This is a genomic window from Pseudomonas sp. GW821-FHT09C10, assembly GCF_059418085.1.
In genome coordinates, this window is sequence record NZ_JBWKPE010000005.1 from 283,014 (window position 1) to 339,683 (window position 56,670).

The following is a 56,670-nucleotide window of genomic DNA, read 5'->3' on the forward strand; positions in this document are numbered from 1 at the left end:
TCGCTCATGGCCTTGAGCAGGGGGAATGTTTCGTGGACGGAGAGTTCGCTGTCGTCGGCGGAACGATGGCGAGCAAAGCGATGCGCCTTGAGAATCGCGATGACTGATTGGTTGATCAGGCTGCGGCCATAGATCGAGCTCACCACATTGTTATTGCGGTACAGCTGACCGATAAGCGGGATCATCGCTTCTGCGAGTGCTTCACGGTCGATCCATTCACCAAGACACTGGTCGGGCTTCTGAGTCACGGGAACCTTCCACATGTAGGGGCTGAAAAAAGGGGCTACATTATGTCGTCCGACCGCCCGTTGAGCAATGCGCCAACCACAACAAAAAGCCCTTGCAAAAAAATACCACCCCGCTACAGGCCAGGAAACACGCGGGTTTCAGAAGGCCACCAATGGCGCAGTGCCGCCAACTTGTCCGTAACTCTCCGAAACATCCGTGCAAAACGGCACTACATAATGAGTCAAAAGGCTGCTTTGTTTGTCTTAGCCACTACATTTCCTACAAACCGTAATAGGCTCAGTCAGCAACTGACAGGCGGCACCTCGGGCCGTTACAATTACCGACTTTGTCGCAACGCTTGGAGCTCAACCTTCCGTGCCCGTTCTGCGTCTACCGCTTCTCCCTGCCGCGGCAGGTAAACAGCACTGGGGCAACCTGCCCGGTGCCGCCCTGAGCCTGGCCATTGCCGAGGCTGCCAGCGCAGCCAAGCGCTTTACCCTGCTGCTTACCGCCGACAGCCAAAGCGCCGAACGGTTGGAGCAGGAGCTGAGCTTCTTCGCCCCCGATTTGCCGGTGCTGCATTTTCCCGACTGGGAAACCCTGCCCTACGACCTGTTCTCGCCGCACCAGGACATCATCTCCCAGCGCATCGCCAGCCTCTACCGCCTGCCGGAACTGGCCCACGGTGTGTTGGTGGTGCCGATCACCACCGCCCTGCACCGCCTGGCGCCGACCAAGTTCCTGCTGGGCAGCAGCCTGGTGCTGGATATCGGCCAGAAACTCGACGTGGAACAGATGCGCACGCGCCTCGAAGCCAGCGGCTACCGCTGTGTCGACACGGTGTATGAGCACGGTGAATTCGCCGTGCGTGGTGCGCTGATCGACCTGTTCCCCATGGGCAGCAAGTTGCCGTACCGCATCGACCTGTTCGATGACGAAATCGAGACCCTGCGCACCTTCGACCCGGAAAACCAGCGCTCCATCGACAAGGTCGAGTCGATCAAGCTGCTGCCGGCACGGGAGTTCCCGCTGCAAAAGGACGCGGTCACGCGCTTCAAGGCGCGCTTCCGTGAACGCTTTGACGTGGACTTCCGCCGCTGCCCGATCTTCCAGGACTTGAGCAGCGGGATTACCCCGGCCGGCATCGAGTACTACCTGCCGCTGTTCTTCGACGAAACCTCGACCCTGTTCGACTACCTGCCCCAGGACACCCAAGTGTTCTCGTTGCCGGGCATCGAACAGGCGGCGGAAAACTTCTGGAACGACGTGCGCAACCGCTATGAAGAGCGCCGCGTCGATCCTTCCCGGCCTTTATTGCCGCCTGCCGAATTGTTCCTGCCGGTGGAAGACTGCTTCGCCCGCCTGAAGAACTGGCCGCGCGTGGTCGCCAGCCAGCAGGATGTGGACGCCGGCAGCGGCCGCGAGCGCTTCCCAGCGGCAACGTTGCCGGACCTGGCGATCCAGTCCAAAGCCACGCAACCCCTGGAAGCTCTCTCGAACTTCCTCGGCGACTTCCCCGGCCGCGTGCTGTTCACCGCAGAGTCCGCCGGGCGCCGTGAAGTGCTGCTGGAACTGCTGGAACGCCTGAAGCTGCGGCCGAAAACCGTCGACAGCTGGCCGGATTTTGTCGCTGGCAAAGAGCGCCTGGCGATCACCATCGCGCCACTGGACGAAGGCCTGCTGCTGGATGACCCGGCGCTCGCGCTGATCGCCGAGAGCCCGCTGTTCGGCCAGCGCGTGATGCAGCGTCGCCGCCGTGAAAAACGCGCCGACGCCAACAACGACGCGGTGATCAAAAACCTCACGGAACTGCGCGAAGGCGCGCCGGTGGTGCATATCGACCACGGTGTCGGCCGCTACCTGGGCCTGCAGACCCTGGAGATCGACAACCAGGCCGCCGAATTCCTCACCATGGAATACGCCGAGGGCGCCAAGCTCTACGTGCCGGTGGCCAACCTGCACCTGATCGCCCGCTACACCGGCAGCGACGACGCCCTGGCGCCGTTGCACCGCCTGGGTTCCGAGACCTGGCAGAAAGCCAAGCGCAAGGCCGCCGAACAGGTGCGCGATGTCGCCGCCGAACTGCTCGACATCTATGCCCGTCGTGCGGCGCGCGAAGGGTATGCCTTCGCCGACCCGAAGGCCGACTACGCCACCTTCAGTGCCGGCTTCGCCTTCGAAGAAACCCCGGACCAGCAGACCACCATCGAAGCGGTGCGCGCCGACATGCTCGCGCCCAAGCCGATGGACCGCCTGGTGTGCGGCGACGTGGGCTTCGGCAAGACCGAAGTGGCCATGCGCGCAGCCTTTATTGCGGTACACGGCGGCAAGCAAGTGGCGATCCTGGTGCCGACTACCCTGCTCGCCCAGCAACACTACAACAGCTTCCGCGACCGCTTTGCCGACTGGCCGGTGACCGTGGAAGTGATGAGCCGCTTCAAGTCCGCCAAGGAGGTGAATGCCGCCGTCGCCGACCTCGCCGAAGGCAAGATCGACATCGTGATCGGCACGCACAAGCTGCTGTCGGACGATGTAAAGATCAAGAACCTGGGCCTGGTGATCATCGACGAAGAACACCGCTTCGGTGTGCGTCAGAAAGAACAGCTCAAGGCCCTGCGCAGCGAAGTCGACATTCTTACCCTCACCGCCACGCCGATTCCGCGCACGCTGAACATGGCGGTGTCGGGCATGCGCGACCTGTCGATCATCGCCACGCCGCCGGCGCGGCGCCTGTCGGTGCGCACGTTCGTGATGGAGCAGAACAACAGCACAGTCAAGGAAGCGCTGCTGCGGGAATTGCTGCGCGGCGGCCAGGTGTACTACCTGCACAACGACGTAAAAACCATCGAGAAATGCGCCGCCGACCTCGCCGAACTGGTGCCGGAAGCACGCATCGCCATCGGCCACGGGCAGATGCGCGAACGCGATCTCGAACAGGTGATGAGCGACTTCTACCACAAGCGCTTCAACGTGCTGATCGCCTCGACCATCATCGAGACCGGCATCGACGTGCCTAGCGCCAACACCATCATCATCGAGCGGGCGGACAAGTTCGGCCTGGCCCAGCTGCATCAGCTGCGCGGCCGGGTTGGGCGCAGTCACCACCAGGCGTATGCCTACCTGCTGACGCCGCCCCGCCAGCAGATCACCGGGGACGCCGAAAAGCGCCTGGAAGCGATCGCCAACACCCAGGACCTGGGCGCCGGTTTTGTGCTGGCCACCAACGACCTGGAAATCCGCGGTGCCGGCGAACTGCTGGGCGATGGCCAGAGCGGGCAGATCCAGGCCGTCGGCTTCACCCTGTATATGGAGATGCTCGAACGCGCGGTGAAAGCCATCCGCAAGGGCGAGCAGCCGAACCTCGACCAGCCCCTGGGCGGCGGTCCGGAAATCAACCTGCGCTTGCCGGCGTTGATCCCCGAAGACTACCTGCCGGATGTGCATGCACGGTTGATCCTGTACAAGCGCATCGCCTCGGCCACCGACGAAGAGGGCCTCAAGGACCTGCAGGTGGAGATGATCGACCGCTTCGGCCTGCTGCCCGAGCCGACCAAGAACCTGGTGCGCCTGACCCTGCTCAAATTGCAGGCCGAGCAGCTTGGGATCAAGAAAGTCGACGCCGGGCCGCAAGGCGGGCGTATCGAGTTCGAAGCGCAGACACCGGTGGACCCACTGGTGCTGATCAAGCTGATCCAGGGCCAGCCCAATCGCTACAAGTTCGAAGGGGCTACGCTGTTCAAGTTCATGGTGCCGATGGAACGTGCCGAAGAACGCTTTAATACATTGGAGGCGTTGTTCGAGCGCCTCATCCCGAAATCTGCTTGAAGGACGCCCCAATGCGCCTGTTCCGCATTCTGAGCCTGTTGTTGGTGGTACTCGCGCCTTCGGCATTTGCCGACAGTCCGTACCAGGTGGAAATGATCCTGGTACGCCAGAACGCGGAGCCGGCGCTCAACAGCCGCGCGGCGCCGGAAAACTGGGATGAGGGCGCCCAGCGGTTGGGCGACAGGCTGAGCCCGCCGCGCCTGAACAATATCGTCGACAAACTCAACGCCGATAACAGCTTCACCGTGCTGGCGCACAAGGCCTGGGAACAGAACCTCGGCGAGCAGCCGGTCAGGATCGCGATCACCGACGGCCAGGAGCAGTTCGGCCAGTTCCCCATCGAAGGGGTGTTGAGCCTGCAACTGGGGCGCTTCACGGATATCGATGCGGACTTCTGGCTCAACACGTTCGACAGCAACGGCAGTGTGGTGGCCAGCGAACACCTGAGCCAGAAAGACGTGCGCACCAAGAACAACCAGCTCAACTACCTGGACGGCGGCCACCTGGCACTGCTGATCAAGATCACGTCGCTGACCGCCAAGCCACCCAGCGCACCCCCGCCCGACATTCAGGACTGATCCAGCGCCATGCCCCTGACGTCGCCGTTGACCAAACCCCTGGCCCCTTCGTGGGCCAATCGCTTCAAAGAGCAAAGCCTGGAGCGCGGGCGACGCTACGCCCTGGAGAACCGCGTGCGCATCGTCGAATCCGGCGACAGCACCATCGTCGCCAGTTGCGAAGGCTCGGGGGGCAACGTTTACCGGCAGACCATCTCATTGCGCGAATCGGCCAAGGGCGCGCTGATCCTGGTGGACAGCCGCTGTACCTGCCCGGTGCACACCAACTGCAAACACATCGCCGCGGTGCTGCTCAAGGTCCAGGAAACCCTGGCCTACCCGGCGGCCGCCCAGGATGCCGAGTTGCTGGAAAAACTCCAGGCCGTGCTGGATAACCGCGTGGTGTTGCCGCAGGTGGTGATGGAGGATGTGGTGCCCGTGCCGCGCCTGTGGCTGGCCAGCGTCGAGTTCAGCGCGTTTGAACCGCGCAACGGCAAGATGCAACGCTATATCCAGCACCGTGCGGCGCTGTCGTTCAACTACCTGGGCAACTATGTCAGCGGGCAGAAGAACGCCGACATCATCGTGCGCCAGGAAACCCAGAGCCTGCGCATCAAGCGCCATCCCGAGCTGGAGCAGCCCTATCGCGAACAACTGCGCCTGCTCGGTTTCAAGATCGCCACGCGCCAGAGCAAGGCCTTGCCGGAAAGCGCCGGCGAGCTGTTCGAGATGGTCAATGACAGCGCCTGGCTGAACTTCACCCTCAATGCCTCGCCGACCCTGCGGGCCGAGGGTTGGGAGCTGCAGATCGATGATGACTTCGGGTTTGACCTGAGCGCGGTCGACGACTGGTACGCCACCGTCGATGAAGGCCCCGAGCGCGACTGGTTCGACCTGGAACTGGGGATTATCGTCAACGGTGAGCGCCTGAGCCTGCTGCCGATCCTGCTCAACCTGATGCGCTCCCACACCGAGATCCTCAACCCGGAAAAACTTGCACGGCGCCGGGATGACGAGCTGATCCTGGTGAATATCCCCGGCCTGCCCAATGGCGGTCATGGCCCGCTGCAAGTGGCCCTGCCCTACGGCCGCCTGAAACCGGTACTGGCCACCCTCGGCGAGTTTTACCTGCAGGAGCCCGGCACCACCGCGCTGCGCCTGGCCAAGGCCGATGCGATTCGCCTCAATCCGCTGGAAGACCTGCCCCTGCAATGGGAGGGCGGCGAGAAGATCCGCAACTTTGCCCAGCGCCTGCGGGACATCAAGGACTTCACCTGTGTGGCGCCCGAAGGCCTGAACGCGACCTTGCGACCTTATCAACTGGAAGGGTTGAGCTGGATGCAGTCGCTGCGCCAACTGGAGGTGGGCGGCATTCTTGCGGATGACATGGGCCTGGGCAAAACCCTGCAGACCCTCGCGCATATCCTCAGTGAAAAGATCGCCGGGCGTCTGGACCGGCCGTGCATGGTGGTGATGCCCACCAGCCTGATCCCCAACTGGCTGGACGAAGCGGCGCACTTCACCCCGCAACTCAAGGTGCTGGCGCTGTACGGTGCCACGCGCAAAAAACACTTCGCCAGCCTGCAGGACTACGACCTGCTGTTAACCACCTACGCGCTGCTGCCCAAGGACATCGAACACCTGGCCGCCCTGCCCTTGCATGTGCTGATCCTCGATGAAGCCCAGTACATCAAGAACCCTTCCAGCAAGGCTGCCCAGGCCGCGCGCGAGCTGAATGCCCGGCAGCGCCTGTGCCTGAGCGGTACACCGCTGGAAAACCACCTGGGCGAGTTGTGGTCGCTGTTCCACTTCCTGCTGCCGGGCTGGCTGGGCGACGTCAAAAGCTTCAACCGCGACTACCGCGTCCCCATCGAAAAGCGCGCCAGCGAGGTACGACTGCAGCACCTCAACGGTCGGATCAAACCCTTCCTGCTGCGCCGCACCAAGGAACAGGTGGCCACGGAGCTGCCGCCCAAGACCGAGATCATTCATTGGGTCGACCTCAATGAGGCCCAGCGCGATGTGTACGAGACCATGCGCCTGGCCATGGACAAAAAGGTCCGCGACGAAATCACCCGCAAAGGCGTGGCACGCAGCCAGATCATCATCCTTGAAGCACTGCTGAAGCTACGCCAGGTGTGCTGCGATCTGCGCCTGGTCAACGATGCGACCCTGCCCACCCGCGGCAGCAGCTCGGGCAAGCTCGACAGCCTGATGGAAATGCTCGAAGAGCTGTTTGAGGAAGGCCGCCGGATCCTGTTGTTTTCCCAGTTCACCTCGATGTTGAGCCTGATCGAAGTGGAGCTGAAAAAGCGCGGTGTCGCTTACGCCCTGTTGACGGGCCAGACCCGCGACCGGCGCACACCGGTGAAGGATTTCCAGAGCGGCAAGTTGCAGATTTTCCTGATCAGCCTGAAGGCCGGTGGCGTGGGCCTGAACCTGACCGAAGCCGACACCGTGATTCACTACGACCCTTGGTGGAACCCGGCCACCGAGAACCAGGCCACCGACCGTGCATACCGCATCGGCCAGGAGAAGCCGGTGTTCGTCTATAAGATGATTGCGCGGGGCACGGTGGAGGAGAAAATCCAGCACCTGCAGAAGGAAAAATCCGACCTGGCAGCGGGCGTGCTGGATGGGCGTACGACGGGGGATTGGCAGTTGGGCAACGACGATATCGAGGCGTTGTTTGCGCCGTTGCCCAATAAGCAGGAAAAGCGCTAGATCAGCTGTGCATCCCGCAAAGCGCCCAGTGCGGTGAGCCAGCGCGGATCCTGCTTGTAGTCAGTCGAAGCAATCGCCTGCCCACGCATACGCGCGATGCGGGCCGACGGTGTGACCTTCATGCGCTGCGCCGCACTCAGCGCCAGCTCAGCCGCCGCACGATCGTTGCACACCAGCCCCATGTCGCAACCGGCGGTCAGCGCCGCTTCGATCCGACTGGCGGCGTCGCCGACCACATGGGCGCCAGCCATCGACAGGTCATCACTGAAAATCACCCCATCGAACTGCAACTCGCCGCGCAGGATGTCCTGCAACCAGCGGCGTGAGAAACCGGCAGGCTGCGCATCCACCTGCGGGTAGATAACATGCGCCGGCATCACTGCCGCCAACTGCTTGCTCAGGCGTGCGAAAGGCACCAGGTCATTGGCGCGAATCTGTTCCAGGCTGCGTTCGTCATTGGGAATCGCGACGTGAGAGTCGGCCTCGGCCCAGCCATGGCCCGGGAAGTGTTTACCGGTGGCGGCCATGCCGGCACTGTTCATGCCTCGGATAAAGGCACCGGCGAGCACGGCGGCGCGCTCGGGATCGCCCTCGAAGGAACGGGTGCCGACCACGGCGCTGCGCTGGTAGTCCAGGTCCAGTACCGGGGCGAAGCTCAGGTCGAGACCGACCGCCAGTACTTCAGTGGCCATGATCCAGCCGCACTGCTCGGCCAAGTACTCGGCGTTGGGGTTGTCCGCCAACGCACGCATGGCCGGCAGGCGCACAAAGCCTTGGCGCAGGCGCTGTACGCGACCGCCTTCCTGGTCGACCGCCAGCAGCAGGTCCGGGCGCACCGCACGAATCGCCGCGCTCAATTCCCGCACCTGCCGTGGGTGCTCGATATTGCGCGCAAAAATGATCAGGCCACCGACCTCAGGCTGGCGCAACAGGTGGCGGTCCTCGGCCGTCAGCCAAGTACCGGCCACGTCGACCATCAAAGAACCTTGCAGGGCAGCAGTCATAAACCTTCCTTAAATAACGCACACAACCCGTTGACCCCACCAGGCGCAGTGAGGACAACAGGTTGCGAGTAAATAGCTGAATTCGGCATGGGCAGCTAGCTTAGCGGATGCAAGCGGCCGCGCACACCCGGAGCGGTCAAACCTTGGCGGCAGCTGGCGTGGATTTGCTGCGCGGGCGCAATTGGGCGGCAGCCATGGCCGGGTCGGTCACGCCGGTTTCAGCGCGCATGCCGGCGGCAAGGAATGGCACCATCAGGCGCATGACCTGCTCAATGGACGTGTTCACGCCGAAATCGGTCTCGGCAATCGCACGCAACGCCTTGATCCCGGACATGCTGAATGCGGCCGCACCGAGCATGAAGTGCACGCGCCAGAACAGTTCGATAGGCGGAATACGCGGGGCGGCTTCGTTGACCAGCAACATATAGCGGCGGAATACCTTGCCGTACATGTCTTCCAGGTAACGGCGCAAGTGGCCCTGGCTCTGACTGAATGCCAGGCCCAACAGGCGCATGAAGATCGACAGGTCATTGCCGCTGCGTGGCTGAACCACCAGCGCCTGCTCCACGAGGATTTCCAGCAGGTCTTCCAGGGTCGGCTTGTGGTCGGCCTTGGCCTGGCGGCGCTCGAGTTCACGGTCCAGGCTGGCACAGAACGGCCCCAGGAAGCGCGAGAACACGGCCTGGATCAGGGCTTTTTTCGAGCCAAAATGGTAGTTCACCGCAGCGAGGTTAACCCCCGCCTTGCTGGTGATAAGGCGCAATGAAGTTTCAGCAAATCCTTTTTCCGCGAACAACTGCTCGGCAGCATCGAGAATGCGTTCAACGGTTTCCGACTGGGCCATGACTACTCCGCCTGACAAACACTTGTTTGAAACATACGTTTCAGGGTGTGTCTTGTCAAGCCTGCAAGTTCGCTTTCCGGCCGGGCAGTCATCTATTTCATCGCTATTTAATCACATACTCCCAGGTCTGTAGGCAGCGCTATCTCTGCCTTGTAGGACACTTGACGAATGACCGTCCAGCGGAGCCGCAGAAAAGGATGATTGCCAAGCGCAGTTCACTGTATATAATCCCAGTCACTGTATAAAAAGACAGAGCGATCAACATGCTAAAACTGACGCCACGCCAAGCTGAGATTCTGGCTTTTATCAAGCGCTGCCTCGATGACAACGGCTACCCGCCGACACGAGCCGAAATTGCGCTGGAACTGGGGTTCAAGTCCCCCAACGCTGCCGAAGAACACCTGAAGGCCCTCGCTCGCAAAGGCGCGATCGAGATGACCCCCGGTGCTTCGCGGGGCATCCGCATCCCTGGCTTCGAAGCCAAGGCCGACGAATCGACATTGCCGATCATCGGTCGCGTCGCCGCCGGTGCGCCGATCCTGGCGCAGCAGCACGTCGAGGAGTCCTGCAACATCAACCCAACCTTCTTCCACCCTCGCGCCGACTACCTATTGCGGGTACATGGCATGAGCATGAAGGACGTGGGTATTTTCGATGGCGACCTGCTGGCCGTCCACACCACCCGCGAAGCCCGTAACGGCCAGATTGTCGTCGCCCGTATTGGCGATGAAGTCACCGTCAAACGCTTCAAGCGCGAAGGCAGCAAGGTCTGGCTCCTGGCCGAGAACCCTGAGTTCGCCCCGATTGAAGTGAACCTGAAAGATCAGGACCTGGTGATCGAAGGCCTGAGCGTCGGCGTCATTCGCCGCTAAAGGAGGCATCATGCAGCTCGTGCACACCCCCCAACACACACAACTGTCGCTGTTCGAGGCCTTTATGGCCCAACCCCTTGCGCCCATCCTCAAGGAAACGGTCGAGGCGCCCTGGGGCGCCGAACCTGAGGCGTTCAGTGAACTGTCGTTGCGCGGTGCGGCTGGGAGCTGCCTGAGCCTGCTGGCGCCGATCCTTCGTGAACTGAGCGAGGAACAGGATGCACGCTGGTTGACGCTGATTGCCCCGCCCGCCAGCCTGACCCAGGCCTGGCTGCGGGATGCCGGCCTCAATCGCGAGCGCATCCTGTTGCTGCAACCCCGCGGTGCGCAAAGTGCTCAGCAGTTGACCTGTGAAGCCTTGCGCCTGGGTCGTAGCCACACCGTGGTGAGCTGGCTCAACCCGCTGAATGCCACCACCAAGGCACAGCTGATCAGCGCAGCGCGTACCGGCGATGCACAGAGCTTGAATATTCGATTGGGTTAATTCTGTGTGCCGCAGGCTATCCATTTAAAGGAGCCTGTTGTGGTGAGCGGGCTTGCCACAACAGCGAACCCACTTGCCACACTCAGTGAAGAACGCGCGGGCCTTCTTCTTTCTCGGGCTCGCCTTCTGCCAGGCGACCGGCCATCTGCACACCAACGCTCAACATGGCTTTTGCCACTTCCACGTGCTGGCCCTGCAGGAACACCTTGGCGTCCTCGGAAAAATCCAGGATAACCAGAGAACCTTCGTCCTCGGCCCGGCGCAGCTCGATTCGGCCGTCAGGCAACTCAACAATTTCCAGAAAGGACGTCGGCATAAAAGTCTGTTCTCCACGAAAGGCCGGGATTATATCAGTCATCCGCCCGGCCTCGCTGAGGATCTGAAGAGGTTTCTTTACGGCTTGATGAACGGTGCCATGTGAATCCGACCAACGTTCAGCACTCGTTCAAACCTTCACGAAAGCGCAATGCCATCTTTTTCAGCGCCTGACGCCAGCCTTCCAACTCTTCGCGACTCAGTGGCTCGGGCTCTTCCTCTTCCAGCGCCACCGCCACGATCAAGGGCTGGGTCACATCGCCCTTGGGCACATGGGGAACACGGGGCGGCTGAAACATATCCGCATGGGCCTTAAGCAGACGCGCGACCCAGCTGTCAGGGCTCTGCGCCATTTCCACCAGCTCGGCCAGCTCAGGGATCGCCATGCTTTCCAGCACCTCACGATTCATGATCATTTCCGCACGGGGCGAACCGGCCTGGGGCAAGCGGTAGAACCCGGCGATCTCATGACACAAGCCCAGTAACGCACCATACAGGTGGAACAACGCAGCTTCACGACCGGCCTGGACCAGCGCAATCGCGTTCATCTCCTTCCCCTCCTCGGCACGGCCAAGGGCTTCCAGGGACAAACCCGCAAAATAAATTTTCTGATTGGTACGGGTATAGAGTTCGTTGGCCATAACGGCAATCTCCACAACGAATAAGCGTGATGCTGGCTGAACAGTGTCACGGATCAGCCGAACCCACTGCAAGTGCAATAAACCGCTGCTTATGCGGGTCAAAACTCGACTTTCAGATCCAGACAGATCCAATTGTGGGAGGGGGCTTGCCCCCGATAGCGAAGCATCAGTCATACACATGTCGACTGATATACCGCTATCGGGGGCAAGCCCCCTCCCACATTGGATCTTCAGCGCATCCGACGGGTCAAGCGCCCTGGCGCTTGTCCTCGACCTTCCACTTGCCACCGTCGTAGAACGCTTTCCAGCCGGTAGGCTTGCCGTCCACTTCGGTCTGCACGTACTGCTCCTTGGTCTTGCGGCTATAGCGGATCACGGCTGGGCGACCATCCGGGTCCTTCTTCGGCGCTTCACACAGGAAGTGGTACTTCGGATCGATCTCGTCCTTATGCGGCACGATCTCCAGCACCAACGGCGCTCGGGTCTCGCGGTTTTTCGGGAACTGGCTGGCCGCCAGGAACAGGCCCGAGGCGCCGTCACGCAGGATGTAGGTGTCGTTGACCTTCTCGCACTTGAGTTCCGGCATCTTCACCGGGTCCATCTTCGGCGGCGCCGCGTCACCGCTTTTCAGCAATTTGCGCGTGTTCTTGCAGGTCGGGTTGGTGCAACCGAAGAACTTGCCGAAGCGGCCGGTCTTGAGCTGCATCTCGCTCCCGCACTTGTCGCATTCCAGGCTCGGGCCTTCATAGCCCTTGATGCGGTAGCTGCCCTCTTCAATCTCGTAGCCGTCGCAATCCGGGTTGTTACCGCAGATGTGCAGCTTGTGCTTCTCGTCCAGCAGGTAGGCATCCATCGCCGTGCTGCAGATCGGGCAGCGGTGCTTGCCACGCAGCACCAGCGACTCGGATTCACCCTCGTCGTCGGCGGCGATTTCATCGCCCGGCACCAGGTTGACGGTGGCCTTGCAGCGTTCTTTCGGCGGCAGGCTGTAGCCCGAGCAACCGAGGAACACGCCGGTGGATGCGGTACGAATCTGCATCGGACGGCCACAGGTCAGGCACGGGATGTCGGTCATCACCGGCTGGTTGGCACGCATGCCGCTCTCGGGGCTTTCGGCCACTTCGAGTTTTTTCTTGAAGTCGCCGTAGAACTCGTCGAGCACGTTTTTCCAGTCGCGCTCGCCCTGGGCCACGTCATCGAGGTTCTCTTCCATACCGGCGGTAAAGCCGTAGTCCATCAGGTTGGAGAAGCTCTCGGACAGGCGCTCGGTAACGATATCGCCCATCTTTTCCGAATAGAAACGACGGTTGTGCAGCGCAACGTAGCCACGGTCCTGAATGGTGGAGATGATTGCCGCGTAGGTCGACGGACGACCGATACCGCGCTTCTCCATCTCTTTCACCAGGCTGGCTTCCGAATAACGCGCCGGCGGCTTGGTGAAGTGCTGGGACGGGTCGAGCTTGATCAGCTTCAACGTGTCGCCCTGGGCCATGTCCGGCAGCACATCGTCATCGCCAGGCTTGGCGATCTGCGGCATCACCCGGGTGTAACCGTCGAACTTGAGGATACGGCCCTTGGCGCGCAGCTCGAAGTCCCCAGCGCCGACACTGACGGTAGTGGACAGGTATTGCGCCGGCAGCATCTGGCAAGCCAGGAACTGGCGCCAGATCAGCTCGTAGAGGCGCTCAGCGTCGCGTTCCATGCCACTCAGCTTGCTTGGCTCGGTGTTGGCATCGGAAGGACGAATCGCTTCGTGAGCCTCCTGGGCGCCTTCTTTGCTGCTGTAGACGTTCGGTTTCTCCGGCAGGTACTTCTTGCCGAATTCGCTTTCAATATAGGTACGCGCCATCGCCACCGCGTCTTGCGACAGGTTGGTGGAGTCGGTACGCATATAAGTGATGTAGCCGGCTTCGTACAGACGCTGGGCCATCATCATGGTTTTCTTCACCCCGAAGCCCAGGCGGTTACTTGCGGCCTGTTGCAGGGTGGAGGTGATGAACGGCGCCGACGGCTTGCTGCTGGTCGGTTTGTCTTCACGCTTGACGATGCTGTAGCTGGAGGCCTTGAGCTTTTCCAGCGCGGCCATGGCCTGGGCTTCGTTCAGCGGCTTGAACGCCTCGCCTTTCTCACGGGCCACTTCGAAGCGCACGTTGGCGCCCTTGGCGGTGCCGAGATCGGCATGGACTTCCCAGTATTCCTCGGGGTTGAACGCACGGATCTCACGTTCGCGCTCCACCACCAGCTTGACCGCTACCGATTGCACACGGCCGGCGGACAGGCCACGGGCGATCTTGGCCCACAGCAGCGGCGAGACCATGTAACCCACCACACGGTCGAGGAAACGACGGGCCTGCTGGGCGTTGACACGGTTGATATCCAGCTCGCCCGGCTTGGAGAAGGCTTCCTGGATGGCTTTCTTGGTGATTTCGTTGAACACCACACGCTTGTAGCGGCTGTCATCACCGCCGATGGCTTCCCGCAGGTGCCAGGCAATGGCTTCCCCTTCGCGGTCCAAGTCCGTTGCGAGATAGATGGTGTCGGCATCCTTGGCGAGCCGGCGCAGCTCTTCGATGACCTTTTCCTTGCCCGGAAGGATTTCGTACTTGGCCTTCCAGCCATGATCCGGGTCCACACCCATGCGCGAGACCAGCTGCTTGCGCGCTTTCTCTTTAGGCGTGAGCACCGGACCTTCGCCCGCAGCCGCCTTGCCGCGCTTGGCGGCAGGCTCCTTGCTGGCGCTAGCCGAACCGCTGGTGGGCAGGTCTCGGATATGGCCGATACTCGACTTCACCACGTACTCGTTGCCCAAGTACTTGTTGATGGTCTTGGCCTTAGCCGGGGATTCCACAATGACCAGCGATTTGCCCATGGATCGGAAAATTCCTGAATTCGAGAAGTGAAAGGCAGTTGGCGCCTGACGCGGCAACGCTATATATAGTGGCAACAAGGTGAGGTCAAGCGCAGCATTCTGCGCGACCTGCCGTTATTGCCCTGAAAAAAGACTGGGTTCGACCTGGACCAAAGCAAAGCGCGGGACCTGCTCGCCGTCAACTTCGACGGTCTCCAGGAACATGCTCAAGGGGCGCACCCAAAAGCCGTAATCGCCATACAGTGCTTGGTAGAACACCACTTCTTCTTCGGTCTCGGAATGCCGTGCCACGCTGAAAACGCGGTACTGCGGACCTTTATAATGTTGGTAGAGCCCTGGTTCGACTTTCATGCTCTGGCCCCCTTACAAAATTTGTTGAAAAAAAATATTAAAAATTCCAAAAAACAAAAACCGGGGCACTGGGCCCCGGCTTCCGTCGACTCAACGCTTAGACGCGTTCGAAGACGGTGGAGATGCCTTGGCCGAGACCAATGCACATGGTTGCAACCCCAAGGTTACCGCCATTTTGCTTCATCACGTTAAGCAAAGTGCCGGAAATACGCGCACCGGAGCAACCGAATGGGTGGCCCAGGGCAATCGCACCGCCGTGCAGGTTAACCTTCTCGTTCATCTTGTCGAGCACTTTCAAATCTTTCAGCACCGGCAGGGCCTGTGCAGCGAAAGCTTCGTTGAGTTCGAAGAAGTCGATGTCGGAGATGGTCAGGCCCGCGCGCTTCAAGGCTTTTTGTGTCGCCGGTACTGGACCATAGCCCATGATTGCCGGGTCCACACCCGCCACCGCCATCGAACGAATCACCGCCAGCGGCTGGATGCCGAGATCCTGTGCACGCTGCGCCGACATCACGATCATGCACGAGGCGCCGTCGGTGATTTGCGACGAAGTACCCGCCGTCACGGTGCCGCCCTTCGGATTGAAGGCAGGCTTGAGGGCCGCCAGGCTTTCCAGGGTGGTATCCGGACGAATGGTTTCGTCATAGTCGAACAGCTTGAGGAAGCCGTTCTCGTCGTAGCCGTTCATCGGGATGATTTCATCCTTGAACTTGCCTTCCACGGTCGCCTTGTGGGCGAGTTGGTGGGAACGCACGCCGAATGCGTCCTGGGCTTCACGGGTAATGCCGTGCATCTTGCCGAGCATTTCCGCGGTCAGGCCCATCATGCCCGAGGCTTTTGCCGCGTACAGCGACATGTGCGGGTTAGGATCGACGCCGTGCATCATGCTTACGTGGCCCATGTGCTCCACGCCACCAACCACGAACACATCACCGTTGCCGGTCATGATCGCCTGGGCGGCGGTGTGCAGCGCACTCATGGACGAGCCACACAGGCGGCTGACGGTCTGGCCGGCTGCCGTGTGCGGGATCTGCGTCATCAGCGACGCCATGCGCGCGATGTTCCAGCCCTGCTCCAGGGTCTGGTTGACGCAGCCCCAGATCACGTCTTCGACTTCGTTGGGGTCGACCTTGACGTTACGTTCCAGCAGCTTGCTGATCAGGTGCGCCGACATATCTTCAGCGCGGGTGTTGCGGTGCATGCCGCCCTTGGAGCGGCCCATCGGCGTACGACCGAAGTCGACAATCACGACGTCTCTTGGATTCAAGCTCATAAATATTCTCGCTCTAGTCGTCTGGGCACTTAACCGAAGAAGCGCTGGCCGTTCTTGGCCATCTCACGCAGCTTCGCGGTCGGGTGGTACAGCGGGCCCAGATCAGCGTATTGATCAGCCAGGGCAACGAACTCGGCCACACCGATCGAGTCGATGTAACGCAGCGCACCACCACGGAATGGAGGGAAGCCAATACCGTACACCAGGCCCATATCGGCTTCGGCGGCGGTTTCAACGATGCCGTCTTCCAGGCAACGCACGGTTTCCAGGCACAGGGCGATCATCATCCAGTTGATGATGTCCTCGTCGGACACTTCACGCTGTTCGTAGATGACCGGAGCCAGCACTTCGTGCACCGACGGGTCGGCCACTTTCTTCTGCTTGCCCTTCTTGTCCGCCTCGTAGGCGTAGAAACCCTTGCCGTTCTTCTGGCCCAGGCGCTTGGCCTCGTAGAGCGCGTCGATCGCCGAGCGGCGGTCGTCTTTCATGCGGTCCGGGAAGCCTTCAGCCATCACATCACGACCGTGGTGGCCGGTGTCGATGCCGACCACGTCCATCAGGTACGCCGGGCCCATTGGCCAGCCGAATTTTTCCATGACCTTGTCGATGCGCACGAAGTCCACACCGGCACTCACCAGCTTGGCGAAACCGCCGAAGTACGGGAACAGCACGCGGTTGACCAGGAAGCCCGGGCAGTCGTTGACCACGATCGGGTTCTTGCCCATTTTCTTGGCGTAGGCAACAGTGGTGGCAATCGCCAGCTCGCTGGACTTCTCGCCACGGATCACTTCCACCAGCGGCATCATGTGTACCGGGTTGAAGAAGTGCATGCCGACGAAATTTTCCGGACGCTTGAGGGCCTTGGCCAGCAGCGAAATGGAAATGGTCGAGGTGTTCGAGGCCAGGATGGTGTCGTCTTTGACGTGGCCTTCAACTTCAGCCAGTACCGCCTGCTTGACCTTCGGATTCTCGACAACCGCTTCGACCACCAGGTCGACATGGCCGAAATCGCCGTAGGACAGCGTAGGACGAATGCCGTTAAGCACTTCAGCCATCTTCGCCGCCGTCATGCGACCTTTATCAACGCGGCCGACCAGCAGCTTGGCGGCTTCGGCCAGGCCCTGTTCGATACCGTGTTCGTTGATGTCTTTCATCAGGATCGGCGTGCCTTTGGACGCCGACTGATAGGCGATACCGCCGCCCATGATACCGGCGCCGAGCACGGCAGCCTGTTTCACGTCCTTGGCGATTTCGTCGTAGGCCTTGGCCTTTTTCTTCAGTTCCTGGTCGTTCAGGAACAGGCCGATCAGGCTCTGGGCCGCCGAGGTCTTGGCCAGCTTGACGAAGCCTGCTGCTTCCACTTCCAGGGCTTTGTCGCGACCGAAGTTCGCGGCCTTCTGGATGGTCTTGATCGCTTCAACCGGCGCCGGGTAGTTCGGGCCGGCCTGGCCAGCCACGAACCCCTTGGCGGTTTCGAACGACATCATTTGTTCGATGGCGTTGAGCTTGAGTTTTTCCAGCTTCGGCTGACGCTTGGCCTTATAGTCAAATTCGCCGCTGATGGCGCCCTTGATCAGGTTCAGCGCGGCTTCGGCCAGTTTGTCCGCAGCCACCACAGCGTCGACGGCACCGACTTTCAGTGCGTCTTCGGCACGGTTTTCCTTGCCGGCGGCAATCCACTCGATGGCGTTGTCGGCACCAATGATGCGCGGCAGGCGCACGGTGCCGCCGAAGCCTGGGTAGATGCCCAATTTGACTTCAGGCAGGCCGATCTTGGCCGTGGCGGACATGACGCGGAAGTCCGCCGCCAGGCACATTTCCAGGCCGCCGCCCAGCGCGATGCCATTGATCGCGGCAACGGTCGGTACGTTGAGGTCTTCGAAATCGCTGAAAATCTTGTTGGCTTCGAGGTTGCCAGCCACCAGCTCGGCATCGGGCAGCTTGAAGTTGTCGACGAATTCGGTGATGTCAGCGCCGACGATAAACACGTCCTTGCCGCTGGAGACGATCACGCCTTTGATCGATGCATCAGCCTTGATGGTGTCTACGGCCTGACGCAGTTCGTTCAGGGTTAGACGGTTGAACTTGTTGACGGACTCACCCTTGAGGTCGAACTTCAGTTCGACGATGCCACTTTCAAGAGCCTTAACCGTGATGGCTTTACCTTCGTAAATCATCAACTGATCTCCACGATATGGAAGCTGAACAGTACACATTGGACGCTGGCCTATGCTTGGACATTGATAATTTCGTCAATGCTCAGGCCAATCCGCCAGGCACACCCGCCAATGCGATAGTCGGGGTTCTGTATGAGCGGTCTGACAGACAAACGCTCAATTCATACGCCCGTTTGATTTGGGTACGCCACCTTCATCCAATTCCGAGCAATTGTCAATCGCTCGAAAGGCTAGGAAAAACGCGACTTTCCAGTCATTTCAGAACCCCAGGCCCAGGCCCGAGATTCGTCAATATTCGACTATTCACGAAATCAATAATAAAAAAGATAGGGGAAACCGCTGTACAGAACGGGATATGCCGCTAGGCTAGCGACAACCGAAACGCGCCTGGATGAACATCCGACGCGGGAAACCCGGATTTACCGGCCTGCCTGGCCAACTCCAGCCCGATGATGCTTTCGGGCTTTTTATTGCCTGGGGTTTGACACACAGGTGTCAGGCCAGGGCCTTGAGCAATGTATCAATGGCCAGCAGGTCGCTCGCCTCGCCCTTCTCGCCCCAGTAAAGGGCGATCATTTGCTTGTCGGCCTCGACCTTGTAGACATTCGCCGGCAGCGTTGCAAAATGCGGCAACAACTTCTCATCGACACACACTTCGCGCCACTGATTGACCCACACGCCCGGCTCCAGCTGCCAGTAGCTCCAAACGGCCGGCATACTGCCGCGCCGGGGTCGACAGTACTGCGCACACGGGCTCGGCGGCTCTTGCTTGAGCCAGTGCGGCCACTCCTGGGGCGCCAGTTGCATGGCCAGGCCGATGCGGCGCGCCTCCATGCGCAGGGCCATGCGCCCGCTCTGATGGCGCGATGGGCGCAGCCATGCCAGAGGGCTTAGAACCACGACAAGGATTGACACCACTATCCAGACCGTCATATGTGTACTCCCGATTTTTCTGATGAGCGGATTTGACCTGACGCAACCCTATCCGCTTGAAAGCAGCCATACTGAATCTATTGCAGTCCCCTGGAGGAACGCCCCATGTCCTACGAACATATTCTGGTCGCCGTAGACCTGACCGAAGAGTGCGATCCAGTGATCAAGCGCGCCCGAGCGTTTGCCGTTGCCAGTGGCGCAAAACTGTCACTGGTGCATATCGTCGAGCCCATGGCCATGGCCTTTGGCGGCGACGTGCCCATGGACCTTTCCCAACTGCAGCAACAACAGTTTGACCAGGCCAAGGAGCGCCTTGACCGCCTGATCGTCAAATACCCCGAAGTGACCAAGGAAAACTCCCACCTCACCTACGGCCAACCGCGCCAGGAAATCCACCACTTGGCCAAGGAGCAGCATTGCGACCTGATCGTGGTCGGCAGCCATGGCCGTCATGGTTTGGCGTTGCTGCTGGGTTCTACTGCCAATGATGTGCTGCACGGTGCGCCGTGCGATGTATTGGCCGTCAGGCTGGTAAAAACCTCTTAAGGCCACATTTGAACCGCATTTCATATGAAAAAGCCCGGCGCCCATATTAGGGCGCCGGGCTTTTTTATTGCACGGAGGTCACTCAGGCATCCAGCTCGGCCCAACGCTCGACCAGCACTTCCAGCTCCTGGTTCAACGTCTCCAGGGAGGCGATGACCTTGGCGGTTTCCGCCGCCGGACGCAGGTAGAAACCCGCGTCAGCCATTTCCGCTTCTACCGCGGCGATCTGCTGTTCCTTGGCGTCGATATCACCCGGCAAGGCTTCCAGCTCACGCTGCAGCTTGTAGCTGAGTTTCTTCTTGGTCGCCGGTGCCGCTTCCTGGGCCGGTGCAGCCGCTTCCACCGGAGCCACCACAGCGGAGGCCAGGTCGGCCTTGCCGGACTTGCTCTCGGTCACGCCCAACAGGCGCGGCGAGCCGCCCTGACGCAGCCAGTCCTGGTAACCACCGACGTATTCACGCACCTTGCCTTCACCTTCGAAGACCAGGGTGCTGGTGACCACGTTGTCGAGGAATGCCCGGTCGTGGCTGACCATCAGCACAGTGCCGTTGAAGGTCAGCAGGACCTCTTCCAGCAGCTCGAGGGTTTCCACGTCGAGGTCGTTGGTCGGTTCGTCGAGCACCAACAGGTTGGCCGGCTTGCTGAACAGCTTGGCCAGCAGCAGGCGCGCACGCTCGCCACCGGACAAGGCCTTCACGGGCGTACGCGCACGTTGCGGGCTGAACAGGAAATCGCCCAGGTAGCTGAGTACGTGGCGGCTCTGGCCGTCGATATCGATAAAGTCGCGGCCTTCGGCGACGTTGTCGATCACGGTCTTTTCCAGGTCCAACTGATGGCGCAACTGGTCGAAGTAGGCCACGTCGATGCGAGTGCCCTCTTCCACCGTGCCGCTGGTCGGTTGCAGACCATTGAGCATCAGCTTGAGCAAGGTGGTCTTGCCGGTACCGTTGGCACCCAACAGGCCGATACGATCGCCGCGTTGCAGGACCATGGAGAAGTCCTTGATCAGGAACGGGCCATCCGGATGATGGAAGCTGACGTTCTCGAGCACCATGACCTGCTTGCCCGACTTATCGGCGGTATCCAGCTGGATATTGGCCTTGCCGGTGCGCTCGCGACGTTCGCTGCGCTCGACGCGCAGGGCCTTGAGGGCACGCACGCGGCCTTCGTTACGGGTGCGACGCGCCTTGATGCCCTGGCGGATCCAGACTTCTTCCTGGGCCAGTTTCTTGTCGAACAGCGCGTTGGCGGTTTCTTCGGCAGCCAGCGTCGCCTCTTTGTGCACCAGGAAGCTGGCGTAATCGCCGTTCCAGTCGATCAGGCCACCACGGTCCAGCTCGAGGATCCGCGTGGCGAGGTTTTGCAGGAAGGAACGGTCGTGCGTGATGAACAGCACGGCGCCCTGGAAATCCTTGAGGGCTTCTTCCAGCCAGGCGATGGCGCCGATGTCCAGGTGGTTGGTTGGCTCGTCGAGCAGCAGCAGGTCCGGCTCGGACACCAGGGCCTGGGCCAGCAGCACACGACGACGCCAGCCGCCGGACAACTCGGCGAGGGTCTTGTCGGCCGGCAGCTGCAGGCGGCTCAGGGTGCTGTCGACCAGTTGCTGCAGGCGCCAGCCGTCACGGGCTTCGAGGTCTTGCTGAACGTGCATCAGCTTGTCCAGGTCGGCTTCGGTAACGCAGTTCTGGGCCAGGTGATGGTATTGCGCAAGCAACTCACCGACACCGTCCAGGCCTTCGGCAACCACGTCGAACACAGTCCGTCCGTCGGCCACCGGCAATTCCTGCGGCAATTCGCCAATCTTGAGGCCTGGGGCACGCCAGACAGAGCCGTCATCGGGCTTCTGGTCGCCCTTTACCAGCTTCATCATGCTGGACTTGCCGGTGCCGTTGCGGCCGATGATGCACACCCGCTCACCACGGGCGATCTGCCAGGACACCTTGTCCAACAACGGCATAGCGCCGAAAGCAAGGGACACATCGCTGAATTTGAGCAGGGTCATACGCTTCTCCAAAAACTGGGCGCGCATTCTACCTGACTTGAGGGTGGGATGCGGCCAGCATTTTCGCTACCGACACGTTCTGTAGGACATTTCCGGAGAACTTGAACGAACCACCCGGCAAAGCTTTCGCCGGCCGCTGGCAAAAGGCTAAGCTAGGGGCAATCAGTGTCGGCGGTGCCGGTGCTAGTCGTGATTTCTCTGCACGGACGTCTCATGCGCAGTCGCCTTTTCAACTTTTTATCTTGTCTGCTTCTTTCCGCCACCGCCGTTCAATCCGCCCAGGCCGTGGACCTCACCACCCAACGTCAATATTACGATGAAGCCAAACGCGCCCTGGCCAAGGGCGATACCGGCCCCTACATGCAATACAGCCAGGCCCTGGCCGACTACCCGCTGACGCCCTACCTGGCCTACGACGAACTGACCGCCCGGTTGAAGACCGCCAGCAACGAGGAAATCGAACAATTCCTCGCCAAAAACGGCGACCTGCCCCAGGCCAACTGGATGAAGCTGCGCTGGTTGCGCTGGTTGGCCGACCGCGGCGACTGGCAGACCTTTGAAAAGTACTACGACCCCAAGCTCAATTTCGTCGAACTGGACTGCCTGCACGGCCAGTTCCAACTGACCCACAACCTCAAGGCTGAAGGCTACAAGACCACCGAAAAACTGTGGATGACCGGCAAATCCCAGCCGGCCGCCTGCGATGCCACCTTCAGCCAATGGGCCGCCGACGGCCAACTCACCGAACAAAAAATCTGGGACCGCGCCAAACTCGCCGCCGAAGCACGCAATTACCCGCTGGCCAACAGCCTGGTAAAAACCCTGCCGACCCTGGGCGCCCAGGGCCGCCTGATGGTGGACGTGGCGCAAAAGCCCGACATGCTCGGCGACCCATCGCGCTTCCTGCCGGCCACCGAGGCGATGTCTGACGCCGTCGGCCTGGGCCTGCGCCGCCTGGCACGCCAGGATCCGGACAAGGCCATGGCGCTGCTCGACGGTTACGCCAGCAGCATGCACTTCTCCCGTGACGAAAAAGTGGCAATCGCCCGTGAAATCGGCCTGACCCTGGCCAAGCGCTTCGACCCGCGCGCGCTTGAGGTGATGACCAAATACGACCCCGAGTTGCGCGACAACACCGTATCGGAATGGCGTCTGCGCCTGCTGTTGCGCCTGGCCCGTTGGGAAGACGCCTACCAACTGACGCGCAAACTCCCACAGGATTTGGCCACCACCAACCGCTGGCGCTACTGGCAGGCCCGCAGCCTGGAACTGGCCGAGCCAAAAAACCCGCAAGCCCTGGTGCTGTACAAGAATCTCGCGCAGGAACGGGACTTCTATGGCTTCCTGGCCGCCGATCGCTCCAAGGCGCCGTACCAGTTGAAGAACAAGCCGTTGCTGATGAGCCAGGCGCTGGTCAACAAAGTGCGTAACACCCCGGGTGTGCGCCGTGCCCTTGAGTTCTACGCCCGCGGCCAGATCGTGGATGGCCGCCGCGAGTGGTACCACGTCAGCCGCCATTTCAACCGTGACGAAATGGTCGCCCAGGCCAAGCTGGCCTACGACATGAAGTGGTACTTCCCGGCGATCCGCACCATCAGCCAGGCCCAGTACTGGGATGACCTGGACATCCGCTTCCCGATGGCCCACCGCGACACCCTGGTGCGCGAAGCCAAGGTCCGTGGCCTGCATTCCAGCTGGGTATTTGCCATCACCCGCCAGGAAAGCGCATTCATGGACGACGCCCGCTCCGGCGTCGGCGCCAGCGGCCTGATGCAACTGATGCCCGGTACCGCCAAGGACACCGCGCGCAAGTTCAGCATCCCCCTGGCCTCACCCGCCCAGGTGCTGGACCCGGACAAAAACATCCAGCTCGGCGCGGCTTACCTGAGCCAGGTGCACAGTCAGTTCAACGGCAACCGTGTCCTCGCCTCCGCCGCCTACAATGCCGGTCCCGGCCGCGTGCGCCAATGGCTGCGTGGCGCCGACCACCTGAGCTTCGACGTCTGGGTGGAAAGCATCCCGTTCGACGAAACCCGCCAGTATGTGCAAAACGTGCTGTCTTATTCGGTGATCTACGGGCAGAAGCTCAACTCGCCACAGCCGTTGGTGGACTGGCATGAGCGCTACTTTGATGATCAATAAGGTTTGAAGCAGAAATGAAAATGCCCGCATTGAGAGATGCGGGCATTTTTTATGCGCACCGCAACTCAATGTTCGCTGCTCTCCTCGGCCCCATCACTGAACTGCAACGCCGCCAATCGCGCATATAACGGATTGCTCGCAATCAACTGCTGATGCGTACCCACCGCCACCAGCCTGCCCTGATCCATCACCGCGATACGGTCAGCGTTCTTCACCGTCGCCAGTCGATGGGCGATAACCAGCGTGGTACGCCCTTGCATCAATTGCGGCAACGCTTGCTGGATCAGGTGTTCACTCTGGGCATCCAGGGCACTGGTGGCTTCGTCCAGCAGCAGGATCGGCGCGTCCACCAGCAACGCACGGGCAATCGCCAATCGTTGGCGCTGGCCGCCGGAGAGGCCCATGCCGCCGTCGCCGAGGTGGGTCTGGTAGCCGTCGGGCATTTGCAGGATGAAATCGTGGGCGTGGGCGATGCGGGCAGCGGCTTCGACTTGCTCGCGCGTGGCCGCTGGGTTGCCGTAGCGGATGTTCTCCTCGACGCTGCCGAAGAACAGCGCCGGGCTCTGGGACACCAGGGCGAAGTGGCGACGCAGGTCCAGAGGGTCGAGATCGGTCAGCGCCTGGCCTTCAATCAGGATGCGGCCTTGCTGGGGATCGTAGAAGCGCAGCAGCAGGTCGAAAAGCGTCGACTTGCCCGCGCCGGACGGCCCCACCAGTGCCAGGGTTTCGCCGGGGTTGATGCTCAGGTTCAGGCCGTCGATGGCGTAGCTGTCCGGCCGCGAAGGGTAGGAAAAGCGCAGGTCCTGCAGCTCCATGCACCCGCTGACGCGCTCGGGCAACTGCACTTTACCCGTGGCCGGCGCCTGGATCTCGTTGCTCGACTGCAACAGCTCACCAATGCGCTCCGCTGCACCGGCGGCACGTTGCAGTTCACCGAGGACTTCGCTCAGGGTACCGACGGCGCTGCCGACGATCAGGCTGTAGAACACGAACGCAGCCAGCTCGCCGCCGGAAATGCGCCCGCTGATCACATCCATTCCCCCGACCCAGAGCATCACGCCCACAGCACCCAGCACCAGCATGATCACCAGGGTGATCAACCAGGCGCGCTGGGCGATGCGTTTGCGTGCGGTGGTGAACGCCTCCTCCACGGTCACGGCAAAGCGTTGCTCGTCCTGGACCTGGTGGTTATAGGCTTGCACGGTCTTGATCTGGCCAAGGGTCTCGGACACGTAGCTGCCCACATCAGCAATACGGTCCTGGCTCAGGCGCGACAGGCTGCGTACGCGACGGCCAAAGATCAGGATCGGCGCCAGCACCAGCGGCAGCGCCACCACCACGATGCTGGTGAGCTTGGGGTTGGTGATGAACAACAGCACGATGCCGCCGATCACCATCAAGGCGTTGCGTAGGAACAGCGACAACGACGAGCCGATCACCGATTGCAGCAAGGTGGTGTCGGTGGTCAACCGCGATTGGATTTCCGAGCTGCGGTTGTTCTCGTAGAAACCTGGGTGCAGGTAGATCAGGTGGTTGAAGACCTGCCGGCGAATGTCCGCCACCACCCGCTCACCGATCCACGACACCAGGTAAAACCGCGCAAACGTGCCCACGGCCAAGCCCAGCACCAGCACCATGAACAGGCCGATGGACTGGTTGAGCAGGTGCGGCGACTGGGTCATGAAGCCCTGGTCCACCAGCAGGCGAATACCCTGCCCCATGGACAAGGTGATGCCGGCGGTGACGATCAGCGCGACCAGGGCACCGAGGGCCTGCCAGCGGTAGGGCGCGATGAAACGACTGGCCAGGCGAATTGCACGGCGTTGACGGACTGAGAGCATGGAGGGCATCACCTGATCGGAAAGGATTGGTACCTGCCTGCTTACATGGGGGGAACTTGCGCGAATAACAATGAGTCAGGTTAATTATGCCCGCCGATGCTGGCCCCTAGAGGCTATCGGTCTAACGCCCGGCTGGAAATCCACAGCGGTTTCTGGTGGACTGGATGTTCGAACCGGTGATCTCGTAAGGAGTTGTAACAGCGCGGTCACTCGGGGGTTATACAGTAGGTACACAACCTGATGAGGAGACAGGCCATGACCTTGCAAAACAGCAGCGATGCCAAGATTGAAGTGATCCGCCAACCGCAGCACTTGCCTTGCTCCGTGATCGACGCCCAGGGCCGCGAAGTGCAGATTACCGAAGAGATGATCCAGCAGGCGTGCCGTGAGCTGGAACAGCGACTGGTCAAGCCTGCCCAGCAAGGCTGAAGGGCCCACGCTCTTTCAAACCCGGCCCCGGTGGCCGGGTTTTTTATTCAGTGCCTAGACGGTTGCCGCGCCCAATGCGGACACGATGCGCGCCAACGCCGGCGACTCCCCATTCACAATGCGCACCTTCAAGCCATCAATCTCACGACGCTCCGGATAATGCTTGCGCAGCACGTCGAACGCCTTGCGTTGTTCTTCGACGCTGCCCACCAGGCTACGGCGGAAATCCGCATCATCACGGCGCGGGTCGTACACGCTGCGACACAACGTCGCCAGCGCCCAGGCCGGATCGGTCGATGCGTTCAAGTGCACTTCGGCCAGCCACGGTTGCGGTAACAAGTCGCCCAGCTGAATGCTCGGCCCCTGGCCCAGGTGCGCGCAGAACGCCTGATAGATCTGCGCCGTACCGCGCTGCTTGCCGTCCAGGCTGTAGCCGGCAATGTGCGGGGTGGCCAACACACACAGGTCGGCCAGGTCGACGTCCACTTCGGGCTCGCCTTCCCACACGTCCAGCACTGCTTGCAGGTCTTCACGCGCCAGCAGCACATCGCGCAGGGCCGCGTTGTCCACCACCGGGCCACGGCTGGCGTTGATCAGCCAGGTGCCCGGCTTGAGGCGGTTGAGGCGGTCGCGATCAAACAGGTGCCAGGTGGAACCATTGCCGGATTTGGTCAATGGCGTGTGCAGGCTGATCACATCGCATTGCTCGATGATCTGCTCGAGGCTGACGTAATCGCCGTCTTCGGCGATCTGGCGCGGCGGGTCGCAGACCAGCACGTTCCAGCCCAGACCCTTGAGCACTTCGATCAGGCGCCCGCCCACTTCACCGGCGCCGACGACGCCATAGGTACGCTGGTTGAGGTCGGCGCCTTCGATCTCGGCCAGGGTTTGCAGACTGCCCAGCACATAGTCCACCACGCCACGCGCATTGCAGCCGGGGGCGCTGGACCACTGGATACCGGCCTGCTTGAAGTAATCGAGGTCGAGGTGGTCGGTGCCGATGGTGCAGGTGCCGACAAAACGCACCTGCGTGCCGTCCAGCAGGGCGCGGTTGACGTTGGTCACCGAGCGCACCAGTAGCACATCGGCCTGTTCGACGGTGGCGCGGTCGATGGAACGACCGGACACTCGGCGAATCTCGCCAAATCCTTGGAAGAACTCATCGAGCAGCGGGATATTTTCGTCGGCAACAATCAGCATGGCAGGCTCCTTTGGCGGATCAGCAGTGTACAGGGATGCGATCTTCAATGTGGGAGAGGGCTGGCCCCCGATTACAGAGTGTCAGTCAATGGATAGTTGGCTGACACACCGCTATCGGGGGCAAGCCCCCTCCCACAGTGGATATGCAGCGGCCTGGCAAGTCGCTTACAAATCCCTAACACAGGTTTTTTCCTGACCGTTACGTCAAGGCGTAGAATCCGCGGCCTTGCACCCTTTTGACTGGACTTGCGTACGTGAACACTGCCACTGCCCCCCTCACCCGCCCCGCCCGTATCAGCCGGGAAGTGGGTGGCCTGCTGACGCTCGCGCTGCCGATCATGATCGGCCAACTGGCAACCACGGCCATGAGCTTCGTCGATGCGGTGATGGCCGGGCGCGTCAGCCCCCAGGACCTGGCGGCGGTGGGCCTGGGCAACTCGATCTGGATTCCGGTGTACCTGCTGATGACCGGTACGCTGCTGGCCACCACGCCGAAAGTCGCCCAGCGCTACGGTGCGGGCCACTACGGCGAAATCGGGCCGTTGGTGCGTCAGTCACTGTGGCTGGCGGTGGTGGTCGGCATCATCGGCGCGCTGCTGTTGCTCTGCGCCGAGCCGATCCTGCATGCCATGAAGGTTGAGCCGGACCTTATCGCCCCCACCATGGGCTACCTGCACGGTATCGCCGCCGGTATGCCGGCCGTTGCCCTGTATTACGTGCTGCGCTGTTTCAGTGATGGCCTGGGCCGCACCCTGCCCAGCATGGCCATGGGCCTGTGCGGGTTGGCGCTGAATATTCCGCTGAACTACATCTTCATCTACGGCCACCTGGGCGTGCCGGCCATGGGCGGCGTGGGCTGCGGCTGGGCCACGGCCATTGCGATGTGGGTGATGATGCTCGGCATGGCCGCCTGGACCCGCTGGGGGGCCGCCTACCAGAGCAGCGAACTGTTCAAGCGCTTCGATTGGCCGCAGTGGTCGGTGATCAAGCGCGTACTGGGGATTGGCCTGCCGATCGGCATCGCGATCTTTGCCGAATCGAGCATCTTTGCCGTCATCGCCCTGCTGCTCGGCAGCCTGGGCGCCACCGTTGTGTCGGGGCACCAGATCGCGCTGAACGTCAGCTCACTGGTGTTCATGATCCCTTATTCCCTGAGCATGGCCGTCACCGTGCGCGTCGGCCAGGCCCTGGGGCGTGGCGAGGCGCGTGAAGCACGCTTCGCCGCCGGGGTCGGCATGGGCACGGCGCTGGCGTACGCCTGCCTGTCGTGCAGCCTGATGCTGGTGTTTCGCGAGCAGATTGCGGCGATCTACACCCCGGACCCGATTGTCATCCACCTGGCCTCGACGCTGATCGTGTTTTCAGCGCTGTTCCAGTTCAGTGACTCGATCCAGGTCACCGCCGCCGGCGCCCTGCGGGGCTATCAGGACACCCGTGTTACCATGGTGCTGACCCTGTTTGCCTATTGGGGCGTGGGGCTGCCGGTGGGGTACGCCCTGGGGCTGAGCAACTGGCTGGGCGAACCCAGCGGCCCGAGCGGTTTGTGGCAAGGGCTGATCGTGGGCTTGAGCTGTGCGGCGGGGATGCTGCTGGTGCGCCTGGCGCGCAGTGCACGCCGGCGCATTCGCCTGGAGAAGGCGCGGGGTTAATCGGCCTTTTTACGGATCCAGTACAGGTACGTACCGGCCTGCTCCTGTTGATCCACCAGTTCATGGTCAAGGAACACGCAGAACTTGGGGATATCGCGGCGCGTCGACGGGTCGGTCGCGATCACCTTGAGCAAGCCGCCGGGCGGCAGGTCGCGGATGTGCTGGTGCAGCATCATCACCGGCTCAGGGCAGTTGAGGCCCGTTGCGTCGAGGGTGCCATCCACGGCGGTGTCGAAAATATCGCTCATTGTCTACTCCTGGAACCGGCGCTCAGTTTAGCGGGCCTTGGTTTTCTTCACATCCACCAGACGACGCAGGTGGCAGGTCACTTCTTCACGGTCGTGATACAGCTGCTTGCAGCCGATCTCCACCCGAATGCCGCGCGCCTTGAAGCCGTCTTCGATACGCTCCAGCAGGCGCTTGACCTCGGCGTAACGCTGCTTCATCGGCAATTTCAGGTTCACCACCGCCTCGCGGCAATGCCCTTCGCCGATCCAGGTCTCCAGCAATGCCGCGTTGCGCGCCGGCTTTTCGACGATGTCGCAGACCATCCAGTCCACCGGCTGCTTGGGCACGAAGGTAAATCCGTCGGCCATCAGGTGCTGTACCAGGCCGGTGTCCATCAGGCTTTCGGCCATGGGGCCGTTGTCGATGGCGGTCACCAGCATGCCACGGTTGACCAGCTGCCAGGTCCAGCCGCCAGGGGCTGCGCCCAGATCGACGCCGGTCATGTCGCCATGCAGGCGCTCGTCCCATTGGTCGCGGGGGATAAAGTGGTGCCAGGCTTCTTCCAGTTTCAGGGTTGAGCGGCTGGGCGCGTCCCGGGGGAATTTCAACCGCGGGATGCCCATCGGCCACATCGCCGAGTTATTCGACTCGGCCAAACCCATGAACACTTCGCGGCCGCTTTTGAAGGTCAGCAGCAGGCGCGGCTTGCTCGGGTCGTCCACCAGCTTGCCGGCGTTCAACAAGGCTTTGCGCAGGTGCACTTCGAATTTCTTGCAGAAGTTCGAGAGTTCCTTGCCGTCATTGGTGTCGACCATCTCCAGCCACAGGCTGCCGCACACCGGGAATTCACGCAGGTGAGCGAGGATCACGCTGATACGGTCGGTTTCCGGCAGGTCGATAAACACCCCGCGCGCCCACTGCCGCGGGAAGATCAGCTCAGCAAAGCGCTGGCCGTGCATCAGGCGCTGGGCGCCGTCTTCTTCGGTGCAGACAAATTCGGCGCAGGCGCTGCCGGTCTTGGCCTTGGCGTAGCCGGAAACGTTCAGGCGCGCGGCGTGTTCCGCGATCTCGGAACAGACTTCGCCCTCAAACCCCGGGCGGCAGTGCATAAAAAGGGTGTTCATCGACTCTCCTGGTGACTCAACTGACGTTGCGCTATCGCAATGCCTGTCATGAAAACGCGCGCATGATAGCCGAGTTCGGAACCTTGGTTCTGTCCATAGAGTCCAGTAATTAGCCAGCTACTGAAAACAGCGCTAGTTTGAAAGCTCTGTTCGTCCCGTCAGGTCCGTAGCCGTGCGGACCATAAGGAGTCATGTAATGTCATCCCTTGATAGCCTGAGTACCCTTAAAACTTTAGAAATCGACGACAAGACCTACCACTATTTCAGCCTGCCCGAGGCCGCCAAGCGCCTGGGTGACCTGGATAAGCTGCCGATGTCCCTCAAGGTGCTGCTGGAGAACCTGCTGCGCTGGGAAGACAACAAGACCGTCACCGGCGCCGACCTCAAGGCCATTGCCGCCTGGCTCAAAGAGCGCCAGTCCGACCGTGAGATCCAGTATCGCCCCGCCCGCGTGCTGATGCAGGACTTCACTGGCGTACCCGCCGTGGTCGACCTGGCCGCCATGCGCGCCGCCGTGGCCAAGGCCGGTGGCGACCCGCAGCGCATCAACCCGCTCTCGCCGGTGGACCTGGTGATCGACCACTCGGTGATGGTCGACAAGTTCGGCAACGCCGACGCCTTTGGGCAGAACGTCGACATCGAAATGCAGCGCAACGGCGAACGCTACGCCTTCCTGCGCTGGGGCCAGAGCGCCTTCGACAACTTCAGCGTGGTACCGCCGGGCACCGGCATCTGCCATCAGGTCAACCTCGAATACCTGGGCCGCACCGTGTGGACCAAGGACGAGGACGGCCGCACCTACGCGTTCCCCGACACCCTGGTGGGCACCGACTCCCACACCACCATGATCAACGGCCTCGGCGTGCTCGGCTGGGGCGTGGGCGGGATCGAAGCGGAAGCGGCGATGCTCGGCCAACCGGTGTCGATGCTGATCCCGGAAGTGATCGGCTTCAAGCTCACCGGCAAATTGAAAGAAGGCATCACCGCCACCGACCTGGTGCTGACCGTCACCCAGATGCTGCGTAAAAAAGGCGTGGTGGGTAAGTTCGTCGAGTTCTACGGCGACGGCCTGGCCGACCTGCCCCTGGCGGACCGCGCGACCATCGCCAACATGGCCCCGGAATACGGCGCCACCTGCGGCTTTTTCCCGGTGGATGAGGTGACGCTGGACTACCTGCGCCTGTCCGGTCGCCCGGCTGCAACCGTGAAGCTGGTCGAGGCCTACACCAAGGCCCAGGGCCTGTGGCGCCACGCTGGCCAGGAACCGGTGTTCACCGACAGCTTGGCCCTCGACATGGGCAGCGTCGAAGCCAGCCTCGCCGGGCCGAAACGCCCACAGGACCGCGTGTCCCTGCCCAATGTCGGCCAGGCGTTCAGCGACTTCCTCGACCTGCAGTTCAAACCCACCACCAAGGAAGAAGGCCGCCTGGAAAGTGAAGGCGGCGGCGGTGTGGCCGTGGGCAACGCCGACCTGGTGGGCGAAACCGACTATGAATACGAAGGCCAGACCTATCGCCTGAAAAACGGCGCCGTGGTGATCGCCGCCATCACCTCCTGCACCAACACGTCCAACCCCAGCGTGATGATGGCCGCCGGGCTGGTGGCGAAAAAAGCCGTGGAGAAAGGCCTCACGCGCAAACCCTGGGTGAAAACCTCCCTGGCGCCTGGCTCCAAAGTGGTCACCGACTACTACAAGGCCGCGGGCCTCACCCAGTATCTGGATAAAATTGGCTTCGACCTCGTGGGCTATGGCTGCACCACTTGCATCGGCAACTCCGGGCCGTTGCCCGAGCCGATTGAAAAAGCCATCCAGAAGGCCGACCTCGCCGTAGCCTCGGTGCTGTCCGGCAACCGCAACTTCGAAGGCCGCGTGCACCCACTGGTGAAAACCAACTGGCTGGCCTCGCCACCGCTGGTGGTGGCTTACGCCTTGGCGGGGACCGTACGCATCGATATCAGCAGCGAACCGCTGGGTAACGATCAACAGGGTAATCCGGTGTATTTGAAGGACATCTGGCCGAGCAGCCAGGAGATCGCTGACGCCGTTGCGCAAGTCAGCACCGGAATGTTCCACAAGGAATACGCCGAGGTGTTTGCCGGTGACGAACAGTGGCAAGCCATTGAGGTGCCACAGGCCGCGACCTATGTGTGGCAGAAAGACTCCACCTACATCCAGCACCCGCCATTCTTCGACGACATCGCCGGGCCTCTGCCGGTGATCAAAGACGTCAAGGGCGCCCACGTACTGGCGTTGCTGGGGGACTCGGTGACCACCGACCACATTTCCCCCGCCGGCAACATCAAGACCGACAGCCCCGCCGGCCGCTACCTGCGCGAGCAAGGCGTAGAGCCGCGTGACTTCAACTCCTACGGCTCACGTCGGGGCAACCATGAAGTGATGATGCGCGGCACCTTCGCCAATATCCGCATCCGCAACGAAATGCTTGGCGGCGAGGAAGGCGGCAATACGCTTTACATCCCCACCGGCGAGAAAATGCCGATCTACGATGCGGCCATGAAGTACCAGGCCTCGGGCACACCGCTGGTGGTGATCGCCGGCCAGGAGTACGGCACCGGCTCCAGCCGCGACTGGGCCGCCAAGGGCACCAACCTGCTGGGGGTCAAGGCGGTGATCGCCGAGAGTTTCGAGCGGATTCACCGTTCCAACCTGGTGGGCATGGGCGTGCTGCCGCTGCAGTTCAAGCTGGATCAGAACCGCAAGGCGCTGAAGCTTACGGGCAAGGAAAAGATCGATATCCTCGGCCTGACCGAGGTAGAGATCGTGCCGCGGATGAACCTGACGCTGGTGATTACCCGTGAGGACGGCAGCAAGGAGAAGGTTGAAGTGCTGTGCCGGATCGATACCTTGAATGAAGTGGAGTACTTCAAGTCGGGGGGGATTCTGCACTATGTGCTGCGGCAGTTGATTGCCTCTTAAGAACACAGGAGATCAAATGTGGGAGGGGGCTTGCCCCCGATAGCGGTATGTCAGTCAAAACATCTATGACTGATCCACCGCTATCGGGGGCAAGCCCCCTCCCACATTTTGACCGCGTCTAACGCTTCAGATCAGCCGAACAACCACTTCCACAGCAGTACCAACACCACTACCGCCAGCACCGGCCGCGCAATGCGGTAAGCCTTCGGATGCTTGCGCTTCCACTGCTTGACCACACCGCTGAACTTGTCGCTGAAGGTCTTGCTCCAGGCATACGCCTGGTTGATGCCGCCGACGCGCTCGTCGTCGAGGTTCTGCGGTGCGGTGGCGCGGCCCAGTTGCTTGCTGACCCAGCGGTTGACGCGGGTCATCAGGCGGTTGCTCAGGGGCCGCTCGATGTCGCAGAACAGGATCACGCGGGTCTTCTCGGTTTCGTTCTTCACCCAGTGCACGTAGGTTTCATCGAACATCACATCGTCACCGTCGCGCCAGGCGTATACCTGGCCGTCGACGAAGATGCGGCAGTCGTCGGAGTTCGGCGTGGACAAGCCCAGGTGATACCGCAGGGAACCGGCAAACGGGTCACGGTGCGGGTTGAGGTGGCTGCCGCCCGGCAACAGCGCGAACATCGCGCCCTTGACGTTGGGGATGCTGCTCACCAGCGCCACGGTTTTCGGGCACAACGCCTCGGCCGATGGCAGGGGTTTGTCGTACCACTTGAGGTAGAAACGCTTCCAGCCCTTCTTGAAGAACGAACCGAAACCGGCATCGTTGTTCTTTTCGGCGGCGCGGATGTAACCCTCGTCGAACAGGTGCATGGCCTCTTCGCGGATCACTTCCCAGTTGTCCTTGAGCACGTCCAGTTCCGGGAACTTGCTGCGGTCCAGGTACGGCTTGGACGGCACGGCCGAAAACAGGTACATCAAGGCGTTATAGGGGGCGAACAGCGCCGAATGGTTGACGAACTGGCGCAACATCGGCAAACGGGCCTTGCCGCGCAGATGCACGTACAGCGTGCTGCCGATGAACAGCAACAACACCGACAGTTTGGCGGCCAAAGAAAAGGTCATGCAGCAACTCCTGGAAATAAGCGCCTGGCCAACAGCCTCCCGGCGACGGGAGGCCAGACGTGACAGCCGGCCATGATAAACAGTTGGGCCATTATGCAGAAGGCCCAGGCTGACCGGCTGACATAAATCAAGCCTGGTTTTCCTGCTCGGTAAACAAATCGCTGAACAGCATGCTCGACAGGTAGCGCTCACCGGAGTCCGGCAGGATCACCACAATGGTCTTGCCCTGCATTTCCGGCTTCTCGGCCAGGCGCACGGCCACGGCCATGGCGGCACCGCAGGAAATACCGCACAGGATGCCCTCTTCCTGCATCAGGCGCAGGGCCATGGCCTTGGATTCGTCGTCGGTCACCAGTTCCACGCGGTCGACCATCGACAGGTCGAGGTTTTTCGGCACGAACCCGGCGCCAATCCCCTGGATCTTGTGGGGGCTGGGCTTGATCTCGGCACCGGCCAGGGCCTGGGTGATCACCGGCGACACCATCGGCTCGACAGCCACCGACAGGATCGGCTTGCCTGCGGTGTTCTTGATGTAGCGCGACACGCCGGTGATGGTGCCACCGGTGCCCACGCCCGCCACCAGCACGTCCACGGCGCCATCGGTATCGTTCCAGATTTCCGGGCCGGTGGTTTTTTCGTGGATGGCCGGGTTGGCCGGGTTTTCGAACTGGGCCGGCATAAAGTAGGTGGCCGGGTCACTGGCAACGATTTCGCCGGCCTTGTCGATGGCGCCCTTCATGCCCTTGGCCGGCTCGGTGAGGACCAATTCGGCGCCGAGAGCCTTGAGCACCTTGCGGCGTTCGATACTCATGGACGCCGGCATGGTCAGCAGCAACTTGTAGCCACGGGCGGCGGCGACAAAGGCCAGGCCGATACCGGTATTGCCGGAAGTCGGTTCCACGATGGTCATGCCCGGCTTGAGTTTGCCGGTGCTTTCGGCGTCCCAGATCATGTTTGCGCCAATGCGGCACTTCACCGAATAACCTGGGTTACGCCCTTCGATCTTGGCCAGGATGGTTACGCCACGGGGTGCGATACGGTTGATCTGAACCAGGGGCGTGTTACCGATGGAGTGCGCGTTGTCTGCAAAAATGCGGCTCATGGCGGGTCCTATTAGGCGGTTTTCAGAAAGGCTCCAAGGGTATGCCTCGTGCTGCAAAGCGTCCAGTCGAAGGAACGTTGCACCTGCCGCAGGGGTCCACCGCACCAGTATGGACAGAGGGCTCTCCCCATGAAACGTCGCTACAGCTGGCCACTATGGACCATTGCCGGATTGCTGGTGGTCCTGGTCGCCGTGAGCATCGCGCTCCCCTACCTGGTGCGTAACTACCTGAATGACAAGCTCGCCGACATGGGCGATTACCGCGGCCAGGTGACCGACGTGGACCTCGCGCTATGGCGTGGCGCGTACCGGATCAACGGCCTGGAGATCGTCAAGGTCGACGGCAAGGTGCCCGTCCCGTTCGTCAAGGCGCCGCTGATCGACCTGGCGGTGAGCTGGCACGCTCTCTGGTACGACCACGCGGTGGTGGCCAAAGTGCTGTTTATCAAGCCCGAGGTTAACTTCGTCGACGGCGGCGCCAACAAGCAAGCCTCCCAGACCGGTAAGGGTACCGACTGGCGCGAGCAGTTGAGTAAGCTGGCCCCCATCACCCTCGACGAAGTGCGCATTGAAGACGGCAAGATCGCCTTCCACAACTTCAGCTCCAAGCCCGTGGTGAAGATCGACGCGACCGACGTCAACGCCAGCTTCTACAACCTGACCAATGTGGTAGACGTCAAAGGCCGGCGCGACGCGCGCTTCGACGGCAAGGCCCTGCTGCAAGGCCAGGCTCCGCTGGAAGCCACCGCCACCTTCGACCCGCTGAGCAATTTCGAGAACTTCGAGTTTCGCTTCCGCGCCAGGGACTTGCAGCTCAAGCGCATGAACGACTTCGCCGCGGCCTATGGCAAGTTCGACTTCAAGGCCGGCACCGGGGACGTGGTGATCGAAGCCCAGGCGGAAAAAGGTCAGTTGACCGGGTACATCAAGCCGCTGCTGCGCGACGTGGAAGTCTTCGACTGGCAGCAGGACGTGGAGAACAAGGACAAGAACATCTTTCGTTCGATCTGGGAGGCCGTGGTAGGCGCCAGCGAGACCGTACTGAAGAACCAGGCAAAGAACCAGTTCGCCACCCGCGTGGAACTCAGTGGCAGCGTGCATCAGCAAAATGTCAGCGCGTTCTCCGCATTTTTGGCGATTTTGCGTAATGGTTTTATCCAGGCGTTCAATGCGCGCTATGAGCAGCCCAAGCCTTCGGCGGATTGAGCCGTGACCGGTCATTCAGAGACTGAATAACCCGTCTGCGTTCACAGTCGCCGGGGCCGCGCGGTATAGTCCGGGCATTGATGAATTCGAGGAATGACCGATGAAGTTCGAAGGCACCCAGGCCTACGTTGCCACCGATGACCTGAAACTGGCCGTCAACGCTGCCATCACCCTGGAGCGTCCGCTGCTGGTCAAGGGTGAGCCCGGCACCGGCAAGACCATGCTCGCCGAACAACTGGCCGAGTCCTTCGGCGCCAAGCTGATCACCTGGCACATCAAGTCCACCACCAAGGCCCATCAGGGCCTGTACGAGTACGACGCGGTCAGCCGCCTGCGCGACTCGCAACTGGGGGTGGACAAGGTGCACGACGTGCGCAACTACCTGAAGAAGGGCAAGCTCTGGGAAGCGTTCGAGTCCGAGGAGCGGGTGATCCTGCTGATCGATGAAATCGACAAGGCCGACATCGAGTTCCCCAACGACCTGCTGCAGGAACTCGACAAGATGGAGTTCTACGTCTACGAAATCGACGAGACCATCAAGGCCCGGAAGCGCCCGATCATCATCATTACCTCCAACAACGAAAAAGAGCTGCCGGACGCGTTCCTGCGCCGCTGCTTCTTCCACTACATCGCCTTCCCCGACCGCACCACCCTGCAAAAAATCGTCGACGTGCACTACCCGGACATCAAGAAGGAGCTGGTCAGCGAGGCGCTGGACGTGTTTTTCGACGTGCGCAAAGTCCCCGGCCTGAAGAAAAAACCGTCCACCTCCGAACTGGTCGACTGGCTCAAGCTGCTGATGGCCGACAATATCGGCGAAGCGGTGCTGCGCGAGCGCGACCCCACCAAGGCCATCCCGCCCCTGGCCGGTGCCTTGGTCAAGAACGAGCAAGACGTGCAGTTACTGGAACGCCTGGCATTCATGAGCCGTCGCGGTAATCGATAATGTTGCTCAACCTGTTCAATGAAATGCGCGCAGCCAAGGTCCCGGTATCGGTGCGCGAGCTGCTCGACCTGATCAACGCGCTGAAACAGCGCGTGACCTTTGCCGACATGGACGAGTTCTACTACTTGGCCCGGGCGATCCTGGTCAAGGACGAACGGCATTTCGACAAGTTCGACCGCGCCTTCAGCGCCTACTTCAATGGCCTGGAAAAGCTCGACGATCACCTGCAGGCGCTGATCCCCGAAGACTGGCTGCGCAAGGAATTCGAACGCTCGCTGAGCGACGAAGAGCGCGCACAGATCCAGTCCCTCGGCGGCCTCGACAAGCTGATCGAGGCATTCAAGAAACGCCTGGAAGAACAGAAGGAACGCCACGCCGGCGGCAATAAATGGATCGGCACCGGCGGTACCAGCCCGTTCGGCTCCGGCGGCTACAACCCCGAAGGCATTCGCGTCGGCGACGCCGGCAAACGCCAGGGCAAGGCGGTAAAAGTCTGGGACCAGCGCGAGTACAAGAACCTCGACGACCAGGTGGAACTGGGCACCCGCAACATCAAGATCGCCCTGCGCCGCCTGCGCAAGTTCGCCCGCCAGGGTGCGGCCGAAGAGCTGGACATCGACGGCACCATCGATCACACCGCCCGCGATGCGGGGCTGTTGAATATCCAGATGCGCCCGGAACGCCGCAACACCATCAAGCTGCTGTTGCTGTTCGATATCGGCGGTTCGATGGACGCCCACGTGAAGATCTGCGAAGAGCTGTTCTCGGCGTGCAAGACCGAGTTCAAGCACCTGGAGTACTTCTACTTCCACAACTTCGTGTACGAGTCGGTGTGGAAGAACAACCAGCGCCGCACCTCCGAGCGCACCTCCACCCAGGACCTGCTGCACAAGTACGGTGCCGATTACAAAGTGATCTTTATCGGCGACGCATCGATGGCGCCGTATGAAATCACCCAGGCCGGCGGCAGCGTCGAGCATTGGAATGAGGAACCGGGGTATGTGTGGATGCAGCGCTTCATGGCCAAGTACAAGAAGCTGATCTGGATTAACCCGTATCCCAAGGATACCTGGGGCTATACCGCGTCGACGGGGATTGTGCGGGAGTTGGTGGAGGATCAGATGTACCCGCTGACGTTGCGCGGGTTGGAAGAAGGCATGCGCTTCCTGTCCAAGTGATGGCAGGCCTGTAGCCGAAGACATCGGCTTCAGGTCCCTCACTCAGCAGTGCTCGCGGTCGATCCGGGCAAACTTGAGGAAGAGCGCGGCGAACCGCTTGACCAGTTCCGAATCCTGACGGTCGACCTTCCCATCATTGTTGACGTCCTGGTGGATCGAGACAGAGGCGCCACGACCATTACCGTCGCTGTACACCGCCGCCGAGTAAACAATGGTTTCATCTCGGGGCACCCCCTCCCCTTGATGAAAGTGCAAGCGCACCGTGTCGGGAATCCCGTTGTTATCAAAATCCCCGGCAAATACCTTCAGGTACTTGTCGAAGGGTTCGTCGAGGCTGAACCATTCGAACGCCAGAAACAGCTGGGCAAACTCGATGGCCATCTCTCGGTCCACGGTGTCGACAATGCCGTCCTGATTGAGATCGTCCGCAATGATCCAGTCGAACTGGCCGTCGTCGGTGATATCGAAGGCGGTGGCTCGATGGACAAGCGCGGGGGTCCTGGAATCGTCATAGAATTCCAGGTACACCACATCGGGAACATCGTTATCGAGTACATCTTGGGCAAAAATCTTCAAATAGCGCATGGAAAAGCCTGAATAGTGGATGAACCCATTCAGGTTTTCATGACTGCGCTAAAGCCGCGAAGACGACAAACACTGGCACTCCCGTAGGAGCTTTCTTTACAGGGAAAACCGGCGCAGATACTCCACATGCTGCCGATGCGCCATTTCCTGCACCACCGGCACCAACCTCAGCTTTTCTCCCGGCAAACACTGCGCCAGCCGCGCCAGCGCCAACGGCGTCAAGGCGCCCAGGCGCGGATAGCCACCGATGGTCTGGCGATCATTGAGCAACACGATCGGCTGCCCATCCGGCGGCACCTGGATGCCACCCAACGGAATCCCTTCGGAAATCAGTGACGGTCCCTGGTACTGCAACGGCGTGCCCAGCAAGCGCATGCCCATGCGGTCGGCGCGACTGTCCAGGGTCCACTCGGTGTTAAAGGCATCGAAAAGGCTCTGGCCGCTGAACAGGCCAATTTGGGCGCCGACGATCACATCCAGCGGCGCCTTGGCCGGCAGCGCCTGTTCGCTCAGCACTTTCATCCCACCGCCGGTACCGGAGTAGCCCAGTCGCCCGCCTTCGGCCAAGGCCTTGCCGAAACCGTCCGGCCCGCCCAGCGCCTCACGTACCACCGTGGCGCAACTGCCCAGCACATCCGGCGCATCAAACCCGCCGGGGGCCGCCAGGTAAGCCCGCGCGCCGCTGAACGGCTGGGTAAAGCGCAGGCGCTGGCCCTTTTGCAGGATAAAACTGCGCCCGGGGCTGATCGCACGTTCATCGATATACGCCCCCAGATCCGCGCCGGCCAGCGCCAACAGGCAATAGTCCTCGGCCTGCACGGTAAAGCCACCGAGGGTGATTTCCACCACCGGCGCGTCCAGCGCATTGCCCAGCAGCCAGTTGGCCCAGGACATCGACACCCAATCCAGCGCGCCGCCCTGGGTCACGCCCAGGTGGCGCATGCCAAAACGACCGGCGTCCTGCAGCAGGCACAGCGGCGTGCTGGCCTCGATGATCAAGCGGCTCATGCCTGCGCCTCCAACGGCGTGTCATCGCCACCCAGGTTTATAAATTCAGCGTGGCTGACCGACTCAAAGCGCACCGTGTCACCGGGCTGCATCAGGCTGTAGCCAGCGCGCTCGCGGTCAAACAGCTTGGCCGGCGTGCGGCCAATGAGGTTCCAGCCACCAGGGGACACCACCGGATAGGCGGCGGTCTGTCGCTCGGCGATACCGACACTGCCGGCCGCCACGCGCTGGCGCGGGGTGCTCAGGCGCGGGGTGGCGAGGATTTCATCCACCAGCCCCATAAAGGCAAAACCGGGGGCGAAGCCGAGGGCGAACACCTGGTATTCGTGGGCGCTGTGGCGGCGGATCACGTCGTCGACAGCCACGCCACTGCGCTGGGCGAGCAATGTCAGTTCAGGGCCGACACTCAGGTCGTACCACACCGGCAGCACATGGCACTGGCCGCTGCCCTGGGCCTGGGGTTGCAGGTCGGTCAGCGCCTGGTCGATCAATTCCCTCGCCTGGGCCGGGCTCAACGCCGTGAGGTCGTAATGCACCATCAAGGTGGTGTAGGAAGGCACCAGATCCACCAGGGCTGCGCCAAAACCGCTGCGCAAGCGCTGGGTGGCGGCGAGCATCCACGGCATATTGGCTTCGGCGATCACCTCGAACAGACGCACCATCAGGCAGTCGATCGCCACCACTTCAATCCGCGGCTTCATGCTGGCTTCAATGCCTCGCGGATACGCTTTACGGCGGCGACCGAACTGGCATTGTCGCCATGCACGCACAGGGTATTGGCGCGCAATAACAACGGGCTGCCATCGCTGGCGGTCAGGGGTTCGCCACGGGAAAGGGTCAAGGACTGCTGGACGATGACCTCTGGATCATGGTGCACCGCCCCTGGCAATTGACGTGAAACCAGATGGCCGTTGGCGTCGTAGGCACGGTCGGCAAAGGCCTCGAACCACAGGACCACCCCGTATTCGTCGCCCAGTGCCTGGGCCGCGCTGTTGTCGCGGGTCGCCAACAGCATCAGCGGCAGGTCGCCATACGCGGCCACGGCCTCGATCACTGCACGCAGTTGCGCCGGGTTGGCCATCATGTCGTTGTACATCGCGCCATGGGGCTTGACGTAACTGACACGCCCGCCCTGGGCACGGCAGATGCCGTCGAGGGCGCCGATCTGGTAATGCAGCAGGTCCTGGATTTCCTGGGGGGTGTAGGCCATGGAGCGGCGGCCGAAGCCTTGCAGGTCCTGGTACGCCGGGTGTGCGCCCACCTGTACACCGTGCTTGAGGGCCAGGCTGACGGTCTTGCGCATGATGCTCGGATCGCCGGCATGAAAGCCGCAGGCCACGTTGGCGCAATCGATGAACGGCATGACCTCGGCGTCCAGACCCATGGTCCAGTTGCCGAAGCTCTCGCCGATGTCGCAATTCAATAGCAGACGGCTCACGCTGGTTGCTCCTGTAGGCTTTGTTTTTTTGTAGTGTGGGATTTTTTACGCAGAACTCGCAACTTGTCCTGACACCCCAACGGCGCTTATCGTGGAATAGCCTGATTTTTGGCGTTTGCCCGGTGCGGCGTCCAACTAATAAAAACCGATCCATGCATAAGAAAAAGTTGATCCCATGAATTTGAAGTTCCTCGAAACCTTCGTCTGGGTGGCCAAGCTCAAGAGCTTCCGCCTGACTGCGGAGAAGCTGTTCACCACCCAGGCCTCGATCTCCAGCCGCATCGCCGTGCTGGAAAGCGAGCTGGGGGTGAAGCTGTTCCTGCGCGACTCCCGGGGCGTCAGCCTGACCCCGGAAGGCTTGAAGGTGCTCGATTATGCCGAGCAAATGATGGTGACCATGCAGGGCCTGAAACAGTCCCTGGAAACCACCAGCAGCAAGGTCGGGCGCATTCGCATCGGTGCGATGGACACGGTGATCCACACCTGGCTCAGCCCGTTGGTGGCGGAACTGATGGACCATTTCCCATTGGTGGAAATCGAATTGGTCGCCGATACCGCGCTTAACCTCAGCGATCAGCTGCAAAAAGGCTTTCTCGACCTGATCCTGCAAACCGACCTGCTGCGCCTGGAAACCGTGCGCAGCCTGGAGCTGGCCAGCCATCCCATGGCCTGGATCGTCGCCAGCCAGTCGATCTACAACCGCGACTACGCCTCCCTCGCCGAACTGGCCCAGGAGCGCATCATCACCTACTCGAAAAACTCCCACCCGCACCAGGACGTCATCAGCCTGATGCAAGCCAACGGCGTGGCCGCGCCACGGATGAACTGCGTGAACTCGGTGTCGGCGATTACCCGGTTGTTGCGCGATGGCTTCGGGATTGGTGCACTGCCGCCGGTGCTGGTCAGGGAAGAACTGGCGCGTGGCGAATTGGTGATGTTGCCGATGGCGCAGAAACTGCCGAACCTGCAGGTGGTGGTGTCGTGGCGCGTGGGGGTGGAATTGGTGGAGGAGATTGTCGGGCTGTGCCAGCAGGTCGTTACCCGCTATGCCGAGGAAGTCGGCGAAGAGCGGATGGTGCTGACCCCCTGACGAAACTCGATTAAAACTGGATTTGTGCCGGTCTTTAGAGACCTTTCAGGTCCCGCTCTTCGATTGGCCGGCTTTGGCGCAAGCGCTTGCCACCCAGCACCACCCAGTCGATCAGGCGGAACAGGCACTCCAGGCCAAACGACAGCAGCATCGCCCCGCCCAGGCCCCAGCCCATGGCTTCGGGGGTCAGCAGAATCTGGTAGCTGTAGCCGTTCCAGGTCTCCAGGCGGATATCCGGGTCGGCGGCCACCGCCACTTGCAGGGCACGGATGTACCACGGGCCTTGCATGGCCTGGAATTGCTTGTCCAATGCCACCTGGCGGTCAAGCATGGCGCCCAGGCTGTTGGCGTCGCTCTGGAACACCGGATCGTCGCTGGCGCGGTAATGCGCCACCAAGGCCTTCAAGTCACCGTTGAAGAACTGCCGCGCGGTGGTTTCAAACCCGCTCAGGCCGGTCTGGGCCTCGATCAGGTGGGCTTCGACGCGCTTGGCATAGTCGTTGATAAACCCCGGCACTTGCACGCCGACCAACAGGCCAATGGCAAACAGCACCAACCGCAGATAACTGAGCAACATGGTCGATATCCTTACTCGGTAACGCCCTGGCTGACGCATTCACCGCGTCGCCACAGGCTCCATTGGCCCGGTTCGTAGCGGGTCCAGTTTTCGTTGTCGGTCAACGGCTCGGTGGCGATCACCGTCACCACATCATTGGGGGTGGTTTCGGCCTGAAAATCGACGATCACGTCGACATCCTTCAGGCGCGCCGGGCCAAACGGCGCACGCCGGGTGATCTGCGCCAGTTTGGTCGAGCAATAGCAAAACAGCCAGTCACCGTCGCTGAGCAGGCAGTTGAACACACCCTTGCTGCGGTATTCGGCACAGGCGGCGATCAGGTCCGGCAGCATCTGTTCGATGTCCACCGGCTCGGGGAAGGCCTCGCGCACGCGGTTGAGCAGGTCGCAGAAGGCCGCTTCGCTGTCGGTATCGCCGACTGGCCGATAGAACGTGGCGCGGGGGTGGAAGTCCGCCAACTGGCCGTTGTGGGCGAAACACCAGTTGCGGCCCCACAGCTCGCGCACGAACGGGTGGGTGTTGGCCAGGCTCACCTTGCCGACGTTGGCCTGGCGGATATGCCCGATCACCACCTCACTCTTGATGGGGTAACGCTGCACCAGCAAGGCGACTTCCGACTCGCTGCTCGCGGCCGGGTCCTGGAACAGGCGCAGGCCACGGCCTTCGTAGAAAGCGATGCCCCAGCCGTCGCGGTGGGGGCCGGTACGCCCACCGCGCTGCATCAGCCCGGTAAAGCTGAACACGATATCGGTGGGGACGTTGGCACTCATGCCCAATAATTCACACATGCCAGGGCTCTCGCTGCAGGGCGGACAACGTTAAAGGCGCGGTTCGACCCGCATACCGCTCACCGGTGCAGGACGACGGAACGGCTCATCGTCTTCATCCACAGACTCGGCGGCCAAGGCGGCGTCGGTGGCGGCCTTGCGCTCACGGCGGGCGTTGGCGGCGCGCTCGATGGGCCAGCGGATCAGCACAAACACGAGGTACACACCAAAAGCGATCATGGTGTACATGAACAAATCGGAAATCGCCCGCCAGGCGTTATTGCCGACCTTGAGCACCAGGTCCAGGGCCGTGATGGCCACGGCCGGCGCGAACTGAGTCTTGACCGGGTCGACGATGGTCGGGCTCAACAACAGCACGGCCATCAGCAATTGCAGCGGTTCGCGCAGCCAGCGCCAGATCCAGCGGGTCATGCGCCACCACACCAACAGGCAGCCCAAGGCAGCGAAGGCGTAAAGGCCCCAAGCGGTCAGATAGTCGTTCTCGGTCATGGTGTCCATGGCAAGGTAGGCAAACAGGCGGCTATGATAACGGCTTTTGCGTGTCGCGGCTGCAATGCCTGCCACCTTCCGCCAGACAGAGAGTGCTCCATGCCTTCATCGACCGCCCCGATTGCCCGTAAAGCCCCAGGCCAGGACCCGTACGCCTGGCTGCAAGAGCGCGACAGCGTTGAGGTCCTTGATTACCTGAAGGCCGAAAATGCCTTCCAGGAAGCCCAGCTCGCCGACCAGCAGGCCCTGCGCGAAACCCTGTTCGAGGAGATCAAGGGCCGCATCCTCGAAACCGACCTGTCCCTGCCCTCCCCCTGGGGCCCGTACCTGTATTACACGCGCACCACCGCCGGTGACGAATACGCCCGCCACTACCGCTGCCGCCGCCCGGCCGACGACAGCAACCAGGTGGACGACAGCAGCGAAGAGCTGTTGCTGGACCCGAACGTATTGGCCAACGGCGGCTTCTTTTCCCTCGGCGCATTCAGCATCAGCCCCGACCACCAGCGCCTGGCCTACAGCCTCGATACCAGTGGCGAAGAGATCTACACCCTGTTCGTGAAGGAATTGGCCACGGGCAAAGTCAGCGAACTGGAGTTCCAGGATTGCGACGGCAGCATGACCTGGGCCAATGACAGCCTGACCCTGTTCTTCGGCGAGCTGGACGACACCCACCGCCCGCACAAGCTGTATCGCTACCGCCTGGATGGCACGGCGGCGCAGGAAGTGTTCCATGAGCCCGACGGCCGCTTCTTCCTGCATTGCTACCGTTCCAGCTCCGAGCGCCAGTTGCTGCTCTCGCTCGGCAGCAAGACCACCAGCGAGGTCTGGGCGCTGGATGCCGACCAGCCGCACCTGGACTTCACCTGCCTGGCGCCACGGGTCGAGGACCATGAATACGATGTCGACCACGGCCAACTGAATGGCGCGTGGACCTGGTTTATCCGCAGCAACCGTGATGGCATCAACTACGCCCTGTTTGTGGCGACCGACATTGGCGACGTGCCGACCGAGGATGAGTGGCAGAACCTGATCCCCCACAGCGATGACGTGATGCTCGACGGCGTCAGCCTGAACACCGGCGCCATGACCCTGAGCCTGCGCATCGGCGGCCTGCCGGTGATCGAAGTGCATCCCCAGGGCTTGTCGCCCTATCGCGTGGAGCTGCCCGACGCCGCCTACAGCCTCTACGTGCAAAACAGCCTGGAATTCGTCAGCGACAAGATCCGCCTGCGCTACGAAGCCCTGAACCGCCCGGCCCAGGTACGCCAGCTGGAACTGGCCAGCGGCGCGCAGCAGGTGCTCAAGGAAACCCCGGTACTCGGCGTGTTCAATGCCGATGACTACGTCAGCCAGCGCCTGTGGGCCACCTCCGCCGATGGCACCCAGGTGCCGATCAGCCTGGTGGTCAAGCGCGACCAGCTCGGCAAGCCGACACCCTTGTACCTGTATGGCTACGGCGCCTATGGCTCAAGCCTCGACCCGTGGTTCTCCCATGCGCGCCTGAGCCTGCTGGACCGTGGCGTGGCCTTCGCCATTGCGCATGTGCGCGGCGGTGGCGAACTGGGTGAAGCCTGGTATCGCAATGGCAAGCAGGAACACAAGCAGAACACCTTCAGCGACTTTATCGCGTGTGCCGAACATCTGATCGCCGAGGGCCTGACCACCTCCAGGCAACTGGTCATCAGCGGCGGCAGTGCCGGCGGCCTGTTGATCGGCGCGGTGCTCAACCAGCGTCCGGAGTTGTTCCAGGCGGCGATTGCCGAAGTGCCGTTTGTCGACGTACTCAACACCATGCTCGACCCGGAATTGCCGCTGACCATCACCGAGTACGACGAGTGGGGCAACCCCGAAGAGCCTGCGGTGTATGAACGCATCAAGGCCTACGCGCCGTACGAAAACGTCAGCGCCCAGGCCTACCCGGCCACCCTGGTGATCGCCGGCTACAACGACAGCCGCGTGCAGTACTGGGAGGCGGCCAAGTGGGTGGCCAAGTTGCGCGCGACCAAGACGGACGACAACCTGCTGTTGCTCAAGACCGAACTGGGTGCCGGCCATGGCGGGATGAGCGGTCGCTACCAGGGATTACGTGACGTAGCACTCGAATATGCATTTGTGTTCAAGGCGCTGGGGCTGGTTTAAGGAACTTAGCGGGGCGGTCCTGTCTGAACATTCAGACCGCCTCCTGATTGATGGACCAAGATTGCAGCCATGGCACTCCCGACTTTAATGAATACCGAAATCCGCGACATGCTCATGGACTGCGGCCTGTTCGACCCGTTGTTGCCGGAAGACTTCTACGTCGCCGCCGGCTACTTCAACATCAGCAGCATTGCCGAGGGCGAGGTGATTTTCCTCGAGGGCGATGCCGGCACCTTCATGTGCATCATCCACAGCGGCCAGGTGGCGGTGCAGAAAACCAACCACACCGGCCAGCGCCTGACCATTGCCACCCTGCGCAGCGGTCGGGCCTTTGGGGAGATGGCCGTGCTTGACGGCGAGCGGCGCTCCGCCAGTTGCGTGGCCGCCAGCGACTGCGTGTTGTTGAACCTGGGCAAGGACGCCCTGGAAAAGATGCTCAATGAAACGCCGCGTGTGGCGGCGAAGATCATCCGCGCAATCGCCATCGCGTTGTCCAAGCGCCTGCGCATGGCCGATGGGCAATTACTCTCCCAACAGTTTTAACCGCCGGGGGTCTTCGGCTTGCTGTCGTTCTGCTGCAGGCCAGGCACCGTCTGGTCCTTGGGCGGTGTCGGCAAAACGATGGGCACCAACGGCGGTGAGCCATTCGTCTTCGGCACGGCCGGCGGGGTGATCTGCGGATACAGCGTCGGCGTTGGCGTGCCCGGTGCGCCGGGGCTAGGTGCCGGCGCCACCGGTACGGTTTGCAACTCCTGAGCCTGCGCCGCACCCAATGCGAGCGCGCTCAACACAATGACCGTTAGAATGCTGCACTTCATCGATGGCTCCATGGCCTGACCGGAATGTCGTAAGGCTACTCCCAACCGCGCAAGAATGCCCTTCCCAATGAGATTTCCATGAAACGTTTCGTTCTGCTGGACACCACCCCGATCCCCGACAACGGCGGTGCCTTGTGCCTGTTCGAATACGGTGAAGACTTTGTCATCAAGATCCAGGGCGGTGACGGCGGCCAGTTGATGAACACGCGCATGCACGGTTCCGAAGACGCGCTGGCGGAAATCCCTTGCCGCAAGGTCGCGGGGCGCCCGGGCTCACGGGTATTGATCGGTGGGTTGGGCATGGGCTTCACCTTGGCCTCGGCACTCAAGCACCTGGGCAAGAGCGCCGAAGTGGTGGTGGCGGAACTGGTACCCGGTGTCGTGGAGTGGAACCGGGGGCCCCTGGGGGAAAAGTCCGGCCGCCCACTGCTGGACCCGCGCACGGTGATCCGCATGGAAGACGTGGCCAAGGTGCTGCAGGCCGAGCCCCAGGGCTTTGACGCGATCATGCTCGACGTCGACAACGGCCCCGAAGGCCTGACGCAGAAGGCCAACAGCTGGCTCTATTCCGCCGGTGGCCTGGCTGCCTGCGCCAAGGCCCTGCGGCCCAAGGGCGTGCTGGCGGTGTGGTCCGCCAGCGCCGACAAACTATTCAGCGACAAACTGCGCAAGGCCGGTTTCAAGGCCGAGGAAGTGCAGGTGTTTGCCCATGGCAACAAGGGCACCCGGCATACCATCTGGATAGCGGAGAAGCTCAAGGGCTGAGCACGCTTCCCAAGCCCCCCTCCCACATGTTGACCCCTGTCAGTTGTGGGATTTGCGGTAGTCGATCACGTACGGCACTTTTTTGTCGAAGGTCTTCTCCAGCTCATCGCGGTCCAGCCGGGTCATGCCGCCCAGTTGATGGGCGGTGAAACCGCTGTCACCCACCTGTGAGCCCGGCGCCAGGCTGACCATGCGCTTGGCGACCGCTTCGATAGCGTCCTTAAAGCCGCCTTTCTTGTTCAGGTTGTACTGGCCCAGATCAATCTGCGTGCGTAGCCAGTTACCCCAATAGAACTCCAGGAACTCCGGTGCGATCTCGCCGCCATCCGGCTTGCTATAGGCGGCCTTGCGGGTGAAATACACCAGGCTGCGGAAGGTGTCGTCCTGCAGGTTCTTGAAGCCCAGGTGCGCCGGCAGTTGATCGGGCGGCAGGGTCTGGCCCTGGTTGTCCTTGAGCCAGACCTTGCGGGCCGCTTCCATGCGCTGCCAGAAGCTCGCCATGTTCGGGCTGTTGCTGAAGTCGTCGGTGACCTTGACCCACATCTTCAAGCGCGGGCCGCCGCCGGGCACTTCCCACAAGGTGGTGAAACTGTGGTGACCGTCGGTCAGGTACAGTTGGCCGGCGGGGCCGACCACCACGGTTTTCATGTCCTCGGGGTGGGTGCCCACCGGGTCCTTGCAGGTGAAGCTGTCGGGCTGGTGCAGGTCAGCCTTGCTGGGCACCTTGTCGGCCTCGCCCTGGCCGTTGGTTTCGCAGTATTCATCGAAGACCTTGGCGGGTTTGTCGGCGAACAGGCCCAGGCTGTAGTAGATCTGGTCGAAGCCCACCACCGCCTGGGTCGGATGCAATTGTTCAAGGGCAACTTCGATCACTTGCCCGGGCTTGGGCGTCGAGAACGCCTGGGCCTGGAGGGTAACGACACACAGTAGCAGTGCAACAGTCCATGAAAGCAGACGCATGTTTTTCAGATCCTTATGAGTAAAGTAAATCGATCCCAGCGGTCATTTGCGACGCAAGCGGCTAGAATCAACGCTATCCGTGACCCCCAAACAGCCAGGAGCCATGATGAGCTCGACCAACCCGCCCTCCCACACCGCCAAGCTGGACCGCATCCTTGCCGATGCCCAGCGCGACCGGGAAATGGGCTACCGCGACAAAGCCCTGAAGATGTACCCCCACGTGTGCGGCCGCTGCGCCCGTGAGTTCGCCGGCAAGCGCTTGAGCGAACTTACCGTACACCACCGTAACCACAATCATGATGACAATCCCCAGGATGGCTCGAACTGGGAGTTGCTGTGCCTGTACTGCCACGACAACGAACACTCGCGCTACACCGACCAGCAGTACTTCGGCGAAGGCTCCACCAGCAGCCCGACGATCGCCAAGGCCACGCATAACCCGTTTGCGGCGTTGGCGGGGTTGATGAAGAAAGACGACTGAAGAGTGTCGTCGCCTGTCCTGGCCTCATCGGGAGCAAGCCCCCTCCCACATTTTGAGTTGTGAACACTTTCAAATGTGGGAGGGGGCTTGCTCCCGATAGCGTTAGCCCAAGCAATACACCGCCTTCAGGCCGTATAATCGCCGCTTTTCTCCAAGGCACCCTTCCCCGTGGGCAATAAACGCTACAGCTGCATCGGTCTGTATAACCCCAAATCCCCCGAAAACGTTGGCTCGGTCATGCGTGCCGCCGGCTGCTACGGCGTGGCCTCGGTGTTCTACACCGGCGTGCGCTACGAGCGCGCCCGGGACTTCGTCACCGACACCAAGAAGGTCCACCACGACATTCCGCTGATCGGCATCGATGACCTGAAAAAGATCCTGCCCCTGGGCTGCATCCCGGTCGCCGTGGAACTGGTGGACGGCGCCCGCCCGCTGCCCGAGTACACGCACCCCGACCGCGCGCTGTATATCTTCGGCCCTGAAGACGGGTCGCTGGATAAAGACATCCGCGACTGGTGCGAAGACGTCGTGTACATCCCCACCACCGGCTGCATGAACCTGGCCGCCACCGTCAACGTGGTGCTCTACGACCGCATGGCCAAGGGCAACAACACCCGTTCGGGCCCCAAGTACTGATCTTTTGGGAACATCCGGCGCCTGCGCGCAGTCAGCTGCATACACTTGACCTTGTTGGAGACAGATCATGAGCGACAGCACAACCTTGCGACCTATCATCGAACACACCCCCTTCCAGAATCAGCCCACCCAGAACGTGCACGGCTGGGAGCGCATCGGCTCGGTGGCCGGTGGCGTGATGATGGTGGGCAAGGGCCTGCGCCGTGGCGGGATTTTCGGCCTGATTCAGGTGGCGATCGGCGGCGTGGCCCTGGCGCGCGGCTTTACCGGGCACAGTGCGCTTAAAGACAAGCTGGAACAGGGCCGCCAGGAAATGAACAGCGTGCGCACGAAGATCGAACGTGCCGGTGCAGAGCTGAAAAACCTGAAGACCAAGGCGGAAGTGGCAGCTGAGAAAGCGGTTAAAACCACTGGTTAGATTCAAATGTGGGAGGGCTAAGCATCAGCGTAAGAGTTTGGAATCGAGCACTACCGACGATTCGCCGATGATGCTCTCGGCCAACTGCACAAACTCCGCGGTGGTGATGCTGTTGGCGCGCATCACCGCCTGCGCGAGGTCATCCAGGGAGCGCTTGTTGTGAGTCTTTACGCGGATCTCGCGATCCAGCTCCTGCAACACCACCACCGCCCGTGACACCGTCGCACCGCTGACGTGGACGCCGCGCAGGCTGGTCACGTCCTTGCCGTCCCTGGCCAAGCGCGCCTGTATCGCCTGATAGCGCTCATCGGTCACCCCGCCGGCACGGCGCACCAGCTCAATGGCGTAGTACTCCGCCAGCCCCTCGCTGATCCAGTCACTGGTGTCGTGGTCGTTGAAGCGGCCAATCGCCTGCACCACTTCACGAATCAACGGGCTGCTGCCGTTCTCGCTGACCAGCGGCGTGCGGCTGTTGAGGTAGATCGAGTCGCGCGCCGAGACCGCACCACGGCGCATCGGATCGCTGGCGCCCACCACCAGCAGCTTGGCCGGATGACGTGGGAACGCCGCTTCCACCTGCGGCCAGACAAAGGTCAGCAGCGTCAGCACATCCATCCGCCGCATGGCTTGCCCCTTGGGCGAGGCGATGGTCACTTCGGTCTCGCCCAGGCGCACGCGGCGGCTGCCCAGGGTGCCGGCGAGCATCCAGCCGGTGGGCCGGTCAAACAGGCGCGAGACGTTGTCGATGCGGAACTTGTTCTTGCCGATGCGCGGCCAAGCGGTTTCGATGCTTTTCCAGCCGGCCGGCAGTTCGAACACCAGGCGCGAGACCAGTTCGACACCATCCTGCTGGTCGAGGCGTGCGGGCGGCACCAGATCTTCGCCGCGAAACAGCGCCCAGCTCGGAGTCATCCGCGCTTCATAAATACCCGGTTTGCGCGCGTGGCTCAGGCGCACCCGATAGGTCAGGCTGGCCTTGCTGGCGCTGGGTTGCCACAGGCCGCGTTGGTCATTGACGCTCCACTGGCCATCGGCCTTGAAGTCGCTGTAGTCGCCAGTGCGGCCCAGGTCGAAGTTCAGGCTCCGCACCGCCGAACCCTGGGACAGGCTCACCCGCACCTCGGCCTGATCGCTCTGGGGCAGCAGCTTGACGTGATAATCCAGGTCGACTTTCTTCGCGCACCACGCAGGCATGCTCAACGCCAGCAACACCAGGCTTGCCGCCAGCTTGGTTCCCGCCCTCATACACACTCCTTGCTCAGCCCGCGCGGAAGATCAGGTAATCCTCCCAGTCGTCCTCGGGCACGCTGCCTTCGCTGAGCATGCGCCCGGACTGGGAAATGCGTTCGTGGTGCACGGCATCGCGGTCGCCGCAGACCAAGTGGTGCCACAACGGCAGGTCCTTGCGCTCGCTGACCAGGCGGTAGCCGCAGGTGGGCGGCAGCCATTTGAACTGGTCGGCCTGGCCCGGGGTGAGCTGGATGCAGTCAGGTACCGAGGCACGGCGGTTGGGGTAGTCGGTGCATTGGCAGGTTTTCAGGTCCAGCAGCTTGCAGGCGATGCGCGTGTAATAGACGCTGTTGTCGTCTTCATCCTCAAGCTTTTGCAGGCAGCACAGGCCACAGCCGTCGCACAACGACTCCCACTCCTCCTGGTCGAGGTGTTCAAGGGTTTTGCGTATCCAGAAAGGTTCGACTTTGGCGGCCATGGCTCTACATCGGTATCGGTAGGTGAAAAGGCCGCCAGTCTAGTGCCCAAGGCCCCCGGGGCCAAGCGCTTACGACTGTCGGTATGACAAGACTTGTCAGTCCAGCGGGGGCGCAGTAGCTTTGAGCGCCGAATTGACGATCAGGAGCTGCCCATGACACGCGTTGCCGATTACCCGATCCATACCCAGTTCACCGAACGCTGGTCGCCTCGTGCCTTTACCGGCGAGAGCATCCCGCAGGAAACCCTGCTGAGCTTCTTCGAAGCCGCACGCTGGGCACCGTCGGCCTACAACTCGCAGCCTTGGCGTTTTCTCTATGCACGCCGTGACACGCCGGACTGGGAGCGCTTCCTGGGCCTGCTGAATGAATTCAACCGTGGTTGGGCACAGCATGCGTCGGCCCTGGTGATCATTGCCTCGAAAACCGACTTCATCGCCCCCGGCGCCACGGAAGAAACCCCAGCACTGTGGCACACCTTCGACACCGGCTCGGCCTGGGGCCACCTGGCGCTGCAAGCCAGCCTCAGCGGCTGGCACACCCACGGCATGGCCGGCTTCGATCAGGAGCTGACGCGCAAGGAGCTGAAGATTCCAGAGGGTTATGCGCTGCACGCCGCCGTTGCGGTGGGCAAGCTGGGCGACAAGTCGACCTTGCCGGAGTACCTGCAGGGCCGTGAAGCGCCAAGCCCGCGCAAGCCGCTGAGCGAGCTGGTGTCAGAAGGTGATTTCAGCCTCTGAAACTGACGCAATCTCAAAATGTGGGAGGGGGCTTGCCCCCGATAGCGGTGGTTCAGTCAATAGATACAGTGACTGACACTCTGCTATCGGGAGCAAGCCCCCTCCCACATTTTCTCCCAGCGCCGCCTCAGTAACCGCGCTCGAAATCCACTTCCCCGCGCAAGGCTTGCTTGGCCTGGTACGCGCGCAGGTTTTCCAGGAACAGCTCCACCATCATCGGCGGCGAGGTCGGCGCGGAGCTGTGCCCGGTCAACAGCAGGCCCCAGGCGGTCCAGAATGGGTGGCGCTGCGGCAACGGTTCCTGGCGGCACACGTCGATCACCGCGCCGGCCAGGTGCCCTTCTTTCAGGGCCTCGACCAGATCGGCATCCACCACCGCCACACCGCGCCCGACGTTGATGAACAAACCGGTCGGCTTGAACTGCTTGAACAGCGCGGCGTCGTACAGGTCATGGGTGTTCGGCGTGTTGGGCAGCAGGTTGATCACGTAGTCCACCTCCCCCACCAACCGACCCAGTTGGTCGAGCCCGGCCACTTCGATAAACGGCGCTTGTTCCCGCGCAGTGCTGGCGATGCCGTACAACTTGACGCCGAACGGCACGAGAAACTCGGCGACACGCTGGCCGATGTCGCCGGTACCCACGATCAACGCCTTGCGCCCCGCCAGGCTCTGGCCAGTGCGGCTGTCCCACTTGCGCTCAACCTGGCTGACCAGTCGCGCCAGTACTTCGCGCTCGTGGCCCAGCATGTAGGTGAGGACAAATTCGGCCATGACCTGGCCAAAAATACCGACGGCGCGGGTCAGGCGATAGTCGCGGGGCAAGCCTTCGGCCAGCAGCGGCGTAATACCGGCCCAGGTCGATTGCAGCCACTGCGGCTGGTGGCCCTGGCGCAACAGCGTCGCCAACAGGTCCGGCTGGCCCAGCCATACCGGGCAATCGGCGGCCAGGCGCGACAGCTCGGCCGAGTCGCCGCTGGTGAGCACCTCCAGGTCCGGCGCCGCGTCATTGAGCAATTGGGCGTAGAGCGGGTGATCCTGTTCAGCAATCAGAACACGCATGGTTCAAACCTTTCAAAAACAGTGCAGACGGCCGCCCGCTTCCCTACGGCCACCGCCCACTAATACGATTCCATTGAAACCTGTGCCCCGGGCGAGGCACTGCCCGATCACATCGGGTCGTTGCGACGCAGCAGCTCTTCGGGCAGGTGCTCGATGTACTCGTCCTCGGCCGGCGGCATTTGCAGGTGATAGCCCTGCTTGTCGAGATTTTCCAGCACCACGATGATGTCTTCGCGGGACAACTTGCGCTCCGGCGTCAGCACCATGTCGAAGGCGTGGTGCGGTTTGCCGAACGCCGCCATCAAGGGCTCCGGCACGCGCTCCAGGGCGTCGCTTTTGAGCACGTAGAGGTACATGCCGTCTTTTTTCAGGCTGCGATAGATGGAGCAAATACGTTTCAAGGCTGTTCTCCGGCAGTGGCCAGGCTGTCGAGCAGCGCCTGGCCCATCAACTCGCGGCGCCAGCCACGCAGCGAGTCTGGCAATTGGTAAGGCCCATCGGGGTAGCCACTTTTAACCAGGGCTTCGAGGGTTTTCTTGCGCAGCATCAGTTCCGGCGCCATGTCCAGGCGCTCGGCGAATGTCTGGCCGAGGGCGCGCAGTTGCTTGATCAGCGTGGCGGCGTCCACCGGCAGCGGTTCAGCCACGGCCGGCGGCCACTGGTCCATGGAAACGCTACCGGCACGCTTGATCAGGTCCAGCAGGAACTGGCCATCCTGGCGCACGGTACGCGGGTGCATGTCTTCGATCTTGCCCAGGGCGGCGAGGTTGTCCGGCTGGGACTTGGCCAGGGGCCACAGCGAGTGTTCGCGAATGATGCGGTTGCGCGGCAGGTCACGGGCGCGGGCCTGTTGCTCGCGCCAGGCACAGAGTTCACGCAATACGGCGAGCTGGGCACGGGACAGTTTCCACGCCAGCTTGGCGTCACGGTAGACCTCGTACGGGTCGACTTCGCGGCGCAGGTTGGCAACCAGTTCGGCGCCGTCTTCCAGGACCCAGGCGTATTTATCATCCGACAAGCGCGGGCGCAGGCGAATGTAGACCTCGGCCAGGTGCACGGCGTCTTCGGCGGCGTAGCTCACCTGGGTCTCGGACAATGGCCGCTGCAGCCAGTCCGAGCGGGTCTCGCCCTTGGGCAACTCGATATCGAGCACGGCTTGCACCAGGCGCGAGTAGCCCATGGAGAAGCCGAGGTTCAGGTAGGCGGCGGCCAATTGGGTATCGAACAACGGCACCGGCAGGCTGCCGGTCAGGCGCAGCAACACCTCAAGGTCTTCGCTGCAGGCGTGCACCACCTTGATCACCGCCGGGTTCTCCAGCAACGCGGCCAGGGGTTGCCAGTTGTCGATGGTCAGGGGATCGATCAGGTAAGCGCGTACGCCATCACCGATCTGGATCAGCCCGGCAATGGGATAAAAAGTGTCGACCCGCATGAATTCGGTGTCGAGGGCGACGAATGGCAACTGCTGCCATTCGGCGCAATGCTGGCCGAGGCTATCGTTGTCGCAGATCCAGTGAATATCGATGGCCACACGGCTCTCCCTTGAAGAATGGCGCGCAGTATATATCGCGAACGGGGCTAGCGAGCATCCGCAGTGCACAGGCAACCATGAAAACTCAGACAGGAGATGAAGAATAGTCCGACAAGTAGGAGTTATCCTTTCTTACGAAGAACGTAGACCCGCCACAGGCTGGAGCCCGGCATGAATTCCTGCTGACTCAAGACCTTGAACCCGGCCTGGCGAAATTCCTCTTCCACGGCGGTACGCGAGGGTACCGACACAATCACCGTGTCGCGGCTGACCCGGTGAAACTCGCGCAGCAACGCCATGCGCCCTTCGCTGCTGGGCACATGACGAAACAACTCCAGGCAGAAAATGCAATCCACCGCATTCGCCGACAAGCCGATGGAAAACGCCGAGCCCTGGAAGGTCTTGACGCGCTTGAGCAATGACGCCGGATGGTGGCTACGGGCGTGGTCGAGCATGTCCTGGGAATTGTCCGAGGCCAGGATCACCCGGTTGACGTGCTCGGCCAACACCGGCCAGAAGCGCCCCGAGCCGCAGGCCAGGTCCAGGATCAGCCCCGGCTCGCCAGCGACCTTGAGCGCCTGGCGCACCAACCACTCGTCGCGCCATGACGCCAGGCGCTGGCGCAGACCGGGCGGGCGCGTGTCACCGCAGACCCTGGCGTGCTCAAGGCCACAGCGTTCGGCGTATTCGATCTCGATGGAAGAAGGAGGTTGTGGCGACATCGCAGGCTCATGTGACTG

The 56,670-nt window shown here is 61.8% G+C and carries 53 protein-coding genes (1 of these 53 cut by a window edge); 21 read left to right on the forward strand and 32 right to left on the reverse strand.

Annotated features, from left to right (window positions below):
- Positions 1–263 carry the start of a glyceraldehyde-3-phosphate dehydrogenase gene (locus tag AC07OT_RS12830; RefSeq protein WP_027604232.1) on the reverse strand. Its footprint begins 1,201 nt before the window's first position, so only the first 263 of its 1,464 coding nucleotides appear in the window; the start codon lies at positions 261–263; the stop codon falls past the left edge of the window.
- A gap of 340 nt (positions 264–603) precedes the next feature.
- Between AC07OT_RS12830 and mfd the strand changes: the two genes are divergently transcribed.
- The 3 genes from mfd to AC07OT_RS12845 are packed head-to-tail and all read left to right on the forward strand — an operon-like array spanning position 604 to position 7,334.
- Positions 604–4,053 carry a transcription-repair coupling factor gene (gene mfd, locus AC07OT_RS12835; RefSeq protein WP_495108224.1) on the forward strand — a complete coding sequence of 1,150 codons (3,450 nt, stop codon included), beginning with the start codon at positions 604–606 and terminating at the stop codon, positions 4,051–4,053.
- Between the two features lie 11 nt (positions 4,054–4,064).
- Positions 4,065–4,631, forward strand: a complete 567-nt coding sequence (locus AC07OT_RS12840) for a CsiV family protein (protein WP_115485928.1) — start codon at positions 4,065–4,067, stop codon at positions 4,629–4,631.
- Between the two features lie 9 nt (positions 4,632–4,640).
- The gene (locus tag AC07OT_RS12845; RefSeq protein WP_115485927.1) at positions 4,641–7,334 is read left to right on the forward strand and encodes a DEAD/DEAH box helicase; all 2,694 of its coding nucleotides are present in this window, start codon (positions 4,641–4,643) and stop codon (positions 7,332–7,334) included.
- Here the strand turns inward: AC07OT_RS12845 and nagZ are convergent.
- Positions 7,331–8,338: a beta-N-acetylhexosaminidase gene (gene nagZ, locus AC07OT_RS12850; RefSeq protein ID WP_065947399.1), complete on the reverse strand. Its 1,008-nt coding sequence runs from the start codon at positions 8,336–8,338 to the stop codon at positions 7,331–7,333. The genes AC07OT_RS12845 and nagZ overlap by 4 nt on opposite strands.
- Before the next feature lie 136 nt (positions 8,339–8,474).
- Positions 8,475–9,182, reverse strand: a complete 708-nt coding sequence (locus tag AC07OT_RS12855) for a TetR/AcrR family transcriptional regulator (protein WP_495108225.1) — start codon at positions 9,180–9,182, stop codon at positions 8,475–8,477.
- A 263-nt stretch (positions 9,183–9,445) separates the two neighbouring features.
- On the opposite strand from AC07OT_RS12855, the gene lexA reads away from it, so the two are divergent.
- Positions 9,446–10,054 carry a transcriptional repressor LexA gene (gene lexA / locus AC07OT_RS12860; RefSeq protein ID WP_003172575.1) on the forward strand — a complete coding sequence of 203 codons (609 nt, stop codon included), beginning with the start codon at positions 9,446–9,448 and terminating at the stop codon, positions 10,052–10,054.
- 10 nt (positions 10,055–10,064) lie between these two features.
- A complete protein-coding gene (sulA, locus tag AC07OT_RS12865) occupies positions 10,065–10,538 on the forward strand; it encodes an SOS-induced cell division inhibitor SulA (RefSeq protein ID WP_495108226.1) in 474 nt (157 codons plus the stop codon).
- 82 nt (positions 10,539–10,620) lie between these two features.
- On the opposite strand, the gene AC07OT_RS12870 is transcribed toward sulA, so the two are convergent.
- From AC07OT_RS12870 to AC07OT_RS12900, 7 genes are all read right to left on the reverse strand, one after another.
- Positions 10,621–10,854 carry a hypothetical protein gene (locus tag AC07OT_RS12870; RefSeq protein ID WP_003189656.1) on the reverse strand — a complete coding sequence of 78 codons (234 nt, stop codon included), beginning with the start codon at positions 10,852–10,854 and terminating at the stop codon, positions 10,621–10,623.
- Between the two features lie 118 nt (positions 10,855–10,972).
- Positions 10,973–11,494, reverse strand: coding sequence for a DUF6586 family protein (locus tag AC07OT_RS12875; protein ID WP_027604239.1), 522 nt, complete (start codon positions 11,492–11,494; stop codon positions 10,973–10,975).
- Between the two features lie 247 nt (positions 11,495–11,741).
- Complete coding sequence (gene topA, locus AC07OT_RS12880) at positions 11,742–14,363, reverse strand: type I DNA topoisomerase (protein WP_115485925.1); 2,622 nt, start codon at positions 14,361–14,363, stop codon at positions 11,742–11,744.
- A 114-nt stretch (positions 14,364–14,477) separates the two neighbouring features.
- On the reverse strand, positions 14,478–14,714 hold the full coding sequence (locus tag AC07OT_RS12885; protein ID WP_027604241.1) for a DUF1653 domain-containing protein: 237 nt from the start codon (positions 14,712–14,714) through the stop codon (positions 14,478–14,480).
- Between the two features lie 97 nt (positions 14,715–14,811).
- Positions 14,812–15,987: an acetyl-CoA C-acyltransferase FadA gene (gene fadA / locus AC07OT_RS12890; protein ID WP_026136849.1), complete on the reverse strand. Its 1,176-nt coding sequence runs from the start codon at positions 15,985–15,987 to the stop codon at positions 14,812–14,814.
- Positions 15,988–16,016: 29 nt separating this feature from the next.
- On the reverse strand, positions 16,017–18,164 hold the full coding sequence (gene fadB / locus AC07OT_RS12895) for a fatty acid oxidation complex subunit alpha FadB (protein ID WP_141157038.1): 2,148 nt from the start codon (positions 18,162–18,164) through the stop codon (positions 16,017–16,019).
- Between the two features lie 495 nt (positions 18,165–18,659).
- Positions 18,660–19,097 (reverse strand): hypothetical protein, encoded by a 438-nt coding sequence (locus AC07OT_RS12900; protein WP_027604243.1) that lies wholly within the window; start codon positions 19,095–19,097, stop codon positions 18,660–18,662.
- Positions 19,098–19,202: 105 nt separating this feature from the next.
- On the opposite strand from AC07OT_RS12900, the gene AC07OT_RS12905 reads away from it, so the two are divergent.
- Positions 19,203–19,643 carry a universal stress protein gene (locus AC07OT_RS12905; RefSeq protein ID WP_027604244.1) on the forward strand — a complete coding sequence of 147 codons (441 nt, stop codon included), beginning with the start codon at positions 19,203–19,205 and terminating at the stop codon, positions 19,641–19,643.
- An 82-nt stretch (positions 19,644–19,725) separates the two neighbouring features.
- Here the strand turns inward: AC07OT_RS12905 and AC07OT_RS12910 are convergent, their stop codons facing one another.
- Positions 19,726–21,645, reverse strand: a complete 1,920-nt coding sequence (locus tag AC07OT_RS12910) for an ATP-binding cassette domain-containing protein (protein WP_065938947.1) — start codon at positions 21,643–21,645, stop codon at positions 19,726–19,728.
- Positions 21,646–21,858: 213 nt separating this feature from the next.
- Here AC07OT_RS12910 and AC07OT_RS12915 point away from each other — a divergent pair, with 213 nt between their 5' ends.
- Positions 21,859–23,787, forward strand: coding sequence for a transglycosylase SLT domain-containing protein (locus AC07OT_RS12915; protein WP_027604246.1), 1,929 nt, complete (start codon positions 21,859–21,861; stop codon positions 23,785–23,787).
- Positions 23,788–23,852: 65 nt separating this feature from the next.
- On the opposite strand, the gene AC07OT_RS12920 is transcribed toward AC07OT_RS12915, so the two are convergent.
- Complete coding sequence (locus tag AC07OT_RS12920) at positions 23,853–25,637, reverse strand: ABC transporter transmembrane domain-containing protein (RefSeq protein ID WP_495108227.1); 1,785 nt, start codon at positions 25,635–25,637, stop codon at positions 23,853–23,855.
- Between the two features lie 246 nt (positions 25,638–25,883).
- On the opposite strand from AC07OT_RS12920, the gene AC07OT_RS12925 reads away from it, so the two are divergent.
- The gene (locus AC07OT_RS12925) at positions 25,884–26,057 is read left to right on the forward strand and encodes a PA1571 family protein (RefSeq protein WP_027604248.1); all 174 of its coding nucleotides are present in this window, start codon (positions 25,884–25,886) and stop codon (positions 26,055–26,057) included.
- A gap of 54 nt (positions 26,058–26,111) precedes the next feature.
- Here the strand turns inward: AC07OT_RS12925 and pdxB are convergent, their stop codons facing one another.
- Positions 26,112–27,257, reverse strand: coding sequence for a 4-phosphoerythronate dehydrogenase PdxB (gene pdxB / locus AC07OT_RS12930; protein WP_495108228.1), 1,146 nt, complete (start codon positions 27,255–27,257; stop codon positions 26,112–26,114).
- A 254-nt stretch (positions 27,258–27,511) separates the two neighbouring features.
- Here pdxB and AC07OT_RS12935 point away from each other — a divergent pair, with 254 nt between their 5' ends.
- Positions 27,512–28,906, forward strand: a complete 1,395-nt coding sequence (locus AC07OT_RS12935; protein ID WP_495108229.1) for an MATE family efflux transporter — start codon at positions 27,512–27,514, stop codon at positions 28,904–28,906.
- Here the strand turns inward: AC07OT_RS12935 and tusA are convergent.
- Together tusA and rlmM are read right to left on the reverse strand one after the other, a co-directional pair.
- On the reverse strand, positions 28,903–29,154 hold the full coding sequence (tusA, locus tag AC07OT_RS12940; protein ID WP_027604251.1) for a sulfurtransferase TusA: 252 nt from the start codon (positions 29,152–29,154) through the stop codon (positions 28,903–28,905). The two genes, AC07OT_RS12935 and tusA, sit on opposite strands and share 4 nt — an antisense overlap.
- A gap of 27 nt (positions 29,155–29,181) precedes the next feature.
- Complete coding sequence (rlmM, locus tag AC07OT_RS12945; RefSeq protein ID WP_053136601.1) at positions 29,182–30,258, reverse strand: 23S rRNA (cytidine(2498)-2'-O)-methyltransferase RlmM; 1,077 nt, start codon at positions 30,256–30,258, stop codon at positions 29,182–29,184.
- Between the two features lie 196 nt (positions 30,259–30,454).
- Here rlmM and acnA point away from each other — a divergent pair, with 196 nt between their 5' ends.
- Entirely contained in the window at positions 30,455–33,196 is a 2,742-nt protein-coding gene (gene acnA / locus AC07OT_RS12950) for an aconitate hydratase AcnA (protein WP_495108230.1), read from the forward strand.
- 131 nt (positions 33,197–33,327) lie between these two features.
- On the opposite strand, the gene AC07OT_RS12955 is transcribed toward acnA, so the two are convergent.
- Complete coding sequence (locus AC07OT_RS12955) at positions 33,328–34,266, reverse strand: aspartyl/asparaginyl beta-hydroxylase domain-containing protein (protein ID WP_115485916.1); 939 nt, start codon at positions 34,264–34,266, stop codon at positions 33,328–33,330.
- 127 nt (positions 34,267–34,393) lie between these two features.
- Positions 34,394–35,368 (reverse strand): cysteine synthase A, encoded by a 975-nt coding sequence (cysK, locus tag AC07OT_RS12960; RefSeq protein ID WP_065938939.1) that lies wholly within the window; start codon positions 35,366–35,368, stop codon positions 34,394–34,396.
- Between the two features lie 129 nt (positions 35,369–35,497).
- On the opposite strand from cysK, the gene AC07OT_RS12965 reads away from it, so the two are divergent.
- The 3 genes from AC07OT_RS12965 to AC07OT_RS12975 all read left to right on the forward strand — a co-directional run bounded on the left by AC07OT_RS12965 (position 35,498) and on the right by AC07OT_RS12975 (position 38,698).
- Positions 35,498–36,574 (forward strand): AsmA family protein, encoded by a 1,077-nt coding sequence (locus AC07OT_RS12965; RefSeq protein WP_108574006.1) that lies wholly within the window; start codon positions 35,498–35,500, stop codon positions 36,572–36,574.
- Positions 36,575–36,674: 100 nt separating this feature from the next.
- Positions 36,675–37,520: an AAA family ATPase gene (locus tag AC07OT_RS12970; protein WP_065938937.1), complete on the forward strand. Its 846-nt coding sequence runs from the start codon at positions 36,675–36,677 to the stop codon at positions 37,518–37,520.
- Complete coding sequence (locus AC07OT_RS12975) at positions 37,520–38,698, forward strand: vWA domain-containing protein (RefSeq protein WP_024074064.1); 1,179 nt, start codon at positions 37,520–37,522, stop codon at positions 38,696–38,698. The genes AC07OT_RS12970 and AC07OT_RS12975 overlap by 1 nt, the downstream gene beginning before the upstream one ends.
- Before the next feature lie 42 nt (positions 38,699–38,740).
- Here AC07OT_RS12975 and AC07OT_RS12980 read toward each other — a convergent pair whose 3' ends face one another.
- From AC07OT_RS12980 to AC07OT_RS12995, 4 genes are all read right to left on the reverse strand, one after another.
- Positions 38,741–39,283, reverse strand: coding sequence for a hypothetical protein (locus tag AC07OT_RS12980; protein WP_495108231.1), 543 nt, complete (start codon positions 39,281–39,283; stop codon positions 38,741–38,743).
- 96 nt (positions 39,284–39,379) lie between these two features.
- Positions 39,380–40,291: a 5-oxoprolinase subunit C family protein gene (locus tag AC07OT_RS12985; protein WP_495108232.1), complete on the reverse strand. Its 912-nt coding sequence runs from the start codon at positions 40,289–40,291 to the stop codon at positions 39,380–39,382.
- Positions 40,288–40,992, reverse strand: coding sequence for a 5-oxoprolinase subunit PxpB (pxpB, locus tag AC07OT_RS12990; RefSeq protein WP_065938934.1), 705 nt, complete (start codon positions 40,990–40,992; stop codon positions 40,288–40,290). Before pxpB ends, AC07OT_RS12985 begins: the two co-directional genes overlap by 4 nt.
- The gene (locus AC07OT_RS12995) at positions 40,989–41,729 is read right to left on the reverse strand and encodes a 5-oxoprolinase subunit PxpA (protein WP_495108233.1); all 741 of its coding nucleotides are present in this window, start codon (positions 41,727–41,729) and stop codon (positions 40,989–40,991) included. The genes pxpB and AC07OT_RS12995 overlap by 4 nt, the downstream gene beginning before the upstream one ends.
- A 175-nt stretch (positions 41,730–41,904) precedes the next feature.
- Here AC07OT_RS12995 and AC07OT_RS13000 point away from each other — a divergent pair, with 175 nt between their 5' ends.
- Positions 41,905–42,819 (forward strand): LysR family transcriptional regulator, encoded by a 915-nt coding sequence (locus tag AC07OT_RS13000; protein WP_495108234.1) that lies wholly within the window; start codon positions 41,905–41,907, stop codon positions 42,817–42,819.
- A 34-nt stretch (positions 42,820–42,853) separates the two neighbouring features.
- Here the strand turns inward: AC07OT_RS13000 and AC07OT_RS13005 are convergent, their stop codons facing one another.
- From AC07OT_RS13005 to AC07OT_RS13015, 3 genes are read right to left on the reverse strand one after another with little or no spacing between them, the layout of a single operon-like run.
- Positions 42,854–43,396, reverse strand: a complete 543-nt coding sequence (locus AC07OT_RS13005; protein WP_027604263.1) for a DUF2937 family protein — start codon at positions 43,394–43,396, stop codon at positions 42,854–42,856.
- 11 nt (positions 43,397–43,407) lie between these two features.
- Positions 43,408–44,184 carry a class II glutamine amidotransferase gene (locus tag AC07OT_RS13010; protein WP_065928175.1) on the reverse strand — a complete coding sequence of 259 codons (777 nt, stop codon included), beginning with the start codon at positions 44,182–44,184 and terminating at the stop codon, positions 43,408–43,410.
- A gap of 30 nt (positions 44,185–44,214) precedes the next feature.
- A complete protein-coding gene (locus AC07OT_RS13015; RefSeq protein WP_495108235.1) occupies positions 44,215–44,748 on the reverse strand; it encodes an MFS transporter in 534 nt (177 codons plus the stop codon).
- Positions 44,749–44,772: 24 nt separating this feature from the next.
- On the opposite strand from AC07OT_RS13015, the gene AC07OT_RS13020 reads away from it, so the two are divergent.
- The gene (locus AC07OT_RS13020) at positions 44,773–46,815 is read left to right on the forward strand and encodes a S9 family peptidase (RefSeq protein WP_495108236.1); all 2,043 of its coding nucleotides are present in this window, start codon (positions 44,773–44,775) and stop codon (positions 46,813–46,815) included.
- 69 nt (positions 46,816–46,884) lie between these two features.
- A complete protein-coding gene (locus tag AC07OT_RS13025; protein WP_027604267.1) occupies positions 46,885–47,358 on the forward strand; it encodes a cyclic nucleotide-binding domain-containing protein in 474 nt (157 codons plus the stop codon).
- On the opposite strand, the gene AC07OT_RS13030 is transcribed toward AC07OT_RS13025, so the two are convergent.
- On the reverse strand, positions 47,355–47,633 hold the full coding sequence (locus tag AC07OT_RS13030) for a hypothetical protein (protein ID WP_027604268.1): 279 nt from the start codon (positions 47,631–47,633) through the stop codon (positions 47,355–47,357). The two genes, AC07OT_RS13025 and AC07OT_RS13030, sit on opposite strands and share 4 nt — an antisense overlap.
- A 78-nt stretch (positions 47,634–47,711) precedes the next feature.
- On the opposite strand from AC07OT_RS13030, the gene AC07OT_RS13035 reads away from it, so the two are divergent.
- Entirely contained in the window at positions 47,712–48,398 is a 687-nt protein-coding gene (locus AC07OT_RS13035; RefSeq protein ID WP_065929156.1) for a spermidine synthase, read from the forward strand.
- Positions 48,399–48,437: 39 nt separating this feature from the next.
- On the opposite strand, the gene AC07OT_RS13040 is transcribed toward AC07OT_RS13035, so the two are convergent.
- A complete protein-coding gene (locus AC07OT_RS13040; RefSeq protein ID WP_495108237.1) occupies positions 48,438–49,358 on the reverse strand; it encodes a ParB/Srx family N-terminal domain-containing protein in 921 nt (306 codons plus the stop codon).
- 106 nt (positions 49,359–49,464) lie between these two features.
- Between AC07OT_RS13040 and AC07OT_RS13045 the strand changes: the two genes are divergently transcribed.
- The 3 genes from AC07OT_RS13045 to AC07OT_RS13055 all read left to right on the forward strand — a co-directional run bounded on the left by AC07OT_RS13045 (position 49,465) and on the right by AC07OT_RS13055 (position 50,893).
- Positions 49,465–49,839: a YajD family HNH nuclease gene (locus AC07OT_RS13045; protein ID WP_003210675.1), complete on the forward strand. Its 375-nt coding sequence runs from the start codon at positions 49,465–49,467 to the stop codon at positions 49,837–49,839.
- Positions 49,840–50,007: 168 nt separating this feature from the next.
- Positions 50,008–50,475 (forward strand): RNA methyltransferase, encoded by a 468-nt coding sequence (locus tag AC07OT_RS13050; protein ID WP_027604271.1) that lies wholly within the window; start codon positions 50,008–50,010, stop codon positions 50,473–50,475.
- Positions 50,476–50,542: 67 nt separating this feature from the next.
- Positions 50,543–50,893 carry a YgaP family membrane protein gene (locus AC07OT_RS13055; RefSeq protein WP_027604272.1) on the forward strand — a complete coding sequence of 117 codons (351 nt, stop codon included), beginning with the start codon at positions 50,543–50,545 and terminating at the stop codon, positions 50,891–50,893.
- A gap of 24 nt (positions 50,894–50,917) precedes the next feature.
- Here AC07OT_RS13055 and AC07OT_RS13060 read toward each other — a convergent pair whose 3' ends face one another.
- Positions 50,918–52,138 (reverse strand): hypothetical protein, encoded by a 1,221-nt coding sequence (locus AC07OT_RS13060; protein WP_495108238.1) that lies wholly within the window; start codon positions 52,136–52,138, stop codon positions 50,918–50,920.
- A 13-nt stretch (positions 52,139–52,151) separates the two neighbouring features.
- Positions 52,152–52,601 (reverse strand): YcgN family cysteine cluster protein, encoded by a 450-nt coding sequence (locus AC07OT_RS13065; RefSeq protein WP_003172524.1) that lies wholly within the window; start codon positions 52,599–52,601, stop codon positions 52,152–52,154.
- Between the two features lie 153 nt (positions 52,602–52,754).
- Between AC07OT_RS13065 and AC07OT_RS13070 the strand changes: the two genes are divergently transcribed.
- Entirely contained in the window at positions 52,755–53,339 is a 585-nt protein-coding gene (locus AC07OT_RS13070; RefSeq protein WP_065938925.1) for a nitroreductase family protein, read from the forward strand.
- Between the two features lie 127 nt (positions 53,340–53,466).
- Here the strand turns inward: AC07OT_RS13070 and AC07OT_RS13075 are convergent, their stop codons facing one another.
- The 4 genes from AC07OT_RS13075 to AC07OT_RS13090 form a co-directional block, all read right to left on the reverse strand.
- Complete coding sequence (locus tag AC07OT_RS13075) at positions 53,467–54,399, reverse strand: D-2-hydroxyacid dehydrogenase (RefSeq protein ID WP_330214253.1); 933 nt, start codon at positions 54,397–54,399, stop codon at positions 53,467–53,469.
- 107 nt (positions 54,400–54,506) lie between these two features.
- Complete coding sequence (locus AC07OT_RS13080; RefSeq protein ID WP_027604276.1) at positions 54,507–54,800, reverse strand: YcgL domain-containing protein; 294 nt, start codon at positions 54,798–54,800, stop codon at positions 54,507–54,509.
- Positions 54,797–55,930 (reverse strand): ribonuclease D, encoded by a 1,134-nt coding sequence (gene rnd, locus AC07OT_RS13085; RefSeq protein WP_141157022.1) that lies wholly within the window; start codon positions 55,928–55,930, stop codon positions 54,797–54,799. The genes AC07OT_RS13080 and rnd overlap by 4 nt, the downstream gene beginning before the upstream one ends.
- 122 nt (positions 55,931–56,052) lie before the next feature.
- Complete coding sequence (locus AC07OT_RS13090) at positions 56,053–56,652, reverse strand: class I SAM-dependent methyltransferase (RefSeq protein WP_115485901.1); 600 nt, start codon at positions 56,650–56,652, stop codon at positions 56,053–56,055.
- Positions 56,653–56,670: the final 18 nt, after the last annotated feature.

Bases quoted from the DNA above. Each gene is read 5' to 3' on its own strand.
- AC07OT_RS12840 (WP_115485928.1), top strand. From the start codon at position 4,065: ATGCGCCTGTTCCGCATTCTGAGCCTGTTGTTGGTGGTACTCGCGCCT.
- AC07OT_RS12845 (WP_115485927.1), top strand. From the start codon at position 4,641: ATGCCCCTGACGTCGCCGTTGACCAAACCCCTGGCCCCTTCGTGGGCC.
- nagZ (WP_065947399.1), bottom strand. From the start codon at position 8,338: ATGACTGCTGCCCTGCAAGGTTCTTTGATGGTCGACGTGGCCGGTACT.
- AC07OT_RS12855 (WP_495108225.1), bottom strand. From the start codon at position 9,182: ATGGCCCAGTCGGAAACCGTTGAACGCATTCTCGATGCTGCCGAGCAG.
- lexA (WP_003172575.1), top strand. From the start codon at position 9,446: ATGCTAAAACTGACGCCACGCCAAGCTGAGATTCTGGCTTTTATCAAG.
- sulA (WP_495108226.1), top strand. From the start codon at position 10,065: ATGCAGCTCGTGCACACCCCCCAACACACACAACTGTCGCTGTTCGAG.
- AC07OT_RS12870 (WP_003189656.1), bottom strand. From the start codon at position 10,854: ATGCCGACGTCCTTTCTGGAAATTGTTGAGTTGCCTGACGGCCGAATC.
- AC07OT_RS12875 (WP_027604239.1), bottom strand. From the start codon at position 11,494: ATGGCCAACGAACTCTATACCCGTACCAATCAGAAAATTTATTTTGCG.
- topA (WP_115485925.1), bottom strand. From the start codon at position 14,363: ATGGGCAAATCGCTGGTCATTGTGGAATCCCCGGCTAAGGCCAAGACC.
- AC07OT_RS12885 (WP_027604241.1), bottom strand. From the start codon at position 14,714: ATGAAAGTCGAACCAGGGCTCTACCAACATTATAAAGGTCCGCAGTAC.
- fadA (WP_026136849.1), bottom strand. From the start codon at position 15,987: ATGAGCTTGAATCCAAGAGACGTCGTGATTGTCGACTTCGGTCGTACG.
- fadB (WP_141157038.1), bottom strand. From the start codon at position 18,164: ATGATTTACGAAGGTAAAGCCATCACGGTTAAGGCTCTTGAAAGTGGC.
- AC07OT_RS12900 (WP_027604243.1), bottom strand. From the start codon at position 19,097: ATGACGGTCTGGATAGTGGTGTCAATCCTTGTCGTGGTTCTAAGCCCT.
- AC07OT_RS12905 (WP_027604244.1), top strand. From the start codon at position 19,203: ATGTCCTACGAACATATTCTGGTCGCCGTAGACCTGACCGAAGAGTGC.
- AC07OT_RS12910 (WP_065938947.1), bottom strand. From the start codon at position 21,645: ATGACCCTGCTCAAATTCAGCGATGTGTCCCTTGCTTTCGGCGCTATG.
- AC07OT_RS12915 (WP_027604246.1), top strand. From the start codon at position 21,859: ATGCGCAGTCGCCTTTTCAACTTTTTATCTTGTCTGCTTCTTTCCGCC.
- AC07OT_RS12920 (WP_495108227.1), bottom strand. From the start codon at position 25,637: ATGCCCTCCATGCTCTCAGTCCGTCAACGCCGTGCAATTCGCCTGGCC.
- AC07OT_RS12925 (WP_027604248.1), top strand. From the start codon at position 25,884: ATGACCTTGCAAAACAGCAGCGATGCCAAGATTGAAGTGATCCGCCAA.
- pdxB (WP_495108228.1), bottom strand. From the start codon at position 27,257: ATGCTGATTGTTGCCGACGAAAATATCCCGCTGCTCGATGAGTTCTTC.
- tusA (WP_027604251.1), bottom strand. From the start codon at position 29,154: ATGAGCGATATTTTCGACACCGCCGTGGATGGCACCCTCGACGCAACG.
- rlmM (WP_053136601.1), bottom strand. From the start codon at position 30,258: ATGAACACCCTTTTTATGCACTGCCGCCCGGGGTTTGAGGGCGAAGTC.
- acnA (WP_495108230.1), top strand. From the start codon at position 30,455: ATGTCATCCCTTGATAGCCTGAGTACCCTTAAAACTTTAGAAATCGAC.
- AC07OT_RS12955 (WP_115485916.1), bottom strand. From the start codon at position 34,266: ATGACCTTTTCTTTGGCCGCCAAACTGTCGGTGTTGTTGCTGTTCATC.
- cysK (WP_065938939.1), bottom strand. From the start codon at position 35,368: ATGAGCCGCATTTTTGCAGACAACGCGCACTCCATCGGTAACACGCCC.
- AC07OT_RS12965 (WP_108574006.1), top strand. From the start codon at position 35,498: ATGAAACGTCGCTACAGCTGGCCACTATGGACCATTGCCGGATTGCTG.
- AC07OT_RS12970 (WP_065938937.1), top strand. From the start codon at position 36,675: ATGAAGTTCGAAGGCACCCAGGCCTACGTTGCCACCGATGACCTGAAA.
- AC07OT_RS12975 (WP_024074064.1), top strand. From the start codon at position 37,520: ATGTTGCTCAACCTGTTCAATGAAATGCGCGCAGCCAAGGTCCCGGTA.
- AC07OT_RS12980 (WP_495108231.1), bottom strand. From the start codon at position 39,283: ATGCGCTATTTGAAGATTTTTGCCCAAGATGTACTCGATAACGATGTT.
- AC07OT_RS12985 (WP_495108232.1), bottom strand. From the start codon at position 40,291: ATGAGCCGCTTGATCATCGAGGCCAGCACGCCGCTGTGCCTGCTGCAG.
- pxpB (WP_065938934.1), bottom strand. From the start codon at position 40,992: ATGAAGCCGCGGATTGAAGTGGTGGCGATCGACTGCCTGATGGTGCGT.
- AC07OT_RS13000 (WP_495108234.1), top strand. From the start codon at position 41,905: ATGAATTTGAAGTTCCTCGAAACCTTCGTCTGGGTGGCCAAGCTCAAG.
- AC07OT_RS13005 (WP_027604263.1), bottom strand. From the start codon at position 43,396: ATGTTGCTCAGTTATCTGCGGTTGGTGCTGTTTGCCATTGGCCTGTTG.
- AC07OT_RS13010 (WP_065928175.1), bottom strand. From the start codon at position 44,184: ATGTGTGAATTATTGGGCATGAGTGCCAACGTCCCCACCGATATCGTG.
- AC07OT_RS13020 (WP_495108236.1), top strand. From the start codon at position 44,773: ATGCCTTCATCGACCGCCCCGATTGCCCGTAAAGCCCCAGGCCAGGAC.
- AC07OT_RS13025 (WP_027604267.1), top strand. From the start codon at position 46,885: ATGGCACTCCCGACTTTAATGAATACCGAAATCCGCGACATGCTCATG.
- AC07OT_RS13030 (WP_027604268.1), bottom strand. From the start codon at position 47,633: ATGAAGTGCAGCATTCTAACGGTCATTGTGTTGAGCGCGCTCGCATTG.
- AC07OT_RS13035 (WP_065929156.1), top strand. From the start codon at position 47,712: ATGAAACGTTTCGTTCTGCTGGACACCACCCCGATCCCCGACAACGGC.
- AC07OT_RS13040 (WP_495108237.1), bottom strand. From the start codon at position 49,358: ATGCGTCTGCTTTCATGGACTGTTGCACTGCTACTGTGTGTCGTTACC.
- AC07OT_RS13045 (WP_003210675.1), top strand. From the start codon at position 49,465: ATGAGCTCGACCAACCCGCCCTCCCACACCGCCAAGCTGGACCGCATC.
- AC07OT_RS13055 (WP_027604272.1), top strand. From the start codon at position 50,543: ATGAGCGACAGCACAACCTTGCGACCTATCATCGAACACACCCCCTTC.
- AC07OT_RS13060 (WP_495108238.1), bottom strand. From the start codon at position 52,138: ATGAGGGCGGGAACCAAGCTGGCGGCAAGCCTGGTGTTGCTGGCGTTG.
- AC07OT_RS13065 (WP_003172524.1), bottom strand. From the start codon at position 52,601: ATGGCCGCCAAAGTCGAACCTTTCTGGATACGCAAAACCCTTGAACAC.
- AC07OT_RS13070 (WP_065938925.1), top strand. From the start codon at position 52,755: ATGACACGCGTTGCCGATTACCCGATCCATACCCAGTTCACCGAACGC.
- AC07OT_RS13075 (WP_330214253.1), bottom strand. From the start codon at position 54,399: ATGCGTGTTCTGATTGCTGAACAGGATCACCCGCTCTACGCCCAATTG.
- AC07OT_RS13090 (WP_115485901.1), bottom strand. From the start codon at position 56,652: ATGTCGCCACAACCTCCTTCTTCCATCGAGATCGAATACGCCGAACGC.